Here is a 55805-nt window from a genome sequence, read left to right on the forward strand (position 1 = left end):
GGCCGCCGCCTGGAAACGGTCATGAAGCCCTTGCGCCGCGCCCTGTGGGTCAACGAGGTCAAGTGGTGCGTGGTGGATCTGGCCGGCATGTGCCTCACCTGGATACTCGTCGTGGAATATGTGCTGCGGCACCGAGAGCCCGGCCAGGCCCTGCTGCTGGGGACCATTTTCATGATCTATCAGTATGCCCAGCAGGCCGCATCGGTGGTCAGCGCCATTGCCTCGAACTTCCAGAGTTTCTCGCGCATGCATACCGACTACAGCAGCGCCGAACCGATCTGGCAGGCCCCTGGGAACCCCGAAGCCATCGTGCCCGCGGTGCAGCCCGATGCGCCGTGGCAGACCCTGGCGTTGCGCGGCGCGACCTGGCGCTATTCGGATGCAGGCCGCGGCGGTCTGCATGGCGTCGACCTGGTGTTGCGCCGCGGCTCCCGCGTCGCCCTGATCGGCGCCAGCGGCGGCGGCAAGAGTACCCTGCTGCGCATGCTCGCCGGCCTCTACCCGCCGCAACAAGGCGATCTGCTGCGTGACGGCAGACCGGTGGACTGGGCCGAACTGCGCGCTCTCGCCACCCTGATTCCGCAAGAGGCCGAAGTTTTCGAAGCCAGCGTGCAAGAGAACCTCACCTTCGGCGAACCCGCCGATGCGGCCGCGCTGCAGGCCGCCGTGCATACCGGCGTATTCGACGAAGTGCTGCACCGCATGCCCGACGGTCTGGCCAGCCCGGTAAACGAACGAGGCAGCAATCTGTCCGGCGGGCAGCGGCAGCGCCTGGCCCTGTCGCGCGGAGCGCTGGCGGCGCGGGGAAGCTCCCTGCTGCTGCTGGATGAACCGACCAGCGCGCTGGACCCGCAAGCCGAAGGCCGGGTGTTCGATCGCATGTATGCCGCTTTTCCCTCGGCTTGCATCGTGGCTTCGGTGCACCGGCCCAGCCTGCTCAGCCGCTTCGACACGATCGTGGTGATGGAGGCCGGACGCGTGGTGGATGCGGGGCCGCGCGACGAAGTGCTGGCCCGGCACAAGCCTTGACGGCCGGCGCCTGCCGGTCACGCGGCTACACTGAATATCCATGACGCCGCCCCCGACTTCCCGCGCATCGGATCGCGCGCCCCGCCCCAAGCGAACGAACCTGTTCGCCTGTGCCTGCCTGGCGATCGGTCTCGTGTTCGTTTTCCTGGGCACGGGGATGATCCTGGATGGCGCCGAGGCAGGAATTCCCGTCACGCTGTTCTTCGGCCTGTGCGCAGCGGTCGCCATCCTCCAGATATGGCCGGGCCTGCTCCAGCGCGAAACGCATTGCGCCGAGGCACTGCTGGCGCAATATCCCGGCCCAGTGCAGCTCAAGGCGGCGGCGTTGAAACGGTGGGTGTTTTCGCTGCTGTCTGCGGTCTTTGGCGGCGTGCTGCTGTGGATGCTGCTCCACGAACCGCCGCCGCTGCTCAAGCAGCTGATCCTCTGGCCAGGCGCCTTGCTTTCGCTATGCGCCGCGGCGACGCTGCTCGTGCGCGCCGCGAAGGACGACACCTACCTGCGCCTGAGCCGCGACGGCTTCGAAACAAGGCTGGCCTGGAACGGCAAGACGATACGCTGGCAAGACACCAGCGAGTTCGCCGTGGTCAGCATCAGCCGCAACGTGCCCAAGCTGATCGTTTTCGACGACGCCGCGGTCGACCGCGCAGGCGCTGCAGGGCTCAACCGGCGTTTTGTCGGCCGCAATTCCAGCCTGGCCGAAACCTACGGGCTCACCCACGAAGCCCTGGCCGAACTGCTCAATGCCTGGCGCGCGCGGGCGCTGGAACAGGATGCGATGTTTGCGCGGCGGCCCGAGAACCGATGAGTTCCGCTCGAAGCTCCTGAACCCGCCATTCGGCGCCGGCACCGTCGCAACCGGCGCATGGCGTCGGAGTACGCCAGGTCCCGCCAGCTCCGCGGCGCAAATCCTCTTCGACGCCGTTGCGGCTGCACAGCGCTCAGTTTCCCACCGCCTTCAACCTCGCCAGCGTCGTCGCCACCATCCGGTCGCAGTCGTCGCCGTCGAACTCGAACAGGCTTTTCTCCGTTACGTCGATGTCGCGCGACAGGGATTCGCGCAGCAGCGCGTTGGCGCGGAAATGACGGCTGCGCACGGTCGCCTCGGGGATGCCCAGGCAATGCGCCGTTTCCTCCACGGACAATTCCTCGACGGAGCGCAGCACGAACACGGTCCGGAAAGCGACCGGCAAGGCGTCCAGCCGCGCCTCCAGCAAGGCGCGAAGCTGCGAGCGGGCCGCCGCGTGGAAGGAGGGATCGAAGTCGTTGATGGCCATCGCGTCAGCCTCGTCCTCTATATTGCCCGCCATGGGGCAGAGCGCCTCGCGGCGCCCGCGCTTGCGGAGCCGGCCGAAGCATTCGTTCAGCACCAGCCGCGACAGCCAGGTGAACAGCGACGAGTCGCCGCGGAACCGGACGATATTGCGGTACGCCGCCAGATAGGCGTCCTGCAGGGCGTCTTCCGCGTCGGCGTCGTTGCGCAGGGTGGCGCGCGCCAGCCGGTAGAGCCGCCGGTTGTGGCGGCGCATCATCAACTCGAATGCGGCCGCCTCGCCTGCCGCGATGCGGCGCGCGAGCGCCAGATCATCCTCTTCGGCCAGCGTTGCCGCCGGCGCCGCCGCTGTCGTCATGGGCCCAACCTCCGCCTCGTCATTGCGCAACCAGGGTTCCCTGCATGGTCGGATGGAACAGGCAGGTATACGCGATGCTGCCCGCCTCTCCGACAGTGTAGGTCCACGACGCGCCCGCCGCGATGGCTCCGGAATCGAAGGCCCGGGAAAGCGCGGTGGCGGTGTGGGGCACCAGATCCTTGTTGACCCACGTGACCGTGTCGCCGCGCCGGACGGTCAGCGTGGCCGGGCTGAACTGCATGCCCTCGATGCTCACGATGTGTCCGGCCGCCTTCCCGGAAGGCGGGTCGTCCGCGGCGCGCGCCGGCGCGTCGGCCAGGGCCAGGCCCGCGCACAGCAGGGCGGCGCCGGCGCGCCGCCACGCCGCGGGCAAGGCCGGCCTAGCCACCTGCGAGCCTCTTCTGCAGCTGCTTGGCATGTTCCAGGTGCGCGATGAAGGCAGGCCGCACCTTGACCAGCAGCGCTTTCAGCTCGGCGTTGTGCGCGCTGGGAATCAGGGTCTTGTCCAGCGCCTCGATCACCGCCTCGTGGTAGACCACCTCGTGGTCGACGTAGGCCTTGTCGAACGCCGCTCCGCTCAGGCCCTTGAGCGTGGCCAGGTTCTTGTCGCCGCCCTGCTGCAGGCTCTCGCTGGTCGGGTTCGCCTCGGGCTTGACCTTGAGCTTCTTGACCAGGTCGCCCGCGGACTGATTCACGGCCGTATGGTCGGTCACCATCAGCTTGGCGAACTCCTGGACGTCCTTGGTGCGCGACTTCTGCTCCGCCAGCTTGCCTGCGTCGACGTCCACCTGATTGGCCACCACGACGATGGCCGCGATCTGCGGGTCCGTCGGACCGTTGCCGTGCGCCAACGCGCCGTAGCTGGCCAGGACCAGGGCGCAGAACCATGTTGTCTGGATCGCTTTCATTTCATCTCCCCGAACGATGGGCTCAGGCGAACCGGCGCGCCGGAATGGCGCAAACGCCGCCTGCATAGGGGGTTCGATGTCACGATCCGGCGCCGCGTTCCGGCGGATGCGGCAGCGGGCCTCAGCCCAGGGGAACCGCCATGCCGTACTTGGCCCGGTTCATCACGATCAGGGTGGAAAAGCGCTTGACGTTGGGGTTGCCCCAGAAGTGCCGTTGGGCGAACGCCTCGTATTCCTCCATGTCCCGCATGGTGAGCGTCAGCACGAAATCGACCTCGCCGGTGACCGACAGGCACTGCATGATTTCGGGCGCCTCCTGCATGGCGCGCTTGAAGCGGTCCAGCTTGTCGGCGCGCTCGCTTTCCAGGGTCACCAGCACGACCATCATGATCCCCCGCCCCACGGCGGCCGGATCCACGACGGACACGTCGCCCAGCACAGCCCCGGACTCGCGCAGCCGCTTCATCCGGCGCAGGCAGGACACCGGCGACAGGTTCACGCGCTGCGCGACCTCCTGGCTGGTGCGCTGGTTGTCTTCCTGCATGCTTTGCAGGATCCGAAGATCGAAATCGTCTAGTTCCATGCGGGTCTCGGAACGTGTTGGATGCGGGCGGGAGCGGCTCGCCCACACATTCTAAGCCGGGAGGCGGCGGAATCCGGCCCCATTTCGACGGGAAACTTCATTCCGCCCCCCCGGGACGCAGGAATAAATCGGCCGGCTTGCTTACACTAGGAACCCTCCGTCCGCGCCGCGGGCGGGCCGCCTCCCCGTATCATGCCGTCACTCCAGCTTTTCCTGCTATTTCTCGCCGCCGACGCGGCGCTCAAGCTTACGCCCGGGCCCGACATGGCGCTGACCCTTTCCCGGGGCATGACGCAGGGCTTCCGGCCGGCCTTCCACAGTGTGCTGGGCAACGTGGCGGCCGGATTCATCCAGGTGCCGGCCGTGGTGTTGGGGCTGGCCTCGGTGCTGCAGGCCTTCCCCTCCCTGTTCATGGGCATCAAGGCGGCGGGAGGCCTGTACCTGGGCTACCTGGGCATCAAGGCGATCGTCCGCTGCGCCCGTTCGGCGGAGGTATCGCTGGCCGCGCGTCCCGGAGACGCTCGCGACGCATTCTGGCAGGGCTTCACGACGAACCTGCTGAACCCCAAGGTGCTGCTCTTCATGATCGCGTTCCTGCCGCAGTTCACCACGCCGGACAGCGGGCCGGTCTGGGTCCAGATGCTGGTGCTGGGCATCACGATGAAGGTATTGAGCCTGCCCTACGGCAGCTGCTTCGCCTACGGCGCTTCGCGCATCCGCGGATGGGTGGGCCGCAATCCATGGTTCCTGCGGATGCAGCAAGGCCTGCTGGGCGCCGTCATGGTCTGCCTGGCGTTGTACGTGCTCTACTCCACCGCCGAAACCCTGGCGCCCTGATCCGTCCGCATAGCCCGCCACCCGCTTTTCCCTCAGTAGCCATGACCGCCGCAACCCTGAACTCCGGACGCAACGCCGCGCCGTCCACCCTGCTCCCCACGCTGTCCCTGATCGGCGCGATGGCGTCGCTGTGCATCGGCACCTCGTTCGCCAAATCGCTTTTCCCGATGGTGGGCGCCCAAGGCACGACCGCCTACCGCATCGTCATCGGCGCGCTGATCCTGCTGGCGATCTGGCGCCCGTGGCGCTTCCCCCTGACGCGGCGCGACGCCGGCAAGATCGCGCTGTACGGGGTGACGCTGGCCTGCATGAACCTGCTTTTCTATATGGCCCTGCGCACGCTGCCGCTGGGCGTGGCCATCGCCATCGAATTCACCGGGCCGTTGACCCTGGCGGTGGCGCTGTCGCGGCGGGCCATCGACTTCGTCTGGATCGCCTGCGCGGCGGCGGGCCTGGTGCTGCTGATTCCCACGGGCCAATCGGTGCATGACCTGGATCCCGTCGGCATCGCCTTTGCGCTGGGCGCGGCGGTGTGCTGGGCCCTGTACATCATCTTCGGCAAGATGGCCGGCAATGTGCACGGCGGGCAGGCGACTTCGCTGGGCTTGACCGCCGCCACGCTGGTGGCGCTGCCCGTCGGCGCGGCGCACGCCGGCATGGCCTTGCTGGACCCCGCCCTGATCCTGGCCGGCGTCGCGGTCGGCATCCTGTCCAGCGCCTTGCCCTATTCGCTCGAGATGGTGGCCTTGAAACGGCTGCCCCAAAAAACCTTCGGGGTGCTTCTCAGCATGGAGCCCGCCATGGGCGCGCTGGCGGGCGTGATCGTGTTGAACGAGCATCTGGACAAGACGCAATGGCTGGCCATCTGCGGCATCATCGTCGCGTCGGCCGGCTGCGCGGCCACGGCCCGGCGGCAGAACAACGCCCCCACGCCCGCGCCGGACTGAACGCGGGCTCAACGCCCTCGCCCGGGCCCGCCCGGCCTCAGCCGAAGCCCACTTCCCGCTGCGGCGGCGCCAGCGGGTCGAAGTCTTCCCAGTGGTTGTTGCGCCAGCGGCCGTTGGCGTGCTCGACGTCCGCGCCGCCGTTGTCCCGCAGGATGCGGCACGCCAGCATTTCCCTTTGAGGACGCGTGCGCACGGCCACCATGACGCCGGCCTGCCGGATTTCGGCGTGGGAGTCGGGATTGAAGTGGCCATGCAAGGTACTGCCATGGCCGGTCACCCAAAGCGCCCCGAAGAGCGATCCCAGGTAGGCGCCTACCCCCGCCGCCGCCAGGATCAACGGCGTGGAATCGCTCACTTCCGACATCACGAACCCGCCGAATACGGCGAACCCCGCGCCCATGCCGCCCGCCCCCAGGAAGGCGCCCATGTCGGCGCGGCCCGAGTCCGGATCGGAACGGCGGTCGCCGCCCCATGGATAGCGGCCATGCTCGCCGGCCGGATTCACATAGAAGATATTGACGTCCCAGTCGGGAAACCCGCTGGAGATCAGGCGCTGGGCGGCGGCCTGGGCCGCTTCGAAGCCCTCGAATCGGGCAGCTACGATCAAAGACATGACATGCTCCTCGCCCGGGGCGCGCGCTGGACGACAACCTCGCGCGGGCCCTGGCCAGACAGAGTCGACATGGCTTTATCGTACGCCCGCGCCGTCCGCGGGAATGCGTCGGTTACACCTTGCGGCGGCTGTTACGCGCGCCATCACTCCGCGGAAATCCGCTTGCTGCGGATCACCGCCCCCCAACGTTCGTACTCCTCGCGCGCGTAGCCCGCGAATGCCTGCGGCGAGCTGCCGGTGGGCTCCATACCCTGCAGGCTCAGCTGCTTCGCCACTTCCGGCGAACGCAGCGCCTGGACGATGGCCCGGCTCAGCGTCTCGACCACTTCGGGCGGGGTGCCCGCCGGCGCGACCACGCCCTGCCATGCCGCGGCCTCGAATGCCGGGCCGCCCGCCTCGGCGAAGGTGGGCACATCCGGCAGTTGCCGCGACCGCTGCGCGGCGGGCACGGCGATCGCGCGCAGCCTGCCCGCCTGGATCAGCGGACGCGCCGCGGCCAGGTCCGCCATCATCATCGGCACCACGCCCGAGGCGACGTCCTGCAAGGCGGGCGGCGTGCCCTTGTACGGAATCGCCGTGGCCCGGCCATGGATGGTATCCAGGAACAATTCCATCGCCAGATGATGCGGGCTTCCCACGCCGAGAGAGGCATAACTGCCGGGCTGGTCGCGCTTCAGGTAGGCCTTCACGTCCTCCAGGGTATGCAGGGAGGAACCGGGCGCCACGACCAGCACGATGGGCAGCGCCACCAGAGTGGAAACCGGGGTCAGGTCCTTTTGCGGATCGTAGGGCAGCTTGCCGTACAGCCAGGGATTCAGCGCCAGCGTGCTCATCCCCGCCGTCAAGACCGTGTAGCCGTCCGGCGCGGCCCGGGCGGTTTCCTGGGCGGCGACGATCGTGGCGGCGCCCGGGCGGTTCTCGACCACCACCGACTGCCCCAGGGCCTCGCCCACGTGCCTGGCGACGATGCGGGTCGCGATGTCGCTGCCTCCGCCCGCGCTGAACGGGACCAGCCAGCGGATCGGATGGTCAGGGTATCCGGCGGCCTGCGCCGGGGCCGGAGCAGCCGAAATGCCGGCCAGCGTCGCCGCCAGCAGGACGCATTGCACAACGCCTTTGAACATGTCGCGGTCTCCTCGCGTTCCTATTTACTTAACATATTAATTATTTTTGGGCCGCGTGGAGAACACGGGAAAACCAGGGGAAAGCAAAACCGCGGCATCGGCGCCGCGCTCAGGCGCGCGCGGCCGCCAGCCAGCGCAAGCCGGCCGAAGTGCTGGACGCGGGGCGGTACTCGCAGCCGATCCAGCCGCCATACTGCAGCTCGCGCAGCACGCCGAACATCCAGCCATAGTCGAGTTCGCCGCGGTCCGGCTCCTGGCGCAACGGGACGCCGGCGATCTGCAGGTGGCCGACCCGTCCGGTGGGCAGATACTGGCGCAGCTTCGTGGTGACGTCGCCTTCAACGATCTGGCAGTGGTAGAGGTCCATCTGCACTTTCAGATTGGGCGCGTTGACCGCCTGCACGACGGCGTGCGCCTCGTCCTGGCGGTTCAGGAAGTAGCCGAGGATGTCGCGCGTATTGATGGGTTCGATCAGCAAGGTGACCCCTGCCGAGCGCGCCTGGCGCGCGGCCCAGTCCAGATTCTCGCGATAGCAGTCCAGCATGGCCTGGCGCGATGCGCCGTCGGGGACCAGGCCCGCCATCACGTGGACGTTCGGGCAGGCCAGCACCGTGGCGTAGGAAAGCGCCTGCTCGATTCCGGCCTGGAATTCGGCCTGGCGGCCGGGCAAGGCGGCCAGGCCGCGTTCACCGCGGGCGACCACGCCCGGCGGCGCGTTGAAGAGCACCTGCACGACGCCCGCCGCGTCCATGCGCTCGCGCACGAAGGCGGCCGGCGCCTCATAGGGAAACATGCATTCCACGCCCGCGAACCCGTCCGCCGCGGCGGCCGCGTAGCGGTCCAGGAACGCATGTTCCGGGTACATCATCGACAGGTTGGCGGCGAACTTCAGCATGGCAGGCTCCGGACCGGGCGGCATGCCAGGAAAATAGCACAACCGCGCGGGCCGCCGCCCGCTCTCAAGCGCCGAAGTCGGGCGCGGGATGCAAGGTCAGGCGCGGACCGGCCTTGAGGATCTGGCTGGGAATGTCGTGGCCCACCAGCCCGGGCAGCGTGGCGGCCACGCCCAGGATGCCCGGGAGATCCACGCCGGTGTCGTAGCCCATCAGTTCGAGCATGTGCACCAGGTCCTCGGTGCAGACATTGCCGCTGGCGCCCGGCGCGTAGGGGCAGCCGCCCAGGCCGCCGAGCGAAGCGTCGAAGCGGTCGATGCCCGCGGCGATCGCCGAGAGCGTATTGGCCAGCGCCATGCCCCGCGTGTTGTGGAAGTGCATGGTGGTCGCCAGGCCGGGGAACAGCCTGCGGACTTCGCGCCCGATCTTTTCCACTTGCGTCGGATAGGCCATGCCCGTGGTGTCGCACAGGGTCACGCCGTCCACGCCCAGCGCGGCGAAGCGCCCCACCAGTTCGAACACCTCGAACGCGTTGATGTCGCCCTCCATCGGGCAGCCGAACACGGTGGACAACGACACGTTCACGGCGACGAGGCTGCCGCGCACCGCGCTGACCACGTCGCTCAGCTGCTCGAAGGACTGCTCCCGCGTCATGCGAAGATTGGCGCGGTTGTGCGTTTCGCTGACGGACATCACCAGGTTGACCTCGTCCACCTTGCATTCCAGCGCCCGCTGCGCGCCGCGCACGTTGGGCACCAGCACCGTGTAGACGACCTCCGGATTGCGCTCGATCTCGTGCATCACGATCTCGGCGTCGCGCAGCGCGGGGATCGCCTTGGGCGATGTGAACGACGTGGCCTCGATCTTGGCGAACCCGCTGCGGGACAGCTGATTGATGAAGGCGATCTTGTCCTGGGTCTCGATGAACTGCTTTTCGTTCTGGAAGCCGTCGCGCGGCGCGACCTCCTGGATGTACAACCGCTTGCGGTTCGTGTTCGGTTCGTTCATGGTCGTTTCCTTCAGATGATGCCGCGCGCGCGCCAGTCCTCGCGCTGCGCCTCGCCGATACCCAGGCCGGCCAGCACCTCGTCGGTGTCCTGCCCCAGGGCGGGCGCGGCGCTGCGCACCTCGCCCGGCGTCTCCGACAGCTTGGGCACGATGCCCGGCAGCTTGACCGGGGTGCCGTCAGGCAGCGCGCCGTCCAGGATCATGCCGCGCGCCTGATAATGCGGGTCCTCCGCGATATCGGCCACGTCGTAGATCTTGCCGGCGGGGATCTGGCCGTCGTTCAGGCGGCCGAGCACCACGTCCAGCGGATGCTGGCCCGTCCACGCCGAAATGGCGTCGTCCAGCATGACCACGTGCTTCACCCGGCCGGCGTTGTTCGCCAGCTCCGGCGCCTCGGCAAGATCGGGCCGGCCGATCACGCCCATCAGGCGCTTGAAGATGCTGTCGCCGTTGCCGGCGATGAGCACGTATTTGTTGTCCTGACACCGATAGGCGTTGCTGGGAGCGATGCCGGGCAGGCTGCTGCCGGCCGGCTGGCGGATCTCGCCGAACACGGCGTATTCCGGCAGCAGGCTCTCCATCATGTTGAACACGGATTCGTACAGCGCCACGTCGATCATCTGACCCGCGCCGTTCTGGTCGCGGGCACGCAGCGCCAGCAGAATGCCGATGACGCCATGCAGCGCCGACAGCGAATCGCCGATGGAAATGCCCACCCGCACCGGCGTGCGGCCCGGCTCTCCGCTCAGGTGGCGCAGGCCGCCCATGGCCTCGCCGATGGCGCCGAAGCCGGGCAGATCGCGGTAGGGGCCGGTCTGGCCATACCCCGACACGCGCAGCATCACCAGGCGCGGGTTGATGGCGCGCAGTTCCTCCCAGCCCAGGCCCCAGCTTTCCATGGTGCCGGGCTTGAAGTTCTCGACCACCACGTCGACGTCCTTGACCAGGGCGCGGATCAGGTCCTGCGCCTCCGGCTTGCGCAGGTCCAGGCTGACCGACTTCTTGTTGCGCGACTGCACCTGCCACCAGACGGAGGTTCCTTCGTGCAGCAGGCGCCAGTTGCGCAGCGGATCGCCCTTGCCGGGCGGTTCGATCTTGATCACCTCGGCGCCGAATTCGCCCAGCATCTTGGCGGCGAACGGGCCGGCAATCAGCTGGCCCAGTTCCAGCACGCGGATTCCGCTCAATGGTTTGGATGACATGATTGCCTCGTCAGCTCTTGTGTTTTCCCAGATAGGCCTCGCGCACGCGCTCGCTGGCCAACAACTCCTGGCCCGTGCCCTCCATCACGATGGAGCCCACTTCCAGGACATAAGCGCGATCCGAGATCGCCAGCGCCTGGTTGGCCATCTGCTCGACCAGCAGGATCGTCATGCCGCGTTCCTTCAGCGACTTGATGATCTTGAAAATCTCGGCCACGATCAGCGGCGCCAGCCCCAGGGACGGTTCGTCCAGCATCAGGATGCGCGGCTTGCTCATCAGGGCGCGGCAGATGGCGAGCATCTGCTGTTCGCCGCCCGACAAGGTGCCCGCGTACTGGTCCCGGCGCTCCTTCAGGCGCGGGAACATCGCAAAGCAGCTTTCGATCTCCCCGGCCAGTTCCGCCGGCGTCTCCTTGCGCAGGAATGCGCCGAGCATCAGGTTGTCGTAGACCGTCTGGTCCGGGAACACCTGGCGCCCTTCCGGGACGTGGGCGATACCCAGCCCCACGCGCTTGTGCGCGCTGATGCCGCCCAGGTCCTGTCCGGCGAACGCGATATCTCCCGTGGATCTCTCAATGCCCGACAAGGCGCGCATCATCGTGCTCTTGCCCGCGCCGTTGCCGCCGATGATGGTCACGATCTCGTTCGTGTCCACATGCAGCGACACCTGCTTCAGGGCGTTGACGGCGCCGTAGCTGACCGCCAGGTTCTTGATGTCCAGTAATCGGCTCATGTCCGTCTCCTATGCGGGCGCGCCCAGGTAGGCCTCGATGACTTTCGGGTTCTCCTGGATGTGGTTCGGCAAGCCGGAGGCGATCTTCACCCCGTAGTCCAGCACGACGATATGGTCGGAAATGGCCATGACCAGGTCCATATGGTGTTCGATCAGCAGGATGGTCAGGCCCATGTCCTTGAGCTTGACGATCAGTTCGGTGAGCTGGTCCGTCTCGGCAGGGTTCAAGCCGGCCGCGGGTTCGTCCAGCAGCAGCAGGTCAGGCATGGCCGCCACCGCGCGGGCGATTTCCAGCCGGCGCTGCAGCCCGTAGGGCAGGCTGTTGGCGGCATCGTCCGCGTAGCGGTCCAGTTCGAAAAACTTCAGGATCCCGAAGGCCTGCCGGCGGATGCGGCGTTCTTCCGCGAGGCTGCCGGGCAGGCCCAGCAGGTTGGAAAGAAAGCCCGATTTCTGCACCCGGTAGAAACCCACCATCACGTTCTCGAGCGCGCTCAGGCCGTCGAACAGCTTGAGGTTCTGGAACGTGCGGCCGATCCCGGAGGCGGCGATCTCGTTGGGCGACAGGCCCACCATCTGCCGGTTCTTGAAGCGGATGCTGCCCGAATCCGGCACCACCAGCCCGGACAGCAGGTTCAGCGTGGTGGTCTTGCCGGCGCCGTTGGGACCGATCAGCGACACGACGGCCCCGCGCTCAAGCGTGAAGGAGACCTTGTTGGTCGGCACGACGCCGCCGAAGGCCTTGTACAGGTCCTTCACTTCCAGGAAACCGCCCGCGCCGCCCGCGGCGGGAGGCGCCGGCTTCCAATCGGCCGCGCCGGCTTCGGCCGCCAGGGCCGCGCGCAGGCCGCGCTTGGGCAGCACCTTGGCCAGCAGGCCGGCCAGCCCTTCCGGCATGGCGTACAGCGCGAACAGCAGGATCAGGCCATAGGCGAAATGCTGCACTTCCGGCCAACGCGCCAGCATCGCGTCGATCACCGTCAGCACCACGGCGCCCAGGAACGAGCCGCCCGGCGTGCGGCCGCCGAAGAGCACCAGCACCAGGAAGAACACCGACAGGTTGAAATTCACGAAGTCGGAGTTGATGTACTGGTTCTGCTGCGCGACGAGGCCGCCGGCGATGCCGCAGGTGATTGCGCTGATGGCGAAAGCCAGGATCTTGAAGCGATAGACGCTGATGCCCACGCTTTCGGCCGCGATCTCCGAGGTGCGCACGGCCGCGAAGCCGCGGCCGAAGCGACCATTCAGCAACAGCGACGTCATGGCGTGCAGCGCCAGCCCGATCACGACGACGACCACCACCCACTGGCGGCCATCCAGCGTGGCGCCGTTGAAGGTCAGGCCGGTGATGCCATAGAACCCCTCCTGCCCCTTGAACACATCGGTCCATTCAGACACGATCTTCTCGATCAACAGGCCGAAGGCGATCGTCACCATGGCCAGGCTGGGGCCCTTCACCTTCAGCGCGGGGATAGCGATCGCGACGCCGAAGACTGCCGACACGGCCGCCGCGCAGGCCAGCGCCAGCCAGGGATCGACCTGGTAGTTCACCGTCAGCAGCGCTACCGTATAGGCGCCCACGCCGAACAGGCCCGCATGGCCCAGCGACTTCTGGCCGGTCTGCCCGACGAGGACGTTGAAGCCGGTGGCGGCGATGTAATAGACCCCGATGTTGAACAGGATCAGCAGATAGAAGTCATTCAGGCCCGAATAGGCAAAGCCCACCACGAGCGCGGCGATGACGAGAGGAATGAGAATCTTGGGGAGCTTCATACTTTCTCCGCATGCACGCGGCCGAGGATGCCGGCCGGGCGGAAATACAGCACGACGATGATCAGCGCGAACACCGCGATCTCGCGGAGGTTCGAATACCAGAGGCCGATCAGCGATTCCAGCAGCCCGATCAGGAAGCCGCCGAAAATGCAGCCGCGCGGATTCTCCAGGCCGCCGAGGATAGCGGCCGAGAACGCCTTGAGCGACAGCAGGGTGCCCACGAACACGGAGGCGGTCGCGATGGGCGCCACCATCACGCCGGCGATAGCGGCCAGCGCCGAACTGATCGCGAATACCGCCACCGCCACGGCGTTGGCGTTGATGCCCATCAGGCTGGCGGTGGTCTTGCTGAACGCCACCGCGCGCACCGCCTTGCCCATCTTGGTCTTGTGCAGCGCCCAGTCGAACACGATCATCAGCGCCAGCGTGGTGCCGAACACCAGGATCTCCTGGGGCCGGACCCCTGTGCCGAAAATCGTGATGATGCCCTCGCCCAGCGGCGATGCCAGCGCGATGGGGGCGGGGCCCCAGATCAGCAGCGCCAGGTTCTGGATGATGATGCCGAAGCCGATCGTGCTCATGACCCAGGACAGCCCCGCCTCGCCGACGAAGTGACGGATGGCGGTGATATAGAGCACGTAGCCCAGCAGGCTCAATACCAGCATGGCGGCCAGCAGGGCGAACAGGAACGTGCCCCAGGTGACGTCCTCGGGGCTGGGAAAGCCAATGAGCTTGCCCTGGCTGACCAGCAGGATGGCGCTGATGCCGATCAGGCCCGCCAGCGCCAGAAATGCGCCCTGTCCGAAGTTGAACGTCTTGGTCGTGGTGTAGGTAATGCTGAACCCGAACGCGACCAGGGCGTAGACACTGCCCATGGCCAATCCGCTCAAGATGGCTTGTAGTATTTGCATGCTGGATGCCCCCTTTTGACGACTCCCCGGAGCGCCGCGACGCCCCGGGGAGAGACCCTAATCAATGCTTGGCGCCTGCCGGCCGGCTTACAGCTTCAGGTCGTCCGGCGTGATGGCGCGCGTGTATTCGTCGTCGACCGACACCACCTTGCCGTCGATCCAGCGCACCAGGCGGAAGTCCTTCACGGACAGCGCTTCGTGGTTGCCCGCCGTGAACGGCTTCTCGTAGGTCTTGATCACGCCCTTGGCCTGCGCCAGGTTCTGCAGCGCGCCCTGCACCGCCTCGCCGTCGGTCGACTTGGCCTGTTCCATGGCGGCGGCGATCAGCTTGACCGAGTCATAGGCCTGGGCGGCCATCACGTAGGTCGGCAGGCGGCCGTCGCGCTTCATCAAGGTGTCGTACAGCGCCTTGGACTCCGGCGACGAGTCTTCCGTGATGGACGCCGTGAAGATCATCTTCTTGGCGAGTTCCGGCCCCGCGATGCGCAGGAACGGCGAGCTCAGGTTGGCCCAGGAGGCCAGCGTGGTCGGGAAGTAGTTGATCTTTTCCAGGCTGCGCATGACGTGCGCATTGGAGTCCGCCAGCGCATAGACGATCAGCGTGTCGGCGCCCGAGCTCTTGATCTTGTTCAGCTGCGACGACATGTCCGTGTCCTTGGGACCGAACTTCTCGTTGGCCACGGGCGTGATCTTGTGCAGGCCCAGGATCTCGACCGCGTCCTTCGCGCCCTGCTGTCCGTAGCCGGTGGTGTCGGCGATGATGGCGATCTTGCCGGTCTTGCTGGCGCGGGCGGCGTAGGCGGCGAGCAGCGCGATCTGGTCGCGGTCGCGCATGGAAACGCGGAACACGTAGTTCGCCGGCGACTTGGCGTAGCGGCCGGTGATGTCGGTGGCGGTGGCCACGGGCGAGATCGTCGGGATCTTCTTCTGCTGCACGATGTGCAGCCAGGCCAGCATATTGCCGGAGTTCACGCCGCCCAGCATGGCGTTGACCTTGACGTTGTCCACCAGTTCATTGGTGTTCTGGATGGCCTTGGGCGGCGCGCCCACGTCGTCGCGCTCGACGATGACGACCTTCTTGCCCAGCACGCCACCCGCCGCGTTCAGCTCGTCGGCCGCCTGGCGCGCGCCGGCCAGCGCCGAAATGCCGAAGTCCGCCGAACCGGTGGCCGACATGTCGCTGTTGAAGCCGATCTTGATGTCGTCGGCCAGCGCGGCGCCGCTGGCGCCCGCCAGCGCCGCCGCCAGCAGCAGGGCCTTCATCGTCTTGGGAAAGTATTTGATGCTCACGTTGTCTCCTTCTGGATCACTGTGGTGATCGCTGACTGGTTTTTCAGGATTGCTTGATCAGGTCGGCGGCCTTGTTGCCGATCATCATGGTGGCCGCGCAGATGTTGGCCGAGGGCATGGCCGGCATCACCGACGAATCGATGACGCGCAGGTTCTGGACGCCGTGCACGCGCAGTTGCGGATCGACCACGGCATACTTGTCGCCAGCCTGCCCCATGCGGGCCGTGCCGTTGACGTGATAGGACGACACGCCATAGCGGCGCGCGAAGTCCAGCAGCTCGGAATCGGATTCGCACATCGGGCCCGGCAGGACTTCGCTGTCGAAGTACTGCGACAGGGCCTGCGAGCGCAGCAGCCGGCGCGCCAGGCGGATACCGCGCACCAGGGTCAGCTGGTCGCCCTCGTGCTCCAGGTAGTTCGCCAGGATGACGGGGTCCTGCGACGGATCCGCCGAGCGGATGCACACCTGGCCGCGGCTTTCCGGGCGATGCTGCCAGACGCCGGCCGTCATGCCGGGAAAGTCGTCCAGCATGCCCACGTAGCCTTCCTTGTAGCTGGCGGGCGTGAACACGCCTTGCAGATCGGGCGCCGCCAGTTCGGGCGTGGACTTCCAGAAGTAGTGCAAGAGCGACGGGCTCAGCGCCATGATGCTGGGGCGCTTCATCAGCCAGCGGCTGATCTGGCCGACCAGGCTCAGCCCCTTGACCAGCTGGTTCATGGTCTGGCTGTTCTTGACCCTGGCCACGACGCGCACGGAATAGTGGTCGCTGAGGTTCTCGCCCACGCCCGCGAGGTCGCGCACGACCTCGATGCCGTGCTGGCGCAGCAGGTCGGCCGGCCCCAGGCCCGACAGCTGCAGCAGCTTGGGCGTGTTGATGGCGCCGCAGGACACAATGACCTCGCGGCGCGCGCGCACGGCGCGGACCTGCGAGGGATGCGCGGGATGGCGGTACGCCACGCCCACCGCCTTGCTGCCCTCGAACAGGATGCGCGTGGCCTGGGCATAGGTGCGCACTTCCAGGTTCTTGCGGGCCATGGCCGGCTTCAGGAAGCACTTGGCCGTGCTCATGCGCCAGCCGCGGTCGATGGTGCGCTGGAAGTAGCCCACGCCCGCCTGCTCGGCGCCGTTGTAGTCGGGATTGCGCGGAATGCCCTGCTCCACCGCGCCGGCGATGAACGCCTCGCACAACGGATGGATCCAGTCGATGTCCGTGACGGGCAGTTCGCCCTTGCGGCCGCGGTAGCGGTCGTCGCCGCCCGCGCGGCGCTCCATGGACTTGAAGTACGGCAGCACCTCGTCATAGGACCAGCCCGTATTGCCCAGCGCCGCCCAGTGGTCGAAATCGGCCGCCTGGCCGCGGTTGTAGACCAGGCCATTGATGGAGGTGGAGCCCCCCAGCGTGCGGCCCTGCGGGATGGGGACGCGCCGGCCGTTGGTCTGCGCGGTGCCCTCGCTGGAGAACTGCCAGGCGTACTTCTTGTTGAACACCGCCTTGATGAAACCGGCCGGGATGTGCAGGTAGGGACTGTTGTCCGGCGGGCCGGCTTCCAGCACGCACACCGTCGAACCGTCGGCGCTGAGGCGGTTGGCCAGGATGGAACCGGCGGCGCCGGAACCCACGATCACATAGTCGAACTGATCCGCGTCGCGGACGGAAGGCTGCGTGGCTTGGCTCATGTCAGGGTCCGCTTGGCGTCAGGAGAGCGCGTTGAACGACTTGCCGGCGAGGCAGACGTATTTGATTTCCAGGAATTCTTCGATGCCGTACTTGGATCCTTCGCGGCCCACGCCCGACTCCTTGATGCCGCCGAACGGACCGACCTCGTTGGATACCGCGCCGGTGTTCACGCCGACGATGCCGTATTCCAGCCCTTCCATCATGCGCCACACCCGTTCCAGGTTGGCGGTGTAGAAGTAGGCGGCCAGGCCCGAGGCGCTGTCGTTGGCGCGCGCCAGCACGGCGGCTTCGGACTCGAACGTGCTGATGCCCACCACCGGCCCGAAAATCTCTTCGTGCGCCAGCTCCATGGCGTCGGTGATGCCCGTGAGCAGCGTCGGCTCGTACAGCAGCGTGCCCGGAGCCCGCAGCTTGCCGCCTGCGAGGAGCTTGGCGCCGTGCGCCTCGGCGTCGGCCACCAGGCGGGTTACCTTGTCCACGGCGCGCTGGTCGATCAGCGGCCCCTGCGTGACGCCCGCTTCCAGGCCGCCGCCCACCTTCATGCGGCGGATCTCGGCCAGCAGCTTGGCGTTGAACTCGTCGGCGACGCCGGCGTGGACGTAGACGCGGTTGGCGCAGACGCAGGTCTGGCCGGCGTTGCGGAACTTGGACAGCACCAGCCCCTGCACGGCTTCGTCCAGGTCGGCGTCCTCGAACACGATGAAAGGCGCGTTGCCTCCCAGTTCCAGCGACAGCTTCTTGATGTTGGACGCGCTTTGCTCCATCAGCAGGCGACCCGTCTGCGTGGAACCGGTGAAGGTCAGCTTGCGCACCGTCGGATTCTGGGTGAGCTCCGTGCCGATGGGCGCAGGGTCGCCGATGACCACGTTGAGCACGCCGGCCGGAATACCGGCCTGCTCGCCCAGCCAGGCCAGCGCCAGCGCGGTGAAGGGCGTCAGCTCGGACGGCTTCAGCACCACCGTGCAGCCGGCGGCCAGCGCCGGGCTGACCTTGCGGGTGACGAGGGCCGAGGGGAAGTTCCAGGCAATGATGGCCGCGCACACGCCCACGGGCTGGCGGATGGCAAGCATGCGCTGGTCGCCGCGGGTATGGGGCAGCACGTCGCCATAGACGCGCTTGGCCTCTTCCGCGAACCACTCCACGAACGACAGGGCATAGTTCAGTTCGCCGCGCGCTTCCGCGAGCGGCTTGCCCTGCTCCATCGTCAGCAGCAACGCCAGGTCGTCAGCGTGGGCTTCGATCAGGGCATGCCATTTGCGCAGGATGGCGCCGCGCTCCTTGCCCGTCTTGGCCCGCCAGGCCGGCAAGGCGCCATCGGCTGCCGCGATGGCACGCGCCGTTTCGGCCCTGCCCAGGTTGGGCACCGTGCCCAGCACGCTCGCGTCGTAGGGATTGCGCACCGTGATGGTGGCCCGGTCGTCGGCGTCGCACCAGGCGCCGCCAATATATGCCTGCTGCCGCAGCAGCTGGCTATTCTGCAGATTCATTTGTCTCGCGCTCCATCCGTCGTGCTCCGCGCCGTCCGCGCTGGGCGGGGCGGAATTTTTGGGGGAGGATAGCCCTGGCGGCGGCCTCCGCAACAGCAGTCATTAGCGATGCCGCCATCGCCGTTCGCGATGGCAAACCCGCGCTTGGCTACAATGGGCCGTCCCGTCCGCTTTTTCCGTCCGTCCCGCCATGCGCCTCGATCCCACCTCCCTCAAGCTCTTCATCAGCGTGGTGGAGCAGGGCACCATCGCCGCGGCGGCCGAGCATGAGCACATCGCCGCGGCGGCCATCAGCAAGCGCATCAGCGAACTGGAGGAGAACCTCAAGATCCGGCTGCTGATCCGCACCAACAAGGGCATCCGCCCCACGCCCGCCGGCATCGCGCTGTCCACCATGGCGCGGCGCGCCCTGCATGAGCTGGACGAAATCTCGGTGCACATGCGGGATTATTCGCGCGGCCTGCGGGGCTTTATCCGCGTGCACGCCAACATCTCCGCCATCACCCAGTTCCTGCCCCAGGACATCAAGCTGTTCCTGAACGACTACCCGAACGTCCAGGTGGACCTGGAAGAGAAGATCACCTCGACCATCATCAAATCGGTGGCGGAGAATGCCGCGGACGTGGGCATTTTCTCGGGCACCGCTCCCGACCATGACGTGGAGATCTACCCCTACCGCGAGGACACGCTGGCGCTCGTGGTCCCCGCCGACCATCCGCTGCAGGACAGGCCGGGCTTCCGTTTCGCCGATGCGCTGGAGCACGATTTCGTGGGGCTGCACCGCGGCAGCGCCATCAACCGCATCCTGTCCAACGCCGCCAGCGACGAAAAACGCAACATCCAGCTCAAGGTACAGGTCACCGGTTTCGACGCGCTGTGCTTCATGGTGAATTCCGGCCTGGGCATCGGCGTGCTGCCGCTGGATATCGCCCGGCGCTACTCCGTCATGTTCGATATCCGCATCATCCCGCTGTCGGAACCTTGGGCCCGGCGCCAGATCCAGATCTGCGTGCGCGCCTTCGACGCCCTGCCCACGGCGGCCAAGCTGTTCGTCAACCACCTGAGCAAGCGCCGGCCCTGAGCTGAGGGCCGGCGCCGGCCGCCTGCCTACTGCTTCAGCTCGTCCGGCTTGATGCTGCGGCTGACTTCGTCGTCGACCGTCACCACCTTGCCGTCGATCCAGCGCACCAGGCGGAAGTCCCGGTACGACAAGGCCTCATGGTTCTCCTTGGAGAAGGCCGGCGCGTAGGACTTGATCACGCCGTCGACCTTGCCCAGCTTGTCCAGCGCCTGTTGCACCTTTTCGCCATCCGTCGACTGAGCCTGCGTCATCGCGGCCGCGAGGATCTTGACCGAATCATAGGCGTGCGCCGCAAACACGTAGGTGGGCAGCTTGCCTTCCTTTTTCATGATCGCGTCGTAGAGCGCGCGGGACTGCGGGGTGGAGTCTTCCGTGATCGACGCGGTGAAGATCATCTTCTTCGCCAATTCAGGCCCGGCAATGCGCAGGAACGGGGGGCTGAGGTTGGCCCAGGATCCCAGCGTGACCGGGAAATAATTGATCTTCTCCTGGCTGCGCATCAGGTGGCCGTTGGCGTCCGCCAGCGCATAGACGATGACAGTGTCGGCGCCCGCAGCCTTGATCTTGTTCAGCTGCGACGACATGTCGGTGTCTTTGGGACCGAACTTCTCGTTGGCCACCGGCGTGATGCCGTACAGGCCCAGCACGTGCGCGGCGTCCTTGGCGCCCTGCTGGCCGTAGCCGGTGGTATCCGCGATGATGGCGACCTTCTTGTTCTTGGTCGCCTTGGCCGCGTAGGCGGCCAGCAGCGTGATCTGGTCCAGGTCGCGCATGGACACGCGGAAGATGTAGTTCGCCGGCTCCTTGCTGTAGCGGTTGGTGATCTCGGTGGCCGTGGCGGACGGCGAGATCGTCGGCACCTTCTTCTGCTGCACGATGTGCAGCCAGGCCAGCATGTTGCCGGAGTTCACGCCGCCCAGCATCGCGACGACCTTCTCGTTGTCCACCAGTTCGTTGGTGTTCTGGATGGACTTGGGCGGCGAGCCCACGTCATCGCGCGGCACGATGACCAGCTTGCGCCCCAGAACGCCGCCGGCCGCGTTGATCTCCTCGGCGGCCTGCCTGGCGCCCGACAGCGCCGATACGCCGAAGTCGGCCGAACCGCTGGCGGACATGTCGCTGTTGTAGCCGATCTTGATGTCGGCCTGCGCCCACGCCCCCTGGGCCATGGCCGCGAACGCGGCCGCGCAGGCGATGCGGGATAGCTGCTTCTGCATTTTCATTTCCTTGTCTCCAGACTTTGTGTAATGGTGCTTCGTCTTGCCGCCATCGGTCTGTGCGCCGTTCGCGGTCCACCTTGCCCTGATGCCGTGGACGCTGCCTGGGTCCCGCCCAGGACGCTAGAGAATCAATTCGATCGGATTCTCGAGCAGCTGCTTCACCGCTTTCAGGAACTGCGCGCCCACCGCGCCGTCCACCACGCGGTGGTCGGCCGACAGGGTCAGGCTCATGACGTGGCCGATACGGATTTCGTCTCCGTCCACCACCGGCTGCCGGGTCACCGCGCCCGCGGCCAGGATGGCGCTCTGCGGCGGGTTGATGATGGCGGCGAATTCGCGCACGCCATGCATGCCCAGGTTCGACAGCGTCAGGCTTCCGCCTTCGTATTGTTCGGGCCGCAGCCGCCCGCGGCGGGCCTGATCGGCCAATTGCGCGATCTCCGAGGAGATCTCGCGCAAGGACTTCCGGTCGGCATCGCGCACGATGGGCGTGATCAGGCCGGACTCCAGCGCCACCGCGATGCTCAGGTCCACCTGGCCCCGCTGCACGATGCCCTCGTCCGTCCATTGCGCATTGATGGCGGGGGTGCGCCTGACCGCGCGCGCCACCGCCATGGCAAGCAGATCGTTCAGCGAATGGCGCACCGGTTCGGGCGCGGACTCGCCGCGCGCGTTCAGCGCGGCGCGGGCGGCCATCATCGCATCCATGCGGCAATCCACCGTCAGGTAGAAGTGCGGCACCTGCTGCTTGGACTGGACGAGCCGGCGCGCGATCGTGGCGCGCATGGGCGTGTGCGCTTGAAGCGCGGCGCCGGACGGCGCCGGGAGGGGCGCATCCGGCGCCGGGGCCGGCAGGGACGCCGCCGCGTTTTCGATGTCCACCCTGACGATACGGCCATTCGGCCCGCTGCCGGCAAGCGCGTGCAGGTCCACCCCCAGCGTGCGCGCCAGCCGCCGGGCGGAAGGGCTGGCGAAGAGGCGTTGCGAGGCCAGGCCGCCTGCCGCCTGGGGCCGCGCGCCGGCCGCCGGAGCCGCCGCGGGCATGGCCGGCGCGGCCGCGACGGCTGGAGGAGCAACCGCCGGCTCGGGCGGCCGGCCGGCGGGCGGCGAGGCGGCGCCTGGCTCGGGTAGCAGCGTCGCGATGACGTCGCCCACCGGCACCTCGGTGTCTCCGGCCGGCACATGGATGCGATCGAGAACGCCGTTGTCCAGGGCTTCGAGTTCAATGACGGCCTTGTCGGTCTCGATCTCGGCCAGGATATCGCCGACCTTGACCGCGTCGCCCGACTGCTTCAACCATTGCAGAATCTTGCCTTGCGTCGTGCCCGCGCCAATGGCGGGCATCACGACCTCGATATCCATGTCTGACTCGCTTTATGTGTTGGCCAAATTGCCTGTCTTCTCGATGTACAGGGCGGCATCCGAGATATCCGCCACGACCGCCGCGCGCGCGCCCTCGGCGTCGCGGCGCTCCAGGGCGTCCAGCAGCGCCGCGTGGTGGCGGAACGACTCCCAGCTTTCCGACTTGCGGTCCTTGCTGCCCATGCTGAGCGAGAACAGGGGCGCGATCTGCAGCCAGATGTTCTCGATCATGCCCACCAGCAACGGCATGCCCGCCGCTTCGTACAGCGTGAAGTGCAGGTTGCGGTTGGCCTCGATGGTCTTCAGGGTGTCGATCTTCGCCTTGTGCCCCAGCCGGTCGAATTCGTCGGCATGGTGCCGGATGCGCGCGACCGTCTCGTCCGTCATGATCTTGGCGGCCTCGGCCGCGGCGAAGCCTTCCATGCAGCAGCGGATGCGCACGATCTCGCGGAACTTCGTCAGGCCCGGCTTGGGCACGCGCAGTCCCCGGCTGGGCAGCATTTCCAGCGCGCCTTCGGCGACCAGCTTGTTCACGGCTTCGCGCACGGGCATCGGGCTGGTGTTGAGCACGGCAGCCAGGCCGCGCAGCGTCACTTTTTCCCCAGGGGGCACCGCGCCGCTCATCAGGAGCTCGCGGGTCTTCTGGTAGATCTGGTCCGCGACCGTAATGCGTTCCTGCTTGTCGAGCAGGCCTTCCAGGATGCTGTTGTCCATATCGTCTCAATTCATATAGACGCCACCGTTCACATCCAGGGTGGCGCCGCAGATGTAGCTCGCGCCATCGGAACAGAGAAAGGCGATGGGCAAGGCGATTTCGCGCGGCTGCGCCATGCGCCGCAGCGGAATTCTATTCGCATCGAAAGCCTGGCCCCGCGTCATGCCCGTTTCGGTCGCGCCCGGCGCGACGCTGTTCACGGTGACGCCCGAATCGGCCGCCCTGCGGGCCAGCCATTTGACGAATGCGTGCGTGCCGCCCTTGGCCGCGACGTAATGCGGACTGGCCGCCAGCCCTCCCATGCGCGCCGCCACGGAAGACACCAGGACCATGCGGCCCGCGCCCTGCGCGCTCATCTTCGCCAGCGCGGCGCGCGTCAGGTGCATGAGGCCCAGCAGATTGATGTCGATGACGCGGTGGAAGACTTCGTCCCAGCCCGCCTCGTTCCAGTCGTCCCAGGGGCAATAGCCCGCGTTGGCCACCAGCGCGTCCAGGCGGTCGATGCCTGCCACCGCGCCTTCGGCCGCGGCCCGGTCGGCCACGTCGAAGGCGATGGCGCGGGCCGGCACGCCGCGCGCGCCCAGTTGCTCCGCCAGTTCCCGCGGCGCCTGCCGGTCCGCCAGCACCAGGGAGGCGCCCTGCTCGCCGCAGACCTCCGCGGTCGCGCGGCCTATGCCGCCGGCCGCGCCGGTGATCAGGACGGTCTTGCCCTCAAGCGCGCGCGGCATGGGCGTCCCCCTTGGGCGAGGCCGACAGCGCGCTTTCGGCCAGCATGTCCTGGATCAGCGAACGGACGTCGTCTTCTCCCGCCAGCGCGGCGCGCTCCAGCGCCTGCGAGACCACGGGCGGCGCCCAGCGGCCCGTAACCCGCTGGACCGGCTGATCCAGGTAATCGAAGTATCGGCGCTGGATCTCGTCGGCGATCAGCGCGCCCAGGCTCGCGCCCCGGGTGGTCTGCTCCACGATGGCCACCCGGCCCGTCTTCATGACCGAACGGCCGATGGTGTCGTAATCGATGTCGCGCTGCGAAAGCGTGCGCAGGTCGATCACGTCGGCGCGCACGCCCGCCTCGTCCACCAGGCGGCAGCATTCGTCCACCATGGTCAGGGTCGTCAGCAGCGTGATCTGATCGCCCTCGCGCACGCGCTTGGCGCGGCCGATGGGAATGTAATAGTCCAGGTCCCTGGGCACCGGCACCTTGCGCTTGTGCAACTGCTGCGGCTCGATGACCAGCACCGGGTCCTTGCAGCGCAACGCCGAATTCATGAGGCCCACGTAGTCGAAGGCGTTGGACGGCGCCAGGATGCGCCAGCCGGGAAAGAGGGCGAACACGCCCGCCGGGTCCATCGAATGCTGCGAACCGTAGCCCTCGGGCCCGGGAATGCGCGTGCGCAACACGAGCGGCACGTTGGCCGTTCCGTTGAACAGATGGCGGATCTTACCCGCCTGGTTCAGCAACTGGTCGCCCGCCACCAGGAAGAAGTCGCTGTACATCAGCTCGACCACCGGCTTCAGGCCCGAAAGCGCCGCGCCGGTGGCCAGGCCGCAGAAGCCGTTTTCCGTGATGGGCGTATTCACCAGCCGGCCGGCGTACCGTTCGGTCAGGCCCCGGGTGGCCCCGACCGTGCCGCCGCCCATGTTGGCGACGTCCTCGCCGAATACGTAGATGTCCTCGTCCTCGGCCATGCGCGCCCCCATGGCCCGCGCAATCGCCTCGATATAGGACATGGGTTCCATGTCCTCGGCTGCGTAGTCCTCGGCCTCGGCATAGCGCAGCCCGTCGAACTCGGACAGGTCGCTCGCGAGATGCTCGTCCACGGTGGTGGCGTCGGGCCAGAGTTCGGCCCGGATGCGGGCCGAAGAGCCGGCGCCTTCCACACAGGATGCCGCCGCCGCTTCCACGGCGTCGGTCACGGCGGCATCGATGGCGGCCAGTTCGCCGGCATCGAGAATGCCGCGCGCCGGCAGTTCGCGCTGCAGGAACAGCCAGGGATCGCGCGCCTTCCACTCGTTCTCTTCGTCGCGCGTGCGATAGCCGAACGCGCTGCCCGGAATCGACGAGCTCTGGTGGTAGTAACGGTAGACCTCGGCCAGGATGAAGGCCGGCCGCCCCTCGCGCGCGATGTGTTCGCGCGCCCAGCGCGTGGCCAGCCAGACCGCGAACGGGTTCATGCCGTCCACCTTGACCGCGGCGATGCCATGACCCTGCGGCCGCGTCAGCAATTCGGTCTCGAAGGTGGATTGCTCCACGCTCATGGAGACGGCGTACTTGTTGTTTTCCAGGAAGAAAATCATGGGCAGGCCGTACAGGGCCGCCAGGTTCATGGCCTCGTGCGTGGCGCCCTGGTGCACCGCGCCGTCGCCGAAGAACGTGACCATGGCCTTGCCCGAGCCGCGCTGCTTCTCGGCGAAAGCGTGCCCGCAGGCTATCGGTATGCCGCCCGCCACGATGGCGTTGGTGCCCATGATGCCCAGGTCGGCGCGGCGCAAATGCATCGATCCGCCGCGTCCTCCGGTCCAGCCGTCCTTCAGGCCCAGGATCTCGTGCATCAGGCCCTGGATCTCCTGCCGCATGCGCAGCGTCAGGCCGGCGGCGGACGGGTCCAGGTCCTGGTCGTACAGGGCGTTGACCGCCTTGGCGATGCACTGGTGATGCGCGCGGTGCGTGCCGTTCATCAGCGTGTCCACGGGCAGCGCCGCGATGCAGCCGGCCGCCGCGCCCTCCTGCCCGATGCTGGAATGGGCGGGTCCGTGCACCAGATTCAACTTGTCCAGCTGGAGGATCTTCTCCTCGAAGCGGCGCGCGACCAGGAACAGCGTCGTCAGCCGCAGCGCCTCGGCGCGCGTCAGCAGCGCCCAATCGCTTTCCTGCACCGCCAGCGAGTGCACCGGCGTCTTCTGTTCGAGCTCCTCGAATTGCATACTGTCCCCTTGTAGGCCCGGACGATGGTCAGATGTGGGCGGTCACGCCGCCGTCCACGACCAGGCTCGCGCCGGTCACGAAGTCGGAGCCGGGGCTCGCCAGGAACAGGGCCGGGCCCACCAGGTCTTCCGGCTCGCCCCAGCGGCCCATGGGCGTGGTGGCCACGACCCGCTCCGCGTGCCCCGGAATGTCGACCCGCGCCTGGCGCGACAGCGCGGTATCGATCCAGCCGGGCTGGATCACGTTGACCGCGATGCCGTCGGCCGCCCACGCGCAGGCCAGCGAGCGCGTCAGCTGCAGGACCCCGCCCTTGCTGGCCGAATACGCCGCCGTCACCGCGTTGGATGCCAGCGCGAGGATGGAACCGATATTGATGATCTTGCCCTTGCCGCGCGCCCGCATGGGCGCGTGCACGGCCTGGCACATGTTGAAGCTGCCCTTCAGATTGATATCGACGATGCGGTCCCAGACGTCTTCCGGGTACAGCTCCGGCCGCATGCGGGTGTTGACGCCCGCGCAGTTCACCAGCACGTCGATGCCGCCGAAATCGGCCACCGCCCCCGCCACCACCGCCTCGCAGGCGCCGCGGTCTTCCACTTGCAGCGCGTAGCTTCCGGTCTTCGCGCCGGATCCGCGCAGCTCGGACGCCAGCGCGTCCAGCCTTTCCCCCGCCAGGTCGGTCAGCACCAGGGTCGCGCCCGCCCGGGCAAAAGCCCGACTCAGCGCGGCGCCGATGCCGCCTGCCGCACCGGTGATCAAAACAACCTTGTCTCGGATATCGAAGTGTTCTTGTTGGGCCATACCGCGTCCGTTTGATGCTATTTTTGATATGTGATCACAAATTTGATTCTAGGAGCGGAAGGATCCAGGCGTCAACGGCGCGCGTATCGGGGTCTACCCCTAGAACGCGAAAATGGCGGGAAGGGGGCTGCCCCCTTCCCGCCATGCAGACACCCGCGAGGCCGCCACGGCGACCCGGGCGTCTTCAGTAGGTCATCCGCACGCCCAGCAGCACGCTGCGCCCCGGCAGTGGCGCGACGGAAGAAATGAACGAGGCATGGTTGTAGGCCAGCTTGTTCAGCAGGTTGGTGCCGCGCAGGTAGACCTCGTAGCCCGTGGCGCCGTATTGGCCCCGGTAGGCCACCACCGCATTCACCATGTTGTAGCCAGGCGTGCTGTCCTCGTACGCGGCGATGTCCTTCTGCGAGAACACGCGCGCGTACTCGACGCCGCCCGACCATTGCCCCCATTTCACGTTGCCCCGCACGCCGGCGCGGGCCGCCGGGATGCGCGGCAGGTTGCCGTCGCCGCCGGTCAGTTTGCCGCGCACGTAATCGCCGAACACCGCCGCGGAGAATACCGGCGTGAACTGGTGGCGCAGTTCGCCTTCCACGCCCGTGAACTCCGCGTCGCGCTGGGTGTATTCGATCAGGCGGAAATCTTCGTAGCGGTCCAGCGTGTTGGCGTAGATGTAGTTTTTCACGCGGTTGTGGAACACGCTGGCCGAGAACGTGGTGTCGCCGGAATGCTTGCGCAGGGTCAGGTCGATATTGTGCGAAGTCTCGCGGCCCAGGTCCGGATTGCCCAGCTCGTAGGTATTGGTGGCCAGGTGCACGCCATCGGCGTATAGCTCCTGCGCGCTGGGCAGGCGCTGGGAACGCGACAGCGACAGCGCCACCGAGTACTGCGGCGCGAAATCCCAGATGGCGGCGGCGGAGAACGAGGTGCCCGACAGGCTGGTGCGCGGCGCTCCGCCCGAGGGCGAAATGCGCTGCCAATCCTGCCGCGCGCCCAGTTCGAAACGCCAGTCGTTCAGCTGGTATTCCTCCAGCACGAACAGGCCGTTGGACCGCGTTTTGCTGCGCGGCAGGAAAGCCTCCTCGCCCTCGGCGCTGAAATCGCTGTAGGCATTCTGCAGCCCCACCACGCCGCGCCAGCCGGCGATCGGCTTGTGCTGCAATTCCAGGCGCAGGTCATAACCCTTGTTCTTGAACCGGGTGCCGACTTCGCCGCCCTCGATCTCGTCATGCTGGTAGTCGGTGAGGCCGCCGCGCAGGCGGATCTTCTCGAATCCCGCGAACGGATCCTGGTATTCGGCGCGCAGGTCCAGGCGGTTGCTGCGCAGCTTCACGTAGGGCACGCCACCATGGTCGTGATCGTGGTCGTGGTCATGGCCCTCTTCCTCGTCGCCATGGTCGTGATCGTGCCCGCCGCAATGCAGGTGCGTGCCGTGCGGATGGCAGCCCTCGTACTCGTGGTTATGGCCCGGCAGGCCGTACTCGCTTTCCAGGTGCGTAAAGGCCAGGCCGACATAGCCGCGGGGCGTGATCCATGACATGCCCACGGAACCCTGCGTGGATTCGCTGTAAGAACCTTCCAGCTTGCCGCCCGGCCAGTCCGGCACGTCATAGTCGCTGCTGCGGCGCTTCATGCCTTCCACGCGCACGGCGAACTGCCCTTGCCCGGCCGTGATGCCCACCGCTCCGGAGCGCTCCTTGGTGCCGGTGGCGCCACGCAGTTCGGCCTCGGCCTCAACGCCCTTTTCGGGAACGGCGGTCGGCACCTTCTTGTCGACCACGTTGACCACGCCGCCGATCGCGCCGCCGCCATACAGCAGCGTGGCCGGACCGCGCAACACCTCGATGCGCTCGGCCAGCAGGGGTTCCACCGTCACCGCATGGTCGGGAGAAATCCCCGATGCGTCCATGACCTCGGAACCGTCGGACAGAACCTTCACGCGCGGCGCGGTCTGCCCCCGGATGACCGGACGGCTGGCGCCGGCTCCGAAGGTGTCGCTATTGACGCCGGGCAGGTTCTTCAGCGTCTCCCCCAGCGTGCCGGTGCGCTGCTCGATCAGCGCGTCGCCCTCCAGCACCGAGGCCGGCAGCGTGGTGCTGTTCAGGTCCAGCCCCAGCGGATTGGCCGATACCGTGATCGGCGCCAATGTCCTGGCGCCGGCGGCGGGATCGCCTCCCGTCTGCGCCTGGGCGGCCGGCGCGGCCAGCATCAATGCGCAGGCCAACGGCTTCAGCCCCCCCGAACGGCGCGGCCGCCGACCCGCCCTGCCGCCGCTTTCCCGCACCTGCCCCTGCTTCTTGCCGATCATCTTCGCTCTCTCGAATGTTATATCATTACAAACAAGTCGCAAATGATATAACATTTCAAATCGAACGCAAGAGCGGGAAGCAAAACGGGCGTTTCGCCGGATGCCCGGCATCCGGCGAAACGCCCGCGCAATCTGGCCGCCCGGGCGTCTGCCGCCCGAGCCGCGCTCAACCCGCCTTGAACTCCTTGTTCCAGTACTCGAGGATGTCGGCCTTCTTTTCGGTCAGGCTCTTCAGGTCGTAGGCATGCAGCAGCTTGACCTCGGCCTCCGAGAAGCCCACGCGCTTCAGCGGTTCGGGCAGCGATGCATTGGTCACGGTGGGCGCGTAGCCCATCTTTTCGGCGAACGCGATCTGCCCCTGGGGGTCGAGCATGGCGTTGAGATATTCCCAGGCCGCGTCCTTATTGCGGCTGTTCTTGGCCACGGCCGCTTCGAACGCGACCGGCACCGAGCCTTCCTTCGGAATGACGAAGCCCAACGGCAGCCCGCTGTCGCGCCATTGCAGCGCGCGCGCTTTCCACATGCACGCGATGGCGATCTCCCCCGATTTGAACGCGGCCGCCACCGCCTCGTTGGAGGGGTAGATGCGCGGCGCGTTGGGCTTGAGCTTGGCCAGGAAGCGCTTGCCGCCTTCGAAGCTCTTGGTGTCGCCGCCCGCGCCCAGGCCGACGAATACCGCGTTGTACAGGTACAGGATGTCGGAGAAGCCTACCTGCCCCTTCCATTTCGGGTCCAGCAGCACCTCCAGCGAGTCCGGCGGAGTGGGGAATTTCTCGGTGTTGTACACGAGCGTCATCGCACTGAAGATGTGCGGAATCGAGTACGGCGTCTTCAGGGCGCCGATCGCGTGCGCCAGATTCGGCAGTTTCTTGGCATCGACCGGCTCCAGCGTGCCGGAGCGCTCGGCGTCGTACATATCGACTTCGCCCAGCAGCGCCACGTCCATGCTGCCGCGGCGCGAGTTCTTCTCCGCGCGCAGCTTGGTCACGCGGCCGACCGCGTTGCCCGTGTCGTACACCACGTTCACGCCCTGCTTGCCGACGATGGGATTGATGATCTGCTGCAGCAAGTTCTGGTAATCGCCGCCCCAGGTTCCCACGACGATGTCTTTCCCGGCGGCGTGCGCCATGCCGGGCACCCAGCCCAGGGCGGGGGCCAGGGCCAGGCCGGAGGCCGTTTTGATGAAGCCACGGCGAGTCAGGTTTTTCTCTTGCATAACGACCTCGTATCGAAGGGGAACTGACGACTTACTACGAAGCGGGCGCGTCATCGGCATCGCTGATGGCCGCGCCCCTGCCAAAACTCAGGTAAGCATCTCCACCGGCGCGTCCGGCGCGCTCGCCCGGATCGCTTCGGCATCGATGTCGCGGGCGATGACGATGATGGCGTCGCTCGCATCGGGCTGCCGCGTCAGCCGCTGGGGCGCGCTGAACGTGGTTCCGACCGACTGGATCAGGATGGGCTCGGCGCATTCGCTGACACGCACCACCGCCTTGACGCGCAGCAGGCGTTCGCCGCAGAAGCCGGCCAGGTTGTCCAGCCATTCCGAAAAATCCGTCCAGCTGATGCCGGCACGCGCCCGGGCCGCCATGACGCGGATCCGCGGATGCGCCGTGGCCGCCGCGCCGCAGGCCAGCATGCGCGCGGCCAGACCCGCCAGGTCGGACGCGCCCCGCGCGGGCGCGAAGGCCGCCCGCACCGCAAGCAGGCGGTCCGGCTCGGCGATGACCGCGGCCAGCGGATTCAAGGCGGCGGCGCGCGCCGCGCGCGCCTGCAGCGCCGACGCCGGCAACAGGTCGGTCTTGGTCAGCACGATGCGGTGCGCGGCGCCGAACTGCGCCATCGCCTCGTCCATCTCCGCCAGCGCGTCGGGATCGCGGGCGCAGTCGTCCGTGCAGACCACCGTCAGTCGCACGCCCCGGCTCGTGACCTCGGGATCGGCCAGCGATGCAATGACGGGCCCCGGCCGCGACAGGCCGCTGCATTCCAGGATGACGCGCTTGAGCGGCCCCTCGCCGTCGCGCCTGGGCGCATCCAGCAACGCGCCCAGCGTGTGGACCAGATCGCTGCGCAGGGAGCAGCAGACGCAGCCGTTGGCCAACAGCGTCATCGGCACATTGCCGCTGTCGTTGGCGACGATGGCGCCGTCCACCCCGACCTCGCCCGCCTCGTTCACGATCACGCCGGTATCCGCCCCGGCGGGATCCCGCAGGTAATCCACCAGCAGCGTGGTCTTGCCGCTGCCCAGGAATCCGCAAAGCAGGAACAGGTCGACCGCCATGTCAGGACGCCGCCTCCGCGTTGTCGCAAGGCGAGCCCGCGGGCGAGCCGCCAACGGGCGGGCGCTCGCCATCCGGATCGTCCGCCCAGCTTCCGCGGACCATGCCGCGGACGTCCGCAAGCAGCTCGGCGGTGTCGTATACGACGCCGGATTTGATGGTGGTTTCCAGGCAGCGCTGCCATTCGACCTGGGCCGTTGCATCGTTCAGGCGCATGGCGCCGGTGCCGAACAGCAGCTTGAAATCCGTCAGCGGATTCTGGTTGTGGATGAGCAGGTCGGCGCGCTTCTGCACGTCGATGGAGCCGGTGTCGTCATCGATGCCCAGCAGCGCCGCGCTTTGGGAAGTGGCCGCGCGCAGCACCTCGATCGGATGGAAGCCCGCCTCCTGCAGCAGCTCCAGTTCGCGGATGAAACCGAAGCCGTAGATCTGGAAAATGAAGCCCGAATCGCTGCCGGCGCACACGCGCCCGCCCAGGTTCTTGTATTCGTTGACGAACTGCATCCACAGCCGGTAGTTCTGCTTCCATTCGATCTCGTTGGTCGTGCTCCAGCGATACCAGTATGCGCCGTGCCCGCCGCGCTGCGGCTGGAAATATTTCCAGACCGCCTTCCAGGTGTATTCGTCGTGCCAATCGGCGCGGCGCGCGCGCATCAGATCGCGGTTGGCGTCGTAGATGTTGAAGGTGGGCACGAAGGTGTGCCCCAGCTCCAGGAAGCTGTCCATGACCTCCCGCCACTTCGCCGAGCCCGGCTTCGCGGCCTGCATGAAGGTCTGTCCCGCGACCGCGAAGCGGTAGTACTCGTCGCTGTAGTTGTAGTCGGTCGGAAACGACTGCACCACGCGGTCCTCGAACAAGGCTTCGGGCAAGCCGTAGTAGTGCTCGGAACTGGTCAGGCCCCAGCGCGCGGATTTCAGCGCGTTCACCCGGGTGACGGCCATCTGCGCATGGTGGCAGCCCGAGCGCAGGCCCAGTTGCGCCGCCTCGTCCAGCGCGGCCTCCATGATGGCCGGCGGCGCGCCGAAGAACTTGATGCCGTCCGCGCCGCGCGCGGCCAGCTTGCGCACCCACTCGCGCCCCTGCTCCGGCGTATGGATGGTCTTGACGCGGTCGTTGACCGCCGGAAATACCGAATGCACCACCATGCGGGGCGCGGCGATCTTGTTGGCGGCGGACAGTTCGCGCTGCGCCAGCGTCCAGCCCAGTCCGCCCATGGCCCCCATTTCGCGCACCGTGGTCACGCCATGCGCCAGCCACAGCCGATAGATGTAGTCGGCGGGCGGCACGATGCCGCTCATGGCGTGGTAGGGCGTGCCGATGTGCGCGTGCGCGTCCACGAAGCCGGGCGTCACGAACTTTCCGTGGCAATCGATCTCGTGGTCGCCCGGCCCCGGGCGGCGCTTGGGATCGATCGCCTTGTGCGGCGTGCCCACGTTCACCAGTCCCGTGATCCGGTCGTTCTCGATCACGATGTCCACCGGCCCCCAGGGCGGCGCGCCCGTGCCGTCGATGATGGTGGCGCCGCGCAGGATCAGGCGGGGAAAAGGCCCCAGCCCGCGGTCGCGCGCCACGGGCGCCGAAGGCGGATGCCAGCCCTTGGCGGCGTTGACGTCCCGGGATTCCTCGCCGACTTCCGATTGCATCTGCGTGGGATCGCTCATGGCGCCTATGCTCCCATTCCATTGTGCTCGATGACGCCGCCCTTCATGATCAGCGCGATGTGCTCGCCCTGGCCCAACAGGCAGGAAAGATCCCGGTAGGGATTGCCGTCCACCAGCAGTATGTCCGCAAGTGCGCCTTCCTGGATGCGGCCCAGCTGCCCCACCTGGTTCAGCACCTCCGCGGCGGTGGTGGTGGCGCACTGGATCACCTCCTGCGGCGTCATCACCTCGGCGCGGATGCGGAATTCGTCGCTTTGCAAGCGCTGCGACGGCCCCAGCAGGTCCGAACCGTAGCCGATCTTCACCCCCGCCTTCTTATAGATCTCCAGGGAGTGCAGACCGGCGGTGCGCACCGTGGCGATCTTGGCCACGGAGTCCGGCGGCAGCCCGTAGTCGGCGCCTTCGTTCGCCAGCGCTTCGTACGTGACCAGCGTCGGCACCACGAAGGCGCCCTTCTCCGCCATGTATCGCGCCACGCGCTCGTCCACGAGGTTGCCGTGCTCGATCGTGCGCACGCCGTTGCGGATGGCCCGTTCGATCGCATCCGCCGTATACGAATGCGCCATCACGTAGGTCTGGCGGCTGGCGGCCTCGTCGACGATCACCCGGATTTCCTCCTCCGAATAGCCATAGGACGCGATCGGATCCGTCGGCGATGCGACCCCGCCGGACGCCATCATCTTGATCTGGTCGGCGCCCATCTGCAATTCCTGGCGCACCGCCTTGCGCACGTCATCGATGCCGTCGGCCACGCGGCCGATGTCGCCGGCGCGGAAACAGCAGCCGCAAAAACTCATCGGCCGCAGGTGGTCGGAACGCGGGCGCGGATCGCCATGGCCGCCGGTCTGGCTGATGGCGCGGCCCGAGATGAACAACCGCGGCCCCTTGACCGTGCCTTCGTTCACGGCGCATTTCAACCCCCAGCCCGCGCCGCCCGCGTCACGCACGGTGGTGAAGCCCCGGCGCAGCATGGCCGCCATGATGGGAACGGCGCGCATCATGACCAGCGCATCCGGCAGCACACCCTGCGTGCTGAGGTTCAGCTGCGTGGCCAGGACGTGCACATGCAGGTCGATCAGCCCAGGCATGAGCGTTCGGCCGGCGGCATCTATCGTGCGCGCGGACGCGGCCGCGATCGGCTTGTCGGAGACCTCCTTGATGACGCCGTCCTCGACCAGCACGTGCCTGCCTTCCAGCAGGTCCGCCTGCAGGGGATCGAGCAGGTTCGCATTCTTGAACAATACAGAAGCCATGAGGATTCCTTTGTGGAGTCGGGGGTCAGGACGCCATGGTCTTGATATAGCGGCGATGGATCAACCAGTTGGAAATCAGGGCGATGACCAGCGTGCCGCAGACCAGCACGACGGCCAACGCGGCGCCGAACGGCCAATTGGAGGCGCGCGTGATCTGGTCGTACAGCGCCGGCGCCATCATCGTCAGGCCGGAGCCCCCCAGCAGCACCGGCGTGGCGTAAGCGTTCATGCACAGGATGAAAACCAGCATCGTCCCCGCCGCCACGCCCGGCGCGGCGATGGGCAGCACGATGCGGCGCAGCGTGGTGAAGAAACTGGCGCCGACGTTGCGGGCGGCCTCCTCCACGGACAGGTCCATGCCCTCCAGCACGCTTTGCAGCGTCAGGATCAGGTAGGGCATGACGACGGCGGTCGTGCCGATCACGACCGCCGTGGGCGTGTACATCATGGTCAGCGGCTTGTCGATCAGCCCCATCCCCTGCAGGATGGCGTTCACCACCCCCGCGTTGCCCAGCGCCACCATCCAGCCAGCGGCGCGCACCACGTTCCCGACCATCAGCGGGAACACCAGCAGGATGACGAACAGGCTCTTGTAGCGGCTCTGCGTGCGCGCCAGGAAGTACGCCACGGGAAAGCCCAGCACCAGCGCCAGCACCGTGCACAGCCCGGCGATGCCCAATGTCGTGAGGAAGATGTCGCGGTAATAGGGATCGCCGAAGAACTTGGCGTAGTTCTCGAACGTGAAGGCGGTCTGCATCAGCTCCGCCGGATCGAAGCGGTTGAAGCTGTAGCGCGCCAATTGCAGGATGGGAACCAGGATGATCGCCAGCACCACCAGCGATGCCGGAAACGCCAGCCCCGGCCCCAGCCAGCCCCTGCGGGCCCCGTCTTGCGTCGCGGTCGTCATGGCGGCTCCTATTGCGTGAACGCCACGCAGTCGTCCGGCTCGAAGCACGCGTAGACGCGCGCGCCCGGCGCCGGCTGCGGCTGGCGCGCGCCGCCGTTGACGACCTGGCTGATCATGCGGTTGCCGCCCTCCAGCTGCACGCGCACTTCCAGCACCGAGCCGAGATATAGCGAGGACTCGACCACGCCCGCCAGCGCGTTCCCCCCCGAGGGCTGTTCCCGCAGGCTCACCCGCTCCGGCCGCACGCCCACGTGCGTGGCCCCGGAACCGCCCGGCGCCGCGATGCGCTGGCCCGCCTCGGTCTGGAAGACGTTATCGGCCCCGCCGCGTCCCTTGAACACGTTCATCTTGCCCAGGAAGTCGGCCACGAACAGGTTGGCCGGCCGCTCGTACAGCGAGTCGGGCGTGCCGACCTGCTGCACGATGCCATCGTGCATGATGGCCATGCGGTCGGCGATCGCCAGCGCCTCTTCCTGATCGTGCGTCACGAATACGGTGGTCAGCCCCAGGCGTTGCTGCAGGGCGCGGATTTCTTCGCGCACTTCCACCCGCAGCTTGGCGTCGAGGTTGGACAGCGGCTCGTCGAGCAGGAACACCTTGGGCTCGATGGCCAGGGCGCGGGCGATCGCGACGCGCTGCTGCTGCCCGCCGGACAGCTGGCGCGGATAGCGGTCGCGCAGTTCGCTCATGCGCACCATGTCCAGCACACGCCGGATCTTGCCGTCCCGGTCGGCCTTGGGAACCTTGTGCATTTCCAGGCCGAAGGCCACGTTCTCCGCCACCGTCATGTGCGGGAACAGCGCGTAGCGCTGGAACACCATGCCCGTATCGCGCTTGTGCACCGGCAGGCGGGTCACATCGGTCTCGCCGATGCGGATGCGCCCCGCCGAGGGTGAAATGAAGCCGGCGATCATGCGCAGGGTGGTCGTCTTGCCGCAGCCGCTGGGGCCCAGGAACGCCACCAGTTCCCCTTCCGCGATCTCCAGCGAGAAATCGGACACGGCCACCGCCGCGCCGAACTGCTTGCGGATGTTTTCGATCGAGACCTTCGCCATCTTCTACACCACCTGACTGAGTTTCACATAGCGGTCGGTCACAAGCATGATGATGCCCAACAGCAGAATTTGCACCGAGGCCACCGCGGCGATGGTCGGATCCAGGTTGAATTCCAGGTACTGCATGATCGCGATGGGCAGCGTGGTGCGCCCCAGCCCGACCAGCGACAGCGACAGCTCGAGGTTCTCGAACGACACGACGAAGCTGAACAGCGCGGCGGCCACGATGGACGGGCGCAGCATGGGCAGCGTCACGCGCATGAACGCGACCGGCGCGCTCGCGCCCAGGTTGCGCGCCGCTTCTTCAATGGATCCGTCCAGGCCCGCCATGCCGGCGGTGACCAGCCTGACGGTCCACGGAATGGTCAGGCACACGTGGGCGATCACCAGTCCGCCGAAGGTGCCGATGATGTCCTGGTCCAGCGCTTCCTCGGCGCGCAGATAGAACAGGTAGATGCCCACCCCCGCCACGATGCCGGGAATCAGCAGCGGCGACAGCAGCAGCGTATTGATGCCCTTGCTGCCGCGGAAGCGGTAGCGGGCGATGCCCACGGCGGCCAGCACGCCCATGGCCACGCCGATGAAGGCAGCCACCAGCGACACTTGCAGGCTGAACAGGAAGCCATTGGCGAAAGCGGGGTTTTCCCATGCCTTCACGTACCAGGACAGCGTGTAGCCGGACGGGGGAAAGTAAAGAATGGCGTCCTTGAAGAAGCTCAGCCAGACCACCAGCACGATGGGGCAGAGCATGAACGCATACATGAGGACAACGAAGAGGCGGTGCAGCCACGTCGCCCACGGAAACACCCGCAGGGCCTGTTCCCGGTTGGCGGCCCTGACGGCCGGGTTCAAAGGAGGCGCGTTGTGCAAATCCAGGTTCCTTGTCAGCTGATGCCGGCTAGGCTTGAAACTCCTCCGGTAAGGACTCTGCGGCCTCTGCGGTTAACCAGAGCATATCGACCGGTTGCTGCGCGGCTCAACTAGGGATAACCCACCACTGGGAAAATCCCGCAGCCGGCCAGGAACGAGCCTGATGGCAAGGGTGCAACCGGCCGCAACGCAAGGCGGCGGCAGGTGCAACCCTGGATGCGACTCGGCCTACGCCTCGAGCCCGCACAGGGCCTGCAGCACCGCCACGCGGCTCTGGCCCAGCACCATGCCTTGCCAATCCTCCTGGCCGCAATAGAACGCGTCGAGGGTGGCCTGCAGGATTTCGCGGCGCTGCGCGTCGCCGGCCTCGGGATGGGCGCGCAGCCAATTTCGCCCCCGCAGCGCGTGGATCACGTCTTCCCACGGCATGGTGCCGAACTCCAGCGCCATCGAGGTGGGCTCCGAGTCGGGACAGGCCTGGTAGATCAGGCCCGCCAGATGGCCGGTGATGTCCACCGACGCGGAACTCCCCTGGTAGGGCACGGCGATGTCGCTGCCCCACCAGCGGCGCGCCCGCGCCACCTCGGCCTCGTCGCGGCGGCCGGCGTATATCTTCTCGCCGTGGCCGCGGGGGCCCAGGCCGGTATGCACGTCGATCCAGCCGATGCGCGCATGGCGGCTGGCGTGGGTCTGCAGGATGGTCCTGAGGTTCGCGAGCGAGGCCGCAGGCCGGTCGCCGCCATAGAACAGGCCATCCGCATGGGTGTACTGCCCGCGCGACACGGCCTGGGTCACCGCGGGCAGGCCATGCTGTTCGATATGGCGGGCGAGGTCCTTCCGGTTCTGTTCCGTCGGGGGCCACTCCTGCGGCAGCAGCAGTCCGTGGACCGGCCCGTAGCCGGGATTCTCCGGCAGCGGCTGGCCGCCGAACGGCTGCGCGTTGCGGTTCAGGTCCACATTGCCCTCGTCCGTGCGCGCGATCCACGAAAAGCCATAGGGATTCACCGCGTGCACCAGCAGCAGCGCCACGCCCGCGCGGCGCGCCCGTTCCAGCATCGGCGCATCGTCCAGCAGCGCGAGCTGGCAGCCGGCGCCGCAGAAACCCTCGACGCCGTGCGTGGCCGACGTCATGATGAGCAACCGCCCGGCATCCGGATCACCGATCAGGGCCACGTCGGTCGCGAGCGGCTCGCCCTCGCTGCCCAGGGGGTCGATGCCGTAGGACCGGACATGCGAGGCCAGCGGCGCCGCCGCCGACAGGAAGCGTTCGCGCGCCTGCGCGTAGCTCGAGGAAAAATAGCGGGTCGTGGATTGCATGTCATGCCTCGCGAGTATCGATTTCGTGGCCGGTGCGGTCCCGGATCCAGAACAGCACCACGGTGGAAAGCGTCACGGTCACCATCAGGTACCAGGCCGGCGCCATCGGGTTTCGCGTGACGTGCAGCAGCCAGGTTACGAAGAATTGCGCAAAGCCGCCGAATACGGAAATTCCCAGCCCATAGACCACCGACATCCCGGTCGTGCGCACCGCCTTCGGGAACAGCTCGGGCAGCATCGTGATCACCGGCGCGGTCTGCAAGGCCAGCAGCACCGCCAGCAAGGCGATCACCGTCATCAGCCGGCCGGTGCTGGGCGCGGAAACCAGCCACTGGAAGCATGGCAGCAAGGCGCCTACCGTGGCCGCGCGCGACCAGAAGATCACCTTCTTGCGTCCCACGCGGTCGGCCAGCATGCCGACGAAGGGCGCGATCAGAAAGCCGATGGCGCCCAGGACGACGCTGGCGGACAACGTCGACGTCGCGGGCAGGCCCAGCTCCTTGTTGGCGTAGGCCGGCATGTAGAACCCGATGATCTGCGCGCAGACCATGCCGCCGATCACCAGCAGAATGCCTTTGACCACCCGCGTCTTGTGCTCGGCGAAAACACGGCGCAGCGGCTGATGGCCGGTCCCCGCCTGCGATTGCGTCACGCCGGCGCGCGGCGGCGGTTCAAGCGTTTCCTCGAGGTTGCGCCGGATGTAGGCGCCCACCGGCACGGTCAGGATGCCGATGACGAACGGCACGCGCCAGCCCCAGGCCTGCATCTGCTCCTTGCTCAGCGCCGCCGTCAGCAGCGCCACCGTCAGCGCGCCCAGCATCACGCCCAGCGACTGGCTGCCGAACTGCCAGCTGGAATAGAACCCGCGCTTCTCCGGCGGCGCGTGCTCCACCAGCAGGGTGGTCGATGCTCCAACCTCTCCGCCGGCCGCGAAGCCCTGGATCAACCGCGCCAGCACCATCAGCACGGGCCCCGCCGCGCCCATCTGCGCATAGGTCGGCGCGGCGGCGATCAGCGCGCAGCCCAAGCCCATCAGCCACAAGGTCAGCGTCATGGCCGCGCGCCGCCCATGGCGGTCGGCGTATGACCCGATCAGCATGCCGCCCACCGGGCGCATCAGGAAGCCCACGCCGAACGTGGCGGTGGTCAGCAGCAGTTGCCCATAGCTCGAGGCCGCCGGAAAGAAGAGCGGCCCGATGACCAGCATCAGGAACGTGAAGACGGTGAAGTCGAAGAACTCCAGCGCGTTGCCGATCGTGGTGCCTGCGATCACCCGCCGGCGCATCGCTGGCGTATGGAGATCCTGCCGGCCCGGCGCGGCGGCGATAGCAATAGACATTTTTTCCCCTTGATGTCCGTTCCGGTGACGACCGGCCGGTGAACCCGGATGCCGCGCCTGTCCCGTGAGCACGAATATACGGATGGCAAACGATAAGGAAAAGACAGTATTTTTGTTCCAGTGAATACTTTTTCTTATATGCTGACGCCGGTCGATTCCTGGATCCAGTCCGCAGCCCATGAACCTGCGCCAATTACGCGCATTCGTACAGATCGCCGAGCACCGCAGCATCCGCGCGGCGGCGCGCGCGCTGTTCGTCACTCAGCCCGCCGCCACGCGCAGCCTGCGCGAGCTGGAGGAGAGCGTGGGCGCCGAATTGGTGCGGCGCAGCGCCAGGGGCGTGGAACTGACCGCCTACGGCGAAGCCCTGTACAGGCGCGCCGTCCTGATCCTGCAGGAAACGCGCAAGGCCCAGGAGGAAATCGGCCAGATGCGCGACGGCGAAGGCGGCACGCTGAACCTGGCGATCAGCTCGGCCGCGCTGACGGTGCTGCCCGCCGCGCTGGCCGCCTTCCGCGCGCGCATGCCGCGCGTGGCCGTGGCGTTCAACGAGGTGGCGCCGCCCTATAGCCACGAGCAACTGGAATCGGGCCGCTACGATTTCCTGGTGCAGACGGAGTACGACGGCGAGATCGACGACGGCTTCGCCAGAACCACGCTGTTCACGCTGCCGCTGGCGGTGGGCGCGCGCGCCGGCCACCCGCTGCGCCGCGCCCGCAGTCTTGCCGAACTGCACGATGCCCTGTGGCTGCTTCCCGGCAATATCCAGGCCCCCGCCAATCTTCTGCGTCTGGCGTTCGCCGCCCACAAGCTGCCTCCGCCCCGCGACGTGATTCCGTGCCAATCGATCGCGGTGGCGCTGGCCATCATCGCCGAAAGCGATGCCCTGGGAATTTTCGTGCGCAATCTGTTCGACCACAGCCTGCTGCCGCGCGGCCTGCGCATGCTGCCTCTGGCGCATGAACTGCCGGCCGCTCGCGTCTCGATCCTGACCCGCGCCGACTCGCCGCCCACGCCGGCCGCGCAGTGCTTCATCGATTGCCTGCTGGAGGCCCTCGCGGCGCCCGCCGGCGCGCGGGCCTGAGCCTGGACGGATCCGCGGCCTGACGCGCCGTACCGGTTATCATCGACGCTGCCCGTGCCAACGGTCCGCAATGCTCCGCCCGGCCTTTCCTGCCCTTCTCATCCATGGCGTTTCCCCGACTACCTTCCCCGCCCACGCTGACCGACACCGTCGCCAAACGGCTGCGCGCCGAAATCGACGAAGGCCGCGTGCTGCCCGGTGCGAAACTGCCGACCGAAACCGCGCTGGCGGAGCAGTTCGGCGTCAGCCGCACCGTCATCCGCGAAGCCGTCTCCCGGCTGCGCCAGGATGGCGTGGTGGAAGCGCGGCAAGGCAGCGGCGTCTACGTCACCGGGTCCACGGGAAATCGCGCCCTGCGCATCGATGCGGCCGAGCTGTCCTCGCTGGACGCGGTCCTGCACATCGTGGATCTGCGCCGCGCGCTGGAAACCGAAATCGCCGCCCAGGCCGCCGCGGTGCGAAAAAAGCAGGACATTGCCGACATCGACGCGGCGCTGGCCGCCATTTCGCAGGCGGTCGAGAACGGCGGGGACGGCGTGAAGGAAGACGTGGCGTTTCACCGCAGCATCGCGCGCGCCACCGGTAACCCCTATTTCATGACGACGCTGGCGTTCGTCAGCCAATTCATGGAGGCGGCCACGCGCGTGACGCGCGGCAACGAAGCGCGCCACGCGGGCCTGATGCGCGACGTGCTGCAGGAGCACGCCGCCATCGTCGAGGCCATCCGCCGGAAGGACGTGGACGGGGCGCGCGAGGCCGCCCGCATCCATATGGTGAACGCCGCCAAGCGGCTGAAGCAGGCACACCGGTAACGGTCCGGGGGCCCTCCCCCGGGGCGCCCCCCTTCGCGCCGTTCAAGCCCGGCGAAACGCCTTGATGAAGAAGTCCCGCGTTCCGAAATTGCCCGACTTCAGCGCGATGCTGACATCGCCCCGCGCCGCCGGCGCATGGCCCGCGCACCAGGGCACGCCCGGATCGATCTGCGCTCCGATGGCGATCTGGTCCAGCCCCAACGCCTGCACGACCGCGCCTGAGGTCTCGCCGCCCGCCACGATCAGCTGGCGCACGCCGCGCTCGACCAGTCCCACCGAAATGCGCGCAATGGCGGCTTCGATCAGCGATCCCGCGCGCTCGACGCCCAGCGCGCCCTGGGCCTGCCTCACCTGATCGGGCTGCGCCGTGGAATAGATCAGCACAGGGCCGTCCTGCATGCGCGGCTCGGCCCAGGCCAATGCCTCGCCCACCACGTCGTCGCCCGCCGCCAGCCGCAACGGATCCAGCGCCAGGGCCGGCCGGCCGCTTTCGATGAACGCCGCCACCTGTCCGTTGGTGGCCGTGGAGCAGCTGCCCGCCACCACGGCCTGCAGGCCGGGCACGAGCGCCGACTCCGCCCTGCCGCCTGGCGACAGGCCCCAGTTGGCCGGCAGGCCGATCGCAACGCCGGAGCCCGCCGTCACCAGCGGCATGCCCCGCAGGGCCGGCCCCAGGGCCAGCAGGTCCTCGTTGGACACCGCGTCCACGATGGCGACCTCAATGCCCTGCGACGACAACTCGGCGATGCGGGCGCGGATCGCGTCGCTGCCGCGCGCGACGACGCTGTAGTCGATCAGGCCCACCTTGCGCGAGGTCTGCGCCGACAACACGCGGACCAGGTTGGGGTCGGTCATCGGCGTCAGCGGATGATGCTGCATGCCCGATTCGTTCAGCAGCACGTCGCCCGCGAACAGGTAGCCCTTGAATACCGTGCGCTTGTTGTCCGGAAACGCGGGCGTGGCGATGGTGAAGCGGGTGCCAAGCCTGGACATCAGCGCGTCGGTCACCGGGCCGATATTGCCCTGCGCCGTGCTGTCGAACGTGGAGCAGTACTTGAAATAGATCTGCTCGGCGCCCTGCGCCTGCAGCCAGTCCAGCGCCGCCAGCGACTGGGCCACGGCCTCGTCGGCAGGCAGGGTACGGGTCTTCAGCGCCACGACCACTGCGTCCGCGTCGCCGCGCAGCGGCGTCCCGGGAACACCGATCGCCTGCACCGCGCGCATGCCGGCGCGCACGAGGTTGTTGGCCAGGTCGGTGGCGCCGGTGAAATCGTCCGCGATACAGCCCAGTTTGATGCTCATTTCGGCTCCGGCAGCGAAATCCCGGGGAAAATCTTGATCACGGCGCTGTCGTCCTCGCGGCCATGCCCGGCCGAGGATGCCTGCATGAACATCTGGTGCGCGGTGGAGGCCAGCGGCAGCGGGAACTTGGTATGGCGGGCGGTATCCAGCACCAGCCCCAGGTCCTTCACGAAGATATCGACCGCCGAGAGCGGCGCATAATCGCCCGCCAGAACGTGGGCCATGCGGTTCTCGAACATCCAGCTGTTGCCCGCGCTGTGCGTGATCACTTCGTACAGCGCATCGGCGTCCACGCCTTCGCGCAGGCCCAGCGCCATCGCCTCCGCGGCAGCCGCGATGTGCACGCCCGCCAGCAGCTGGTTGATGATCTTGACCTTGCTGCCCGCGCCCGCGCGGTCGCCCAGGCGGTAGACCTTGCCGGCCATCGATTCGAGCACGCCGCCGCAAGCCTCGTAGGCGGCCGGACGGGCCGCGGTCATCATGGTCATCTGGCCGGCCGCGGCCTTGGCGGCGCCGCCGGAAATGGGAGCGTCCACGTAGTGAATGCCTTGCTCGGCCAGCCGCGCCTCCAGCGCGATCGACCCGCTGGGATCCACGGTGGAACACATCACGAATACGGCGCCCGGCCGCAGGAAAGCGGCGATGCCGCCCTCGCCGTAAAGCACCGCCTCGGTCTGCTCCGCGTTGACGACGACGCTGATGACGATGTCGCAAGCCGCCGCCATGTCGGCCAGCGCGGCGCACGCCACCCCGCCCTCGGCCGCGAACGCCGCGGCAGCGCCGGACCTGATGTCGTACGCGTGCACCTCGTGGCCTGCGCGGCGCAGGCTTTGGGCGATTCCAGCGCCCATGGCGCCCAGGCCGATGACGCCGACACGGCGCGGGGATGTTTGCGGATTGCTCATGGTTTCATCGTCCAGGAAATCTAGATAAGGCGGGGCGCGGCGCGCTCAGCGCTGCAAGTCGTCGGCCATGTAGGCGCGGATGATCTCGGCGAAATCGCGATCGCCCTTCAGGCCCAGGCTGGCCGCCCGCGCCGTGTCCCACCGGCCGGGCCAGCTGCCGACGATGCGCTCGACGCGCTCGTCCGCCTGCCAGCCGATGCGATCGGCCACTTCGTCGCCCGCCACCTCGCGCAGCGCCTGTTCCATCTCCGCCACCGTGACGGACACGCCCGGGAGGTTGATGGGCGCGCGGTCGGCCACGGCGCGCGCCGGCAGCTCGCAACCGGCGACCAGCGCCTGGATCGCGCCGCGCGGCGACAGCAGCCACAAGCGCGTGTCGGCGCCGACCGGGCACACCGAGGCCTCGCCATTGAGAGGCTCGCGAATGATGCCGCTGGCGAACGACGAGGCCGCCGCATTGGGACGGCCGGGCCGCACGCTGATCGTGGGCAGGCGCAGCACGATGCCGTCGACGAAGCCGCGGCGCGTGTAGTCGGCCAGCAGCAGTTCGGCGATCGCCTTCTGCGTGCCGTACGATGACTGGGGATTGAGCGCGGTGTCGTCTCGCACGGTCTCGGGCAAGACGCCGCCGTACACCGCCACCGAACTGGTGAAGATCACCCGCGGCTTGTGGCCCAGCGCGCGGCAGGTTTCCAGCAGCGCCCGCGATGCGTCCAGATTGATGCGCATGCCCAGGTCGAAGTCGGCCTCGGCCTGCCCGCTGACGATCGCGGCCAGATGGAAAATGGCGCGGGTCTCCGTGTCGATGGCCTGTTGCAGAACGGCCGGGTCGGCGATATCTCCGACCATCGAATGCACGCGCGGGTCCGTCAGCGCGTCGTTCTTGACGACGTCCAGCAGGTCGATCCGCGTGATCGCTTGCGGCGCGCCGCCGTCCAGCGCGAGGGAACCTCGCTCCAACAATTTTCGAGCCAGCCGCTGGCCCAGGAATCCGGCGCCGCCGGTGATCAGTATCTTCATGATGGAATGCTCAGTGATTGCCGAGATAGGGTTGGGCCCAGCCCAGGCCTTCGGACGTGCCCGCCTTGGGACGGTACTCGCAGCCGATCCAGCCTGTATAGCCCAGGGCGTCGATACGCTCGAACAGATAGGGGTAGTTCAGCTCGCCCAGGTCCGGCTCGTGCCGGTCGGGCACGCCGGCGATCTGGATGTGGCCGATGCCTGCCATGTCGCGCTCCAGCTTGACCGCGATATCGCCCTCGACGATCTGGCAGTGATAGATGTCGAACTGCACCTTCAGGTTGTCCGCGCCGACCTCGGCGCAAACCGCTTGCGCGTCGTCCTGGCGATTGAGGAAAAAGCCCGGGATGTCGCGCGTGTTGATCGGTTCGATCACCACGACGATGCCGGCCGAGGCCGCGGTTCGCGCCGCGCGCGCCAGGTTCTGCAAATAGGTGTCGCGGTGCGCGGCACGGTCCTCGCCGGGGCGGATCAGGCCGGCCATCACATGGAGCCTGCGGTTGCCGAGCGCGGCCGCATATTCCAGCGCCTGGTCGAAGCCGCGCTCGAACTCGGCTTCCCGGCCCGGCAAGGAAGCGATGCCGCGCTCGCCGGCCGCCCAATCCCCGGGCGGCGCGTTGAACAGGGCCAGTTCCAGGCCGTTCTCCTCCAGCCGCGATTTGAGCTCCGCCGCCGCAAAATCATACGGAAACAGGAACTCCACCCCGGAGAATCCATCGCCGGCCGCCGCCTGGAAGCGGTCCAGGAAGGGATGCTCGGTGTACATCATGGTCAGATTGGCGGCCAGGCGTGGCATTGCGATTCCTTGTAAACGTAGCGGCGCGTCAGCGATTGACCAGCTTGGCCGGGGTGAACCAGACCGCGATGGCGCCCACGACCAGCACGCCGGCCAGCACATACATGCCGGAGGCGGTGGAACTGGTCAGGTCTTTCAGATAGCCGATCATGTAGGGGCTGGCGAAGCCCGCCAGGTTGCCCACCGAATTGACGATGGCGATGCCTGCCGCCGCCGCGGTGCCCGACAGGAAGGCCGTCGGCAGCGACCAGAACAAGGGCGCGCAGGTCAGTACCCCGGCCGCGGCCATCGACAGAAAGACAAGCGACACCACGGTGTTGTCGGCGAAGGACGCGGCGACGGAAAAGCCGACCGCCCCGAGCAGCGCCGGCACGATCAGGTGCCAGCGGCGCTCGCGGCGCTTGTCGGCCGAATGGCCCAGCAGGTTCATCACCACGATGGCGCAAATGAACGGAATGGCGCTGAGCAGGCCAATGTTGAACGCGCCCGTGACGCCGGTCGACTTGATCAATGTCGGCATCCAGAACGTCAGCCCGTACTGGCCGGCCACGAAGGCGAAGTAGATCAGGCACATCCACCAGACGCGCTTGTCCGCGAACACGGCGCGCAGCGAGTGCTGCTGCGCGCCTGTCTGCTTCTGGTCCTGTTCGATTTCGCGGCTCAGCAGCTTCTTCTCATCGTCGGTCAGCCATTTGGCGCTGGAGATGCCGTTGTCCAGGTACATGATGGTCGCCACGCCGATGACCAGGGCGGGGATCGCCTCGATCAGGAACATCCACTGCCAGCCCTGCAGGCCATGCGTGCCGTGGAAGGCATCCATAATCCAGCCGGACAGCGGGTTGCCGAAAATGCCGGCCACGGGGATGGCGGACATGAACAGCGCGATGATCTTGGCGCGGCGGTGGGCCGGATACCAATAGGTCAGGTAGAGGATCACGCCGGGATAGAAGCCCGCTTCGGCCAGGCCCAGCAGGAAGCGCAGGATATAGAAGCCGGTGGGCGTCTCGACGAACATGAACATCCCCGACAGGATGCCCCAGGTGATCATGATGCGCGCGATCCAGATGCGGGCGCCCAGCCTGTGCATGAGCAGGTTGCTGGGCACCTCGAAGAGGAAGTAGCCGATGAAGAACACGCCCGCGCCCAGGCCGAACACGGTTTCGCTGAAACCCAGGTCCTGCGACATCTGCAGCTTGGCGAAGCCTACGTTGACGCGATCGAGATAGGCGATCACGTAGCAAAGCATCAGGAACGGCACGAGCCGCCAGAACACCTTCGCGTAGGCGCGCGCGGTTTCATGGGTATCTGCCGGCTTTGCCGCTGCGGGCTGCTCGCCGAGCGTCGTTTCCATCGGAGGCATGCAAGTCTCCAGGAGGGGGGCGCCTTCCCGGTCCGCAGGCATGCGGCCGGGCGGCTTTGTCGGGATAAATCAGTAGCGCGCGCCGAAGGCCGCGCGTAGCTCTTCTATGGCCGCGGCGTCGAGCGGCTCCGGGCGGGGATCGCTCATCAGCCACAGCCGGGCGGTTTCTTCCAGCTCTTCCAGGGCGTAGGACGCATGCGACACGGAGCGCTCCCACACCACGGGGCCCAGCCTCTCGAACAGCGCGCCGCGCACCTGCGCCGCAACGGCGGCCACGTCGGCCGCGGCTTGCGCGTCGCCGGGGCGGCGATAGCCGATCAGCGGAATCCGCCCCACCTTCATGACCTGATACGGGGTAATCGGCGGCAACACTTCATCGGGCCGCCACACGCCCGCCAGCGTCAATGCCACCAGGTGCGTGGAATGCGTATGGACGACGCCGCGCGATTCGGGGCTGGCGCGATAAATGCCCTGGTGCAGCACCAGGGTCTTGGAAGGCTTGCCGCCGGACACCCAGTTTCCTTCCAGGTCGACCTTGGCCAGTTCGGCCGGATCCAGGCGGCCCAGGCAGGCGTCCGTGGGCGTGATCAGCCAGCCGTCGTCCAGCCGGGCGCTGATATTGCCTGCCGCGCCGACGGTGTAGCCGCGGTTGTACAGGCTGGCGCCGACGGTGCAGATTTCTTCGCGGATGCGGGATTCTTCAGCCATGAAGCGCCTCCGTGCGGCAGGGGCGGCGAGGCGGGAAAAGCGGCTGCGGGGCCAGCATGATGAGATGTCTCTAGGATTAAGTTATCGGGTCATCATACAAATTTCGGACGCGCAAAAACACAGGGTAAACCCGCTATCGACGTAACAAAGGGAATCGCTCAGGCGGGCTCGCCGCCGCCGCGGCCCGGCGCGGCGGCGCCCATCCAGGCCGTCAGCGCCATCGCCAACAGCCCCAGAAGCGAGGGATACAGCATGCTGAGATTGCGCGCCTCTCCCGCCGCCGCGAAGAGCAGGAACAGCGGCACATTGACGGCAAGCGCTGCCCATACGTGCAGGCGGAAAACCGCCGGCAGGCGCGCCCAGCCGATTGCCGCCACACCGGCGATCATCAGCATCATCACGGCGCTCAGGCCCTTGGGCAGCGTCACGCCATAGGTGGCTTCCGTGCGGAACCAGTTCCCCGGATCCAGGAAGTAGAACAGGTTGGCGCCGGGCTGGAAGCTGACCGTGCCGCCGGGGTTGCCCGCGTAGCGGATCTTCAATGCGAGATAGACGCAGCCGCACACGAACATCAGCAGGCCCACGACGCCGGCAGCCTTGAGCCGCGACAGGTTGAGCCTGAGAAAGGGGTATAGCGTCGCTACAAAGAAGAAGAATGCTTCCTTGTTCCACGTCGCGATCGCGGAGACCAGCGCCAGCAAGACCAGGCAAGCCGCCGCGCGCGCGCGAGATTCCGGGGGGATGCGCCATGCCAGCAATATCGCGCAAATCATGAACAGGACTTCCAGGAAGTCGTAGAAGAACCCGCCTTCGGTCAGGAAAAACGGCAACAGGAGCGCGACGGCCAAGGGGGCCGCCGTTGCCGCCGGCGCGCTGGCTCCCATCCGCAGGCAGAGCGCGCGCATCGCGAACAACGCGCCGAGCAGGGCCAGGAACGTCAGGTAGTAAACGATGTGGTAGCGCAGCGTGACGGCCGGCTGCATCGCCTCGGACTCCGGGTAGCGCATGGCCAGCCCCGAGCGGCTGTTCAGGCGGCGCGGATCCGCCAGCCGTTCGGATATCCGCGCCACGGCGCCAGCGGGCAGCAAGGCCTGGATGCCATTGGCCGCGGCGGGCACGAGCTGCCGATACACATAGGGCCGATACGCCGTGCCATCCACCATCGACGCGAGCGAATGGGGCCCGTGGCCGTCGTTGAGGCGCCACTTCGTGTAGAAGCCATTGAACGCGGCGGCGGCGACGACCACGTAGAGCAACGCCATCAGGAAGCGCCGGTAGCCCGCCGCATTGAAGAAACGCATCATTGGATTGGCGCCGCGTCGATAGGATTTCGATCCGTGCGGGGTTGCAGCCAGAGCGTCAGCGCAAGCGCCATCAGGCACACCAGCGCGGGATAGAGCATGCTCAGGTTGCGCACTTCGCCAGGCGAGCAGAACAGCAGGAACAGCGGCAGGTTGATGGACACGGCCAGCGTCGCATGCTGGCGCAGGGCCTGCGGAAGGCGCGGCCAGCCGGCCGCGGCGATGCCCGCGCACGCCAGGAAACTCACGATTCCGAAGCCGCGCGGCAACAGCACGCCATAGGTGTTCTCCGTGCGCAGCCAGTTGCCGGGATCGACGTAGAAGCGCAGGTTGTCCCACAGCTGGTAGTCCACGGTCGTGCCCGGGTTCCCCGCATAGCGCATGCGCAACGCCAGATAGACGCAGCCGCATACAAAGAGCAGGCCCGCCACCAGCGCGGCGGCCTGCGCACGCGGCAGATTGCGGCGCAGCAGCGGATACAAGGCGGGCGTGAAAAAGAAAAAGGCTTCCTTGTTCCAGGTCGCAAGGCCGGCCAGCACGAGCAGGAAGGCCAGGCGCAGCGGCGCGCGGCGCGACGCCCCCATCGCCAGTAAGACCGCGCTCATCATGAAGAGCAACTCGACGAAGTCGTAGAAATACCCGCCTTCGGTAAGGAAGAACGGCAGCAGCAGCGCGACGATGGCGGGCGCCGCCGTCGCGGCCACCGCGTCCGCGCCGGCCCGCAGGCACACGCGCCGCATCACGAACAGCGCGGCCAGCAGCGCGAAGAAGGTGAAGTAATAGACAATGTGATAGCGCAAGGCGATGGCCGGCATCAGCGCTTCCGACCCCGGATAGCGCATCGCCAGCCCCGAGCGGCTGTTCAGTCTCCGGGGCTCCGCCAGGCGCTCGGAGATGCGCGCCACGGTTGCCTGCGGCAACGCCGCCTGGATCCCGTTGGCCAATGCCGGCATGAACTGCCGGTACACATAGGGGCGATGGGCCGTGCCTTCGACCATGCGCGACAGGCTCAAGGCCGGATGCCCGTCGTTCAGCCTCCACTTCGTATAGAAGCCGTTCATGACGGCGGCCGCGATGACGACATAGGCGCAGGACAACAGGAACCAGCGGTAGCCCGCGCTTTCGAAAAAACGTCTCATGGGATTCATATGCTTATTTCGACAGCAGGAAGATGCCGATGGCGATGAAGGCGGCGCCCGCCATGCGCGCGGCCGAGATCGACTCGGCGCCGGACAGCAGGCCATAGCCGAAGACGCCCGCGATGGCGAAGGCCACCATCAGCGGGTAGGCCAGGGTCAGGTCCAGTTGCCGCAGCGCCAGCGCGTAGAACCCGAAGCCCAGCCCATAGGCTCCGATCGCCGCCAGATAGGGCAGCGCCTGCCCCAGGAGCGACGCCGGCAGCCCGGCCGCCGAACCCGCCCCCGCGGCCTTGAGCGCCACGCTGGCCGCCACGCTGCATGCTCCGCTGAGAATCAGCCACAGATATGCCATCTTCAAGTTCCCACAAGCAAGACCACCACAATCACCCAGGCCAGCACCGCCATGCGTATCTGGTTGTCGGCCAGCAGATCGCGCCCCGGCTCTTCGCCGGACCCGCCCCTGTACAGCAGGTACAGGTAGCGAAATACGCCGAAGGTCACGATGGGCAAGGTAAGGACGAGGTGCTGGGTGCCATGCAATGCCGCGGTCTCGGCATCCACCGTATACAGGCCATAGGTGAGCAGGCTGGCGCTGGCGGTAATGGCAACCAGGTTGTCCAGCAGTTGCGCGCTGTAGTGGCGCAGCACGATGCGCGTGCTGCCTTCCAGGGCAAGCACGCCGGAGGGCATCGCGACGATCTCGGCGCGGCGCTTCGCGAAGCCCAGGAACAGCGTCAGCATGAAACTGCACAACAGCATCCAGCGGGAGGGCATGATGCCTACCGCATAGGTGCCGCAAGCCAAGCGGAGCATGAAGCCGGCGGCGATGCAGAACACGTCGACGAGCACCTTGTGCTTCAGGCGCAGCGTATAGGCGATGTTCAGCGCCAGGTAGCAGGCCACGACCAGCGCCACCGGCCATTGCCCGAGGGCCAACGGCAGCCCCAGCGCGCCGCAGAACAGGATCGCGATCAGCACGCGCGCCTGCGGCAGGCCGACCCGGCCGCTGGCGATGGGGCGATAGCGCTTCTTGGGATGGGCGGCGTCGGCCGCCCTGTCGAAATAGTCATTCAATACGTAGACCGCGCTGGACGCCAGGCAGAACGCCACGAATCCCACGCCCGCCCCGAACGCCAGGTCCGGATCCGCCCAGCCGTGGCTGAAGATCAGCCCGATCAGCACGAAACCGTTCTTCAGCCATTGCTGCGGGCGCAGCAGGGAAACGATGGCGCTCATGGCTTGACCGCCTGGCCGCGGTACCACGCGTGCTGCGCGGCATCTATCATCCATTGATCGCCGCGGCTGTCCCCATAGGCATACAGCTCGTAGCGGCCCAGGGGACCGAAGCGTTCCGCCAGGCGGCGCATTTTTTCCGGGCCCCAGCAATTGGCGCCGTCGAGATCGCCGGTGAGCTTCCCCTGCCCGTCGATCGACATCCGCGTGCAGATCAGGTCGTCGAACCCCAGATGGCGCGAGACCTCCTCCAGATAGATGTCCGGCGATGCGCTCACCAGGACGCAATGGTCGCCGCGCTGCTGATGCCAGCGCAGCCGCTCGACCAGCGCGGGGCGCAGGGGGATGGTGCGCACCCACGCGCGCGCGATGCGGGCCAGTTCGGCGCGCGAACGGCCCTTCAGCGCCGCTCGGCAAAGCGCCGCCTTGGCGTGCTCATTGCTGCGCAGGCGCAGCGCGAACCCCGCCAGCGCGGGTGCGGCCGCCACGAGGGCTCCAAGCAGCCTGGCCCATGAAAGATGGGCCAGAAAGGGGACGAACGTGTCGCGCCGCGTCAGGGTGCCGTCGAAGTCGAAGGCCGCGATCACGCGTGGATGAACGGGAAACTGCGATTGTGGGGGCATACTGCTGTCGCTACCGCGCCCGGCCACGCCGGGACTGCCGCCGACTATGCCCGAGAAAGGCCGGCGCTTGGGACGCGGGCACGCATTATCGGACGGTGGCCAATCAGCACGGCAGGTCCCGCGGACCGCGTTCGCTATATGTCAATTATTGTGTATTTGTAACATATATTGCGAAAATTTGTTGCAGCCTGCGCACGCTTAGCTTGCGCGGCGTCAACGGAGAGGGCCGGCAACGGCCACCCCGACGCCTCGGCCCGGCAGCTCGGGCCGGGCCGAAAACGGCGCGGCCGGGGCCGCGCCGCGTAGCGCCTCAGCCCTTCTTCGGCCCCAATTCCACACCCGCCAGTTGCTCGGACAAGCGGGCAACCGCGGTGTGATCCTGGCCCTTGCCCAACGTCTTGCCGGCCGAGGCCCAGAGTTCGCGGCACAGCGATGCGAACGGCGTCGGCGTGCCGGTATCCGTGGCGATGCCCAGCGCAATGCCGAGATCCTTGACCATCAGGTCCAGGCCGAAACCGGAATTGAACTGGCGCGACAGCACGAACTGCTTGAACTTTTTCTGGGTGGAATTGTTCATGCCCGTCGACGCGTTGAGCACGTCCACGATCACGTTCGGATCCAGGCCGAACTGCTGGCCGATCAGCATGGCCTCGACGCCGATCAGAAAACCGCCCGCCGATACCAGGTTGTTCAATGCCTTCATGGCATGGGCGCTGCCGACGTCCCCCACGGGAGTAATCGACGTGCCCATGCAGGCCAGGGCCGGACGCACCCGTTCGAGCGTTGCCGCGGGGCCGCCGAACATGATCGCCAGCTCGCCGGTGCGCGCGCGCGGCACGCCGCCGGACACCGGCGCGTCCACCATCTCGCCGCCGGCGGCGGCCACGGTCCGGGCCAGCCGTTGGGTATGCGCCGGCACCCCGGAGCTCATGTCCACCACGACGGCGCCCGGACGCAGGCCCGCCAGCACACCCTGCTCGCCGCCCAGCACCTGTTCGACAATGGCGCTGGTAGGCAGCATGGTGAAAATGATGTCGGCCTGGCCCGCCAGTTCGGCGCAAGTCGCCGCGGCCTGCCCGCCCACCTCCTTGGCGAATTTCCCGGCCTGGCCCGGCGCGGCGTCGAAGACCGTCACCGTGAAGCCGGCCTGGACCAGCCGGGCAGCCATGGGCCAGCCCATGCTGCCGATGCCGATCAGGCCAACGCGCGCTTGCGGCGCGCTCATTCTTGCGCCCCCTTGAACGCGCCCTCTTCCTCCAGCACCTGATTGGCCACCTTGAACGCGTCCAGGCCCGCCGGAATGCCGCAGTACACCGTGGCCTGCAGCAGGATTTCCTTGATTTCCTCGACCGTCACGCCATTGTTCAGCGCGCCCTTGACGTGCAGCTTGATCTCGGCCGGGCGGTTCAGCGCCGTCAGCATCGCCAGGTTCAACATGCTGCGGGTCTTCTTTTCCAGACCGGGACGGCCCCAGGCATAGCCCCAGCACCATTCGGTGGTGATGTGCTGGAAGGCCATCATGAATTCGTTGGCGCGGGCTAGCGAGCCGTCCACGTATTCGGCGCCCAGCACTTCGCGGCGCAGCTTCAGCCCTTGGTCGAACAGGGCCTGGGTTTCGGATTTGATGTCTGCCATGGTTGCTCCTCTCTCGTGGCGGTGACCGGCGAGGCCTGGCTTGCTCGCCGGTGATCTTGTCTGATTGTCAGTCAAACTTGGCAAGGCCGTCAATAGTCGGATTGTCCGACAATATTCTTGACCGAATGTGGAACGCGAACAATAATTGGCCCAGAGCGCCGGGCTGGCTGCCGAGCGCCATCCTCGAAAAAAGCCAGGAGACAACCATGAAAACACCCCACCAGGCGATCCGCCGCGGGCGCAGGGAATTCGTCGCCGGCCTCGGCGCCGCGGCCTTGGCCGCAAGCCTGCCCGGCCGCGCGCTGGCCGCTCCGTCCGAAGTCAATGTCGGCGTGATCCTGCCGCTGTCGGGCGCCAATGCCCAGTTCGGCATCAACTCGCGCCAGGGGCTGGAACTGGCCGCCGACGAAATCAACGCGGCCGGCGGCATCAAGGCCCTGGGCGGCGCCAAGCTCAAGCTCATCATCGCGGACGCCACCTCGCAACCCACCACGGCTGCCACGGTGGCGCAGCGGCTGATCACGCAGAACCGCTGCGTCGCCATCATCGGCGCATATGCCTCGTCGCTGACCCTGGCGGTCTCCGAAGTCACCGAGCGCCGCGGCATTCCGCTGTTGACCATGTCGTTCTCGGATGTGCTCACCGAACGCGGCTTCAAGCACATCTTCCAGGTGGTATCCAAGGGCTCCGTGCTGGGGCAGGCGCAGTACGACTATGCGGCGTCGGTCGTGGCGGGCGCCTCGGAGATCAAGAAAATCGCCCTGCTCTACGAAGACACCGCCTACGGCACCTCCCAGGCGGTGGGCGTGCGCAACGCGGCCAAGGCCGCGGGCGCGCAGATCGTGCTGGACGAGGCCTACCCGCTGGGCATCACCGACGTCACCCCGCTCATCAGCAAGTTGCGGGGCTCCGACGCGCAGATCGTCTTCCCCATTTCCTACCTCAACGACAGCCTGCTGATCATCCGCGTCATGCGGCAGCAACGCCTGACGGTGCCGGTCGTGGGCGGCGCGGCCGGCTATGTCATCCCCGACTTTGCGAAAGCGCTGGGCCAGTATGCGCAGGCGGTGCTGTCGATCGCCCCCGCCAACTATGACCAGGCGCCCGAATACACCGAACGCTACCGCAAGCGTTTCGGCACGTTCATGCCGCACGAGGCGCTGGAGCACGCGGTCTGCGCCGGCGTGCTGGCGCAAGCGCTGGAAGTCGCCGCGTCGGACAAGCCCGAGGCGGTGTCCAAGGCCCTGCGCGCGCAGAAGTACGACCAGGGCTGGGCCGGCGTGATGTCGGGCGGCGGCGTGCACTTCGACGCCAACGGGCTGAACACCATGGCGCAGCCCGTCATGGTCCAGTGGCAAAACAACGAGCTTGTGTCGGTCTGGCCGCAGGCCCTGGCCAAGGGCCGGGTCATCGGCGCGGGCTGAACGCGGCGCGCACGGCGTACGGAGAGCGACCATGCAATTCTTGCAGGCCCTGGTGGACGGCATCCTGCTGGGCGGCGTTTACGCGGTCATATCGATCGGTCTCACGCTGGTCTTCGGCGTGGTGTCCATCGTCAACTTTGCCCAGGCCGAGTTCCTGATGGTGGGCATGTTCGTCGCGTACTTCGCCTGGAAACTGCTGGGCCTCGATCCCCTGCTCGGATCGCTGCTCTCGTTCGCCGTCGCCTTCGTGCTGGGCGTGCTGACGCAGAAGTACCTGATCAACCGGGTACTGAAGGCTCCGGCGGTCGCCCAGATCTTCCTGACGGTGGGCCTGCTCATCGTCATGGAAAACCTGGCGCTGATCCTGTTCGGATCCGAGTTCCGCTCGGTGCAGACGCCCTACCAGATGACGGCGTTTGCGATCGGTCCCATCCTGCTCAGCGCGCCCTATCTGCTGGCCTTCGTGGTGGCGTCCGTCGCGGGCCTCGTCCTCTGGTGGGTGCTCAAGAAAACCTGGTGGGGCATGGCAGTGCGGGCCACCGCCCAGGATCCGATGGCCGCCAGGCTGTCGGGCATTTCCACGCACCGCGTCCATCAGCTGGCATTCGGCCTGGGGGTGGGCATGACCGCGCTGGGCGGCGGGATCATCCTGCCCTACCTGACGGCCTCGACCACGGTCGGCGCCCAGTTCAGCGTGCTGATGTTCACCGCCGTGGTGCTGGGCGGCCT

53 protein-coding genes (1 of these 53 running past the window's edge) are annotated in these 55805 nt (G+C 67.3%); 9 read left to right on the forward strand and 44 right to left on the reverse strand.

Features of this window, described 5'->3' with window-relative positions; genetic code table 11:
- Positions 1–1029: ATP-binding cassette domain-containing protein (locus ACN6PJ_RS24605; protein ID WP_427998413.1), on the forward strand; the 1029-nt coding region annotated here is incomplete at its 5' end.
- Between the two features lie 133 nt (positions 1030–1162).
- Entirely contained in the window at positions 1163–1837 is a 675-nt protein-coding gene (locus tag ACN6PJ_RS24610) for a hypothetical protein (protein ID WP_427998414.1), read from the forward strand.
- 133 nt (positions 1838–1970) lie between these two features.
- Here ACN6PJ_RS24610 and ACN6PJ_RS24615 read toward each other — a convergent pair whose 3' ends face one another.
- The 4 genes from ACN6PJ_RS24615 to ACN6PJ_RS24630 form a co-directional block, all read right to left on the reverse strand.
- Positions 1971–2660 carry an RNA polymerase sigma factor gene (locus ACN6PJ_RS24615; protein ID WP_427998415.1) on the reverse strand — a complete coding sequence of 230 codons (690 nt, stop codon included), beginning with the start codon at positions 2658–2660 and terminating at the stop codon, positions 1971–1973.
- 19 nt (positions 2661–2679) lie between these two features.
- A complete protein-coding gene (locus tag ACN6PJ_RS24620) occupies positions 2680–3048 on the reverse strand; it encodes a cupredoxin domain-containing protein (protein WP_427998416.1) in 369 nt (122 codons plus the stop codon).
- Entirely contained in the window at positions 3041–3568 is a 528-nt protein-coding gene (locus ACN6PJ_RS24625) for a DUF4142 domain-containing protein (protein ID WP_427998417.1), read from the reverse strand. Before ACN6PJ_RS24625 ends, ACN6PJ_RS24620 begins: the two co-directional genes overlap by 8 nt.
- 121 nt (positions 3569–3689) lie before the next feature.
- Positions 3690–4151, reverse strand: a complete 462-nt coding sequence (locus tag ACN6PJ_RS24630) for an Lrp/AsnC family transcriptional regulator (RefSeq protein ID WP_427998418.1) — start codon at positions 4149–4151, stop codon at positions 3690–3692.
- A gap of 192 nt (positions 4152–4343) precedes the next feature.
- Here ACN6PJ_RS24630 and ACN6PJ_RS24635 point away from each other — a divergent pair, with 192 nt between their 5' ends.
- Both ACN6PJ_RS24635 and ACN6PJ_RS24640 read left to right on the forward strand, forming a co-directional pair.
- Positions 4344–4988 (forward strand): LysE family translocator, encoded by a 645-nt coding sequence (locus tag ACN6PJ_RS24635; RefSeq protein WP_427998419.1) that lies wholly within the window; start codon positions 4344–4346, stop codon positions 4986–4988.
- A 41-nt stretch (positions 4989–5029) separates the two neighbouring features.
- Entirely contained in the window at positions 5030–5935 is a 906-nt protein-coding gene (locus ACN6PJ_RS24640) for an EamA family transporter (RefSeq protein WP_427998420.1), read from the forward strand.
- Positions 5936–5972: 37 nt separating this feature from the next.
- On the opposite strand, the gene ACN6PJ_RS24645 is transcribed toward ACN6PJ_RS24640, so the two are convergent.
- The 11 genes from ACN6PJ_RS24645 to ACN6PJ_RS24695 form a co-directional block, all read right to left on the reverse strand.
- Positions 5973–6548 carry a hypothetical protein gene (locus ACN6PJ_RS24645; protein ID WP_043546760.1) on the reverse strand — a complete coding sequence of 192 codons (576 nt, stop codon included), beginning with the start codon at positions 6546–6548 and terminating at the stop codon, positions 5973–5975.
- Positions 6549–6691: 143 nt separating this feature from the next.
- Positions 6692–7672, reverse strand: coding sequence for a Bug family tripartite tricarboxylate transporter substrate binding protein (locus tag ACN6PJ_RS24650; RefSeq protein ID WP_427998421.1), 981 nt, complete (start codon positions 7670–7672; stop codon positions 6692–6694).
- 109 nt (positions 7673–7781) lie between these two features.
- On the reverse strand, positions 7782–8567 hold the full coding sequence (gene otnI, locus ACN6PJ_RS24655; RefSeq protein ID WP_427998422.1) for a 2-oxo-tetronate isomerase: 786 nt from the start codon (positions 8565–8567) through the stop codon (positions 7782–7784).
- A 64-nt stretch (positions 8568–8631) separates the two neighbouring features.
- On the reverse strand, positions 8632–9573 hold the full coding sequence (locus ACN6PJ_RS24660; RefSeq protein ID WP_427998423.1) for a hydroxymethylglutaryl-CoA lyase: 942 nt from the start codon (positions 9571–9573) through the stop codon (positions 8632–8634).
- Positions 9574–9584: 11 nt separating this feature from the next.
- Positions 9585–10775, reverse strand: coding sequence for a CaiB/BaiF CoA transferase family protein (locus ACN6PJ_RS24665; RefSeq protein WP_427998424.1), 1191 nt, complete (start codon positions 10773–10775; stop codon positions 9585–9587).
- A 10-nt stretch (positions 10776–10785) separates the two neighbouring features.
- Positions 10786–11508 carry an ABC transporter ATP-binding protein gene (locus tag ACN6PJ_RS24670; RefSeq protein WP_427998425.1) on the reverse strand — a complete coding sequence of 241 codons (723 nt, stop codon included), beginning with the start codon at positions 11506–11508 and terminating at the stop codon, positions 10786–10788.
- A gap of 9 nt (positions 11509–11517) precedes the next feature.
- Complete coding sequence (locus ACN6PJ_RS24675) at positions 11518–13278, reverse strand: ABC transporter permease subunit (RefSeq protein ID WP_427998426.1); 1761 nt, start codon at positions 13276–13278, stop codon at positions 11518–11520.
- Complete coding sequence (locus ACN6PJ_RS24680) at positions 13275–14189, reverse strand: branched-chain amino acid ABC transporter permease (RefSeq protein ID WP_081955149.1); 915 nt, start codon at positions 14187–14189, stop codon at positions 13275–13277. The genes ACN6PJ_RS24675 and ACN6PJ_RS24680 overlap by 4 nt, the downstream gene beginning before the upstream one ends.
- 87 nt (positions 14190–14276) lie before the next feature.
- Positions 14277–15479, reverse strand: a complete 1203-nt coding sequence (locus ACN6PJ_RS24685) for an ABC transporter substrate-binding protein (protein WP_427998427.1) — start codon at positions 15477–15479, stop codon at positions 14277–14279.
- A 43-nt stretch (positions 15480–15522) separates the two neighbouring features.
- Positions 15523–17157, reverse strand: coding sequence for a GMC family oxidoreductase (locus ACN6PJ_RS24690; RefSeq protein ID WP_427998428.1), 1635 nt, complete (start codon positions 17155–17157; stop codon positions 15523–15525).
- Positions 17158–17175: 18 nt separating this feature from the next.
- Positions 17176–18645, reverse strand: coding sequence for an NAD-dependent succinate-semialdehyde dehydrogenase (locus ACN6PJ_RS24695; protein WP_427998429.1), 1470 nt, complete (start codon positions 18643–18645; stop codon positions 17176–17178).
- A 190-nt stretch (positions 18646–18835) separates the two neighbouring features.
- Between ACN6PJ_RS24695 and ACN6PJ_RS24700 the strand changes: the two genes are divergently transcribed.
- Positions 18836–19726 (forward strand): LysR substrate-binding domain-containing protein, encoded by an 891-nt coding sequence (locus ACN6PJ_RS24700; protein ID WP_427998430.1) that lies wholly within the window; start codon positions 18836–18838, stop codon positions 19724–19726.
- 26 nt (positions 19727–19752) lie between these two features.
- Here the strand turns inward: ACN6PJ_RS24700 and ACN6PJ_RS24705 are convergent, their stop codons facing one another.
- The 16 genes from ACN6PJ_RS24705 to ACN6PJ_RS24780 form a co-directional block, all read right to left on the reverse strand.
- Positions 19753–20949 (reverse strand): ABC transporter substrate-binding protein, encoded by a 1197-nt coding sequence (locus tag ACN6PJ_RS24705; protein ID WP_427998431.1) that lies wholly within the window; start codon positions 20947–20949, stop codon positions 19753–19755.
- Between the two features lie 117 nt (positions 20950–21066).
- Positions 21067–22308 carry a dihydrolipoamide acetyltransferase family protein gene (locus ACN6PJ_RS24710; protein WP_427998432.1) on the reverse strand — a complete coding sequence of 414 codons (1242 nt, stop codon included), beginning with the start codon at positions 22306–22308 and terminating at the stop codon, positions 21067–21069.
- A 12-nt stretch (positions 22309–22320) separates the two neighbouring features.
- Entirely contained in the window at positions 22321–23022 is a 702-nt protein-coding gene (locus ACN6PJ_RS24715) for a GntR family transcriptional regulator (protein ID WP_427998433.1), read from the reverse strand.
- Positions 23023–23028: 6 nt separating this feature from the next.
- Positions 23029–23751 carry an SDR family NAD(P)-dependent oxidoreductase gene (locus tag ACN6PJ_RS24720; protein ID WP_427998434.1) on the reverse strand — a complete coding sequence of 241 codons (723 nt, stop codon included), beginning with the start codon at positions 23749–23751 and terminating at the stop codon, positions 23029–23031.
- Positions 23735–25945 carry an alpha-ketoacid dehydrogenase subunit alpha/beta gene (locus ACN6PJ_RS24725; protein WP_427998435.1) on the reverse strand — a complete coding sequence of 737 codons (2211 nt, stop codon included), beginning with the start codon at positions 25943–25945 and terminating at the stop codon, positions 23735–23737. Before ACN6PJ_RS24725 ends, ACN6PJ_RS24720 begins: the two co-directional genes overlap by 17 nt.
- A gap of 28 nt (positions 25946–25973) precedes the next feature.
- Positions 25974–26747, reverse strand: coding sequence for an SDR family NAD(P)-dependent oxidoreductase (locus ACN6PJ_RS24730; RefSeq protein ID WP_427998436.1), 774 nt, complete (start codon positions 26745–26747; stop codon positions 25974–25976).
- A 184-nt stretch (positions 26748–26931) separates the two neighbouring features.
- Positions 26932–28953, reverse strand: a complete 2022-nt coding sequence (locus ACN6PJ_RS24735) for a TonB-dependent receptor domain-containing protein (RefSeq protein ID WP_427998474.1) — start codon at positions 28951–28953, stop codon at positions 26932–26934.
- A 265-nt stretch (positions 28954–29218) separates the two neighbouring features.
- Positions 29219–30268, reverse strand: a complete 1050-nt coding sequence (locus ACN6PJ_RS24740) for an ABC transporter substrate-binding protein (protein ID WP_427998437.1) — start codon at positions 30266–30268, stop codon at positions 29219–29221.
- Positions 30269–30355: 87 nt separating this feature from the next.
- A complete protein-coding gene (locus ACN6PJ_RS24745; protein WP_427998438.1) occupies positions 30356–31333 on the reverse strand; it encodes a CobW family GTP-binding protein in 978 nt (325 codons plus the stop codon).
- A 1-nt stretch (position 31334) separates the two neighbouring features.
- On the reverse strand, positions 31335–32993 hold the full coding sequence (locus ACN6PJ_RS24750) for an amidohydrolase family protein (protein ID WP_427998439.1): 1659 nt from the start codon (positions 32991–32993) through the stop codon (positions 31335–31337).
- A 5-nt stretch (positions 32994–32998) separates the two neighbouring features.
- A complete protein-coding gene (locus tag ACN6PJ_RS24755) occupies positions 32999–34246 on the reverse strand; it encodes an amidohydrolase family protein (RefSeq protein ID WP_427998440.1) in 1248 nt (415 codons plus the stop codon).
- 25 nt (positions 34247–34271) lie between these two features.
- Positions 34272–35153, reverse strand: a complete 882-nt coding sequence (locus ACN6PJ_RS24760; RefSeq protein WP_427998441.1) for an ABC transporter permease — start codon at positions 35151–35153, stop codon at positions 34272–34274.
- Between the two features lie 8 nt (positions 35154–35161).
- Entirely contained in the window at positions 35162–36208 is a 1047-nt protein-coding gene (locus tag ACN6PJ_RS24765) for an ABC transporter ATP-binding protein (protein ID WP_427998442.1), read from the reverse strand.
- 3 nt (positions 36209–36211) lie between these two features.
- A complete protein-coding gene (locus tag ACN6PJ_RS24770) occupies positions 36212–37078 on the reverse strand; it encodes an ABC transporter permease (protein ID WP_427998443.1) in 867 nt (288 codons plus the stop codon).
- A gap of 228 nt (positions 37079–37306) precedes the next feature.
- Positions 37307–38395, reverse strand: coding sequence for a M14 family metallopeptidase (locus tag ACN6PJ_RS24775; protein ID WP_427998444.1), 1089 nt, complete (start codon positions 38393–38395; stop codon positions 37307–37309).
- Position 38396: 1 nt separating this feature from the next.
- A complete protein-coding gene (locus ACN6PJ_RS24780) occupies positions 38397–39734 on the reverse strand; it encodes an MFS transporter (protein WP_427998445.1) in 1338 nt (445 codons plus the stop codon).
- 178 nt (positions 39735–39912) lie between these two features.
- On the opposite strand from ACN6PJ_RS24780, the gene ACN6PJ_RS24785 reads away from it, so the two are divergent.
- Together ACN6PJ_RS24785 and ACN6PJ_RS24790 are read left to right on the forward strand one after the other, a co-directional pair.
- Entirely contained in the window at positions 39913–40818 is a 906-nt protein-coding gene (locus ACN6PJ_RS24785) for a LysR substrate-binding domain-containing protein (protein ID WP_427998446.1), read from the forward strand.
- Positions 40819–40922: 104 nt separating this feature from the next.
- On the forward strand, positions 40923–41630 hold the full coding sequence (locus ACN6PJ_RS24790; protein ID WP_427998447.1) for a FadR/GntR family transcriptional regulator: 708 nt from the start codon (positions 40923–40925) through the stop codon (positions 41628–41630).
- Positions 41631–41672: 42 nt separating this feature from the next.
- On the opposite strand, the gene otnK is transcribed toward ACN6PJ_RS24790, so the two are convergent.
- From otnK to ACN6PJ_RS24855, 13 genes are all read right to left on the reverse strand, one after another.
- On the reverse strand, positions 41673–42932 hold the full coding sequence (gene otnK, locus ACN6PJ_RS24795) for a 3-oxo-tetronate kinase (RefSeq protein WP_427998448.1): 1260 nt from the start codon (positions 42930–42932) through the stop codon (positions 41673–41675).
- Complete coding sequence (gene ltnD, locus ACN6PJ_RS24800) at positions 42929–43837, reverse strand: L-threonate dehydrogenase (protein ID WP_427998449.1); 909 nt, start codon at positions 43835–43837, stop codon at positions 42929–42931. The genes otnK and ltnD overlap by 4 nt, the downstream gene beginning before the upstream one ends.
- Before the next feature lie 45 nt (positions 43838–43882).
- Positions 43883–44857, reverse strand: a complete 975-nt coding sequence (gene denD, locus ACN6PJ_RS24805; RefSeq protein ID WP_427998450.1) for a D-erythronate dehydrogenase — start codon at positions 44855–44857, stop codon at positions 43883–43885.
- A gap of 10 nt (positions 44858–44867) precedes the next feature.
- Positions 44868–45653: a 2-oxo-tetronate isomerase gene (gene otnI / locus ACN6PJ_RS24810; RefSeq protein WP_427998451.1), complete on the reverse strand. Its 786-nt coding sequence runs from the start codon at positions 45651–45653 to the stop codon at positions 44868–44870.
- Positions 45654–45681: 28 nt separating this feature from the next.
- On the reverse strand, positions 45682–47004 hold the full coding sequence (locus ACN6PJ_RS24815; protein WP_427998475.1) for an MFS transporter: 1323 nt from the start codon (positions 47002–47004) through the stop codon (positions 45682–45684).
- Positions 47005–47082: 78 nt separating this feature from the next.
- Entirely contained in the window at positions 47083–47721 is a 639-nt protein-coding gene (locus tag ACN6PJ_RS24820; protein ID WP_427998452.1) for an aldolase, read from the reverse strand.
- Between the two features lie 158 nt (positions 47722–47879).
- Positions 47880–49025 carry a hypothetical protein gene (locus ACN6PJ_RS24825; RefSeq protein WP_427998453.1) on the reverse strand — a complete coding sequence of 382 codons (1146 nt, stop codon included), beginning with the start codon at positions 49023–49025 and terminating at the stop codon, positions 47880–47882.
- Entirely contained in the window at positions 49022–50161 is a 1140-nt protein-coding gene (locus ACN6PJ_RS24830; protein WP_427998454.1) for a hypothetical protein, read from the reverse strand. The genes ACN6PJ_RS24825 and ACN6PJ_RS24830 overlap by 4 nt, the downstream gene beginning before the upstream one ends.
- 13 nt (positions 50162–50174) lie before the next feature.
- Positions 50175–50513 carry a ligand-binding protein SH3 gene (locus ACN6PJ_RS24835; protein ID WP_427998455.1) on the reverse strand — a complete coding sequence of 113 codons (339 nt, stop codon included), beginning with the start codon at positions 50511–50513 and terminating at the stop codon, positions 50175–50177.
- Positions 50514–50515: 2 nt separating this feature from the next.
- On the reverse strand, positions 50516–51397 hold the full coding sequence (locus ACN6PJ_RS24840; RefSeq protein WP_427998456.1) for a decaprenyl-phosphate phosphoribosyltransferase: 882 nt from the start codon (positions 51395–51397) through the stop codon (positions 50516–50518).
- Positions 51394–52017, reverse strand: coding sequence for an HAD family hydrolase (locus ACN6PJ_RS24845; protein WP_427998457.1), 624 nt, complete (start codon positions 52015–52017; stop codon positions 51394–51396). Before ACN6PJ_RS24845 ends, ACN6PJ_RS24840 begins: the two co-directional genes overlap by 4 nt.
- A 310-nt stretch (positions 52018–52327) precedes the next feature.
- Complete coding sequence (locus ACN6PJ_RS24850; protein WP_427998458.1) at positions 52328–53242, reverse strand: NAD(P)-dependent oxidoreductase; 915 nt, start codon at positions 53240–53242, stop codon at positions 52328–52330.
- Entirely contained in the window at positions 53239–53652 is a 414-nt protein-coding gene (locus tag ACN6PJ_RS24855; RefSeq protein ID WP_427998459.1) for a carboxymuconolactone decarboxylase family protein, read from the reverse strand. The genes ACN6PJ_RS24850 and ACN6PJ_RS24855 overlap by 4 nt, the downstream gene beginning before the upstream one ends.
- 206 nt (positions 53653–53858) lie before the next feature.
- On the opposite strand from ACN6PJ_RS24855, the gene ACN6PJ_RS24860 reads away from it, so the two are divergent.
- Both ACN6PJ_RS24860 and ACN6PJ_RS24865 read left to right on the forward strand, forming a co-directional pair.
- Positions 53859–55076, forward strand: a complete 1218-nt coding sequence (locus ACN6PJ_RS24860) for an ABC transporter substrate-binding protein (protein WP_427998460.1) — start codon at positions 53859–53861, stop codon at positions 55074–55076.
- A gap of 31 nt (positions 55077–55107) precedes the next feature.
- Positions 55108–55805: the 5' portion of a branched-chain amino acid ABC transporter permease gene (locus ACN6PJ_RS24865; RefSeq protein ID WP_427998461.1), read on the forward strand. 163 nt of this gene lie beyond the right edge of the window; only the first 698 of its 861 coding nucleotides appear in the window; it begins with the start codon at positions 55108–55110; its stop codon lies beyond the right edge, outside the window.

This window comes from Achromobacter sp. (assembly GCF_050285585.1).
In the GTDB taxonomy this organism is placed as follows: Bacteria; Pseudomonadota; Gammaproteobacteria; order Burkholderiales; family Burkholderiaceae_B; genus Achromobacter.

What these genes read in the sequence shown, in the direction of transcription:
- ACN6PJ_RS24615 (WP_427998415.1), bottom strand. Translation starts at nt 2,660, where the DNA reads ATGACGACAGCGGCGGCGCCGGCGGCAACGCTGGCCGAAGAGGATGAT.
- ACN6PJ_RS24625 (WP_427998417.1), bottom strand. Translation starts at nt 3,568, where the DNA reads ATGAAAGCGATCCAGACAACATGGTTCTGCGCCCTGGTCCTGGCCAGC.
- ACN6PJ_RS24630 (WP_427998418.1), bottom strand. Translation starts at nt 4,151, where the DNA reads ATGGAACTAGACGATTTCGATCTTCGGATCCTGCAAAGCATGCAGGAA.
- ACN6PJ_RS24635 (WP_427998419.1), top strand. Translation starts at nt 4,344, where the DNA reads ATGCCGTCACTCCAGCTTTTCCTGCTATTTCTCGCCGCCGACGCGGCG.
- ACN6PJ_RS24640 (WP_427998420.1), top strand. Translation starts at nt 5,030, where the DNA reads ATGACCGCCGCAACCCTGAACTCCGGACGCAACGCCGCGCCGTCCACC.
- ACN6PJ_RS24645 (WP_043546760.1), bottom strand. Translation starts at nt 6,548, where the DNA reads ATGTCTTTGATCGTAGCTGCCCGATTCGAGGGCTTCGAAGCGGCCCAG.
- ACN6PJ_RS24650 (WP_427998421.1), bottom strand. Translation starts at nt 7,672, where the DNA reads ATGTTCAAAGGCGTTGTGCAATGCGTCCTGCTGGCGGCGACGCTGGCC.
- otnI (WP_427998422.1), bottom strand. Translation starts at nt 8,567, where the DNA reads ATGCTGAAGTTCGCCGCCAACCTGTCGATGATGTACCCGGAACATGCG.
- ACN6PJ_RS24660 (WP_427998423.1), bottom strand. Translation starts at nt 9,573, where the DNA reads ATGAACGAACCGAACACGAACCGCAAGCGGTTGTACATCCAGGAGGTC.
- ACN6PJ_RS24665 (WP_427998424.1), bottom strand. Translation starts at nt 10,775, where the DNA reads ATGTCATCCAAACCATTGAGCGGAATCCGCGTGCTGGAACTGGGCCAG.
- ACN6PJ_RS24670 (WP_427998425.1), bottom strand. Translation starts at nt 11,508, where the DNA reads ATGAGCCGATTACTGGACATCAAGAACCTGGCGGTCAGCTACGGCGCC.
- ACN6PJ_RS24675 (WP_427998426.1), bottom strand. Translation starts at nt 13,278, where the DNA reads ATGAAGCTCCCCAAGATTCTCATTCCTCTCGTCATCGCCGCGCTCGTG.
- ACN6PJ_RS24680 (WP_081955149.1), bottom strand. Translation starts at nt 14,189, where the DNA reads ATGCAAATACTACAAGCCATCTTGAGCGGATTGGCCATGGGCAGTGTC.
- ACN6PJ_RS24690 (WP_427998428.1), bottom strand. Translation starts at nt 17,157, where the DNA reads ATGAGCCAAGCCACGCAGCCTTCCGTCCGCGACGCGGATCAGTTCGAC.
- ACN6PJ_RS24695 (WP_427998429.1), bottom strand. Translation starts at nt 18,645, where the DNA reads ATGAATCTGCAGAATAGCCAGCTGCTGCGGCAGCAGGCATATATTGGC.
- ACN6PJ_RS24700 (WP_427998430.1), top strand. Translation starts at nt 18,836, where the DNA reads ATGCGCCTCGATCCCACCTCCCTCAAGCTCTTCATCAGCGTGGTGGAG.
- ACN6PJ_RS24705 (WP_427998431.1), bottom strand. Translation starts at nt 20,949, where the DNA reads ATGAAAATGCAGAAGCAGCTATCCCGCATCGCCTGCGCGGCCGCGTTC.
- ACN6PJ_RS24710 (WP_427998432.1), bottom strand. Translation starts at nt 22,308, where the DNA reads ATGGATATCGAGGTCGTGATGCCCGCCATTGGCGCGGGCACGACGCAA.
- ACN6PJ_RS24715 (WP_427998433.1), bottom strand. Translation starts at nt 23,022, where the DNA reads ATGGACAACAGCATCCTGGAAGGCCTGCTCGACAAGCAGGAACGCATT.
- ACN6PJ_RS24720 (WP_427998434.1), bottom strand. Translation starts at nt 23,751, where the DNA reads ATGCCGCGCGCGCTTGAGGGCAAGACCGTCCTGATCACCGGCGCGGCC.
- ACN6PJ_RS24725 (WP_427998435.1), bottom strand. Translation starts at nt 25,945, where the DNA reads ATGCAATTCGAGGAGCTCGAACAGAAGACGCCGGTGCACTCGCTGGCG.
- ACN6PJ_RS24730 (WP_427998436.1), bottom strand. Translation starts at nt 26,747, where the DNA reads ATGGCCCAACAAGAACACTTCGATATCCGAGACAAGGTTGTTTTGATC.
- ACN6PJ_RS24735 (WP_427998474.1), bottom strand. Translation starts at nt 28,953, where the DNA reads ATGCTGGCCGCGCCGGCCGCCCAGGCGCAGACGGGAGGCGATCCCGCC.
- ACN6PJ_RS24740 (WP_427998437.1), bottom strand. Translation starts at nt 30,268, where the DNA reads ATGCAAGAGAAAAACCTGACTCGCCGTGGCTTCATCAAAACGGCCTCC.
- ACN6PJ_RS24745 (WP_427998438.1), bottom strand. Translation starts at nt 31,333, where the DNA reads ATGGCGGTCGACCTGTTCCTGCTTTGCGGATTCCTGGGCAGCGGCAAG.
- ACN6PJ_RS24750 (WP_427998439.1), bottom strand. Translation starts at nt 32,993, where the DNA reads ATGAGCGATCCCACGCAGATGCAATCGGAAGTCGGCGAGGAATCCCGG.
- ACN6PJ_RS24755 (WP_427998440.1), bottom strand. Translation starts at nt 34,246, where the DNA reads ATGGCTTCTGTATTGTTCAAGAATGCGAACCTGCTCGATCCCCTGCAG.
- ACN6PJ_RS24760 (WP_427998441.1), bottom strand. Translation starts at nt 35,153, where the DNA reads ATGACGACCGCGACGCAAGACGGGGCCCGCAGGGGCTGGCTGGGGCCG.
- ACN6PJ_RS24765 (WP_427998442.1), bottom strand. Translation starts at nt 36,208, where the DNA reads ATGGCGAAGGTCTCGATCGAAAACATCCGCAAGCAGTTCGGCGCGGCG.
- ACN6PJ_RS24775 (WP_427998444.1), bottom strand. Translation starts at nt 38,395, where the DNA reads ATGCAATCCACGACCCGCTATTTTTCCTCGAGCTACGCGCAGGCGCGC.
- ACN6PJ_RS24780 (WP_427998445.1), bottom strand. Translation starts at nt 39,734, where the DNA reads ATGTCTATTGCTATCGCCGCCGCGCCGGGCCGGCAGGATCTCCATACG.
- ACN6PJ_RS24785 (WP_427998446.1), top strand. Translation starts at nt 39,913, where the DNA reads ATGAACCTGCGCCAATTACGCGCATTCGTACAGATCGCCGAGCACCGC.
- ACN6PJ_RS24790 (WP_427998447.1), top strand. Translation starts at nt 40,923, where the DNA reads ATGGCGTTTCCCCGACTACCTTCCCCGCCCACGCTGACCGACACCGTC.
- otnK (WP_427998448.1), bottom strand. Translation starts at nt 42,932, where the DNA reads ATGAGCATCAAACTGGGCTGTATCGCGGACGATTTCACCGGCGCCACC.
- ltnD (WP_427998449.1), bottom strand. Translation starts at nt 43,837, where the DNA reads ATGAGCAATCCGCAAACATCCCCGCGCCGTGTCGGCGTCATCGGCCTG.
- denD (WP_427998450.1), bottom strand. Translation starts at nt 44,857, where the DNA reads ATGAAGATACTGATCACCGGCGGCGCCGGATTCCTGGGCCAGCGGCTG.
- otnI (WP_427998451.1), bottom strand. Translation starts at nt 45,653, where the DNA reads ATGCCACGCCTGGCCGCCAATCTGACCATGATGTACACCGAGCATCCC.
- ACN6PJ_RS24815 (WP_427998475.1), bottom strand. Translation starts at nt 47,004, where the DNA reads ATGGAAACGACGCTCGGCGAGCAGCCCGCAGCGGCAAAGCCGGCAGAT.
- ACN6PJ_RS24820 (WP_427998452.1), bottom strand. Translation starts at nt 47,721, where the DNA reads ATGGCTGAAGAATCCCGCATCCGCGAAGAAATCTGCACCGTCGGCGCC.
- ACN6PJ_RS24825 (WP_427998453.1), bottom strand. Translation starts at nt 49,025, where the DNA reads ATGATGCGTTTCTTCAATGCGGCGGGCTACCGGCGCTTCCTGATGGCG.
- ACN6PJ_RS24830 (WP_427998454.1), bottom strand. Translation starts at nt 50,161, where the DNA reads ATGAGACGTTTTTTCGAAAGCGCGGGCTACCGCTGGTTCCTGTTGTCC.
- ACN6PJ_RS24835 (WP_427998455.1), bottom strand. Translation starts at nt 50,513, where the DNA reads ATGGCATATCTGTGGCTGATTCTCAGCGGAGCATGCAGCGTGGCGGCC.
- ACN6PJ_RS24840 (WP_427998456.1), bottom strand. Translation starts at nt 51,397, where the DNA reads ATGAGCGCCATCGTTTCCCTGCTGCGCCCGCAGCAATGGCTGAAGAAC.
- ACN6PJ_RS24845 (WP_427998457.1), bottom strand. Translation starts at nt 52,017, where the DNA reads ATGCCCCCACAATCGCAGTTTCCCGTTCATCCACGCGTGATCGCGGCC.
- ACN6PJ_RS24850 (WP_427998458.1), bottom strand. Translation starts at nt 53,242, where the DNA reads ATGAGCGCGCCGCAAGCGCGCGTTGGCCTGATCGGCATCGGCAGCATG.
- ACN6PJ_RS24855 (WP_427998459.1), bottom strand. Translation starts at nt 53,652, where the DNA reads ATGGCAGACATCAAATCCGAAACCCAGGCCCTGTTCGACCAAGGGCTG.
- ACN6PJ_RS24860 (WP_427998460.1), top strand. Translation starts at nt 53,859, where the DNA reads ATGAAAACACCCCACCAGGCGATCCGCCGCGGGCGCAGGGAATTCGTC.